General features: G+C 64.5%; 58 protein-coding genes and 1 tRNA gene (1 of these 59 cut by a window edge). 22 read left to right on the top strand and 37 right to left on the bottom strand.

Going from position 1 to position 56611, the window contains the following annotated elements; genetic code table 11:
* The first annotated feature begins 600 nt into the window (after nt 1–600).
* From HAV18_RS23640 to HAV18_RS23655, 4 genes are all read left to right on the top strand, one after another.
* Nucleotides 601–1818 carry a DUF2863 family protein gene (locus HAV18_RS23640; RefSeq protein WP_166960588.1) on the top strand — a complete coding sequence of 406 codons (1218 nt, stop codon included), beginning with the start codon at nt 601–603 and terminating at the stop codon, nt 1816–1818.
* 210 nt (nt 1819–2028) lie between these two features.
* Nucleotides 2029–2865, top strand: a complete 837-nt coding sequence (locus tag HAV18_RS23645) for a response regulator transcription factor (protein WP_166961347.1) — start codon at nt 2029–2031, stop codon at nt 2863–2865.
* A 75-nt stretch (nt 2866–2940) separates the two neighbouring features.
* On the top strand, nt 2941–3615 hold the full coding sequence (locus HAV18_RS23650; protein ID WP_166960591.1) for an energy-coupling factor ABC transporter permease: 675 nt from the start codon (nt 2941–2943) through the stop codon (nt 3613–3615).
* Nucleotides 3616–3754: 139 nt separating this feature from the next.
* Nucleotides 3755–4408 carry a BspC domain-containing protein gene (locus HAV18_RS23655; RefSeq protein WP_166960594.1) on the top strand — a complete coding sequence of 218 codons (654 nt, stop codon included), beginning with the start codon at nt 3755–3757 and terminating at the stop codon, nt 4406–4408.
* A gap of 83 nt (nt 4409–4491) precedes the next feature.
* Here HAV18_RS23655 and HAV18_RS23660 read toward each other — a convergent pair whose 3' ends face one another.
* Nucleotides 4492–5646 (bottom strand): M14-type cytosolic carboxypeptidase, encoded by a 1155-nt coding sequence (locus HAV18_RS23660; protein WP_166960597.1) that lies wholly within the window; start codon nt 5644–5646, stop codon nt 4492–4494.
* Between the two features lie 88 nt (nt 5647–5734).
* Nucleotides 5735–6517 (bottom strand): peroxide stress protein YaaA, encoded by a 783-nt coding sequence (gene yaaA / locus HAV18_RS23665; RefSeq protein WP_166960600.1) that lies wholly within the window; start codon nt 6515–6517, stop codon nt 5735–5737.
* Nucleotides 6518–6574: 57 nt separating this feature from the next.
* Here yaaA and HAV18_RS23670 point away from each other — a divergent pair, with 57 nt between their 5' ends.
* Both HAV18_RS23670 and HAV18_RS23675 read left to right on the top strand, forming a co-directional pair.
* Entirely contained in the window at nt 6575–7054 is a 480-nt protein-coding gene (locus tag HAV18_RS23670) for a putative toxin-antitoxin system toxin component, PIN family (protein WP_166960603.1), read from the top strand.
* A gap of 33 nt (nt 7055–7087) precedes the next feature.
* Nucleotides 7088–8260: a pyridoxal phosphate-dependent aminotransferase gene (locus HAV18_RS23675; RefSeq protein ID WP_166960606.1), complete on the top strand. Its 1173-nt coding sequence runs from the start codon at nt 7088–7090 to the stop codon at nt 8258–8260.
* Between the two features lie 42 nt (nt 8261–8302).
* On the opposite strand, the gene HAV18_RS23680 is transcribed toward HAV18_RS23675, so the two are convergent.
* On the bottom strand, nt 8303–8959 hold the full coding sequence (locus HAV18_RS23680) for a glutathione S-transferase (RefSeq protein ID WP_166960609.1): 657 nt from the start codon (nt 8957–8959) through the stop codon (nt 8303–8305).
* 200 nt (nt 8960–9159) lie between these two features.
* Between HAV18_RS23680 and HAV18_RS23685 the strand changes: the two genes are divergently transcribed.
* Both HAV18_RS23685 and HAV18_RS23690 read left to right on the top strand, forming a co-directional pair.
* A complete protein-coding gene (locus HAV18_RS23685; RefSeq protein WP_166960612.1) occupies nt 9160–9951 on the top strand; it encodes an oxepin-CoA hydrolase, alternative type in 792 nt (263 codons plus the stop codon).
* A gap of 204 nt (nt 9952–10155) precedes the next feature.
* On the top strand, nt 10156–10848 hold the full coding sequence (locus HAV18_RS23690) for a glutathione binding-like protein (protein ID WP_166960615.1): 693 nt from the start codon (nt 10156–10158) through the stop codon (nt 10846–10848).
* A gap of 47 nt (nt 10849–10895) precedes the next feature.
* Here HAV18_RS23690 and HAV18_RS23695 read toward each other — a convergent pair whose 3' ends face one another.
* The 28 genes from HAV18_RS23695 to HAV18_RS23835 form a co-directional block, all read right to left on the bottom strand.
* Nucleotides 10896–11372: a MaoC family dehydratase gene (locus HAV18_RS23695; protein WP_166960618.1), complete on the bottom strand. Its 477-nt coding sequence runs from the start codon at nt 11370–11372 to the stop codon at nt 10896–10898.
* On the bottom strand, nt 11369–11830 hold the full coding sequence (locus HAV18_RS23700) for a MaoC family dehydratase (RefSeq protein ID WP_166960621.1): 462 nt from the start codon (nt 11828–11830) through the stop codon (nt 11369–11371). The genes HAV18_RS23695 and HAV18_RS23700 overlap by 4 nt, the downstream gene beginning before the upstream one ends.
* A 37-nt stretch (nt 11831–11867) precedes the next feature.
* Nucleotides 11868–13001: an acyl-CoA dehydrogenase family protein gene (locus tag HAV18_RS23705; protein ID WP_166960624.1), complete on the bottom strand. Its 1134-nt coding sequence runs from the start codon at nt 12999–13001 to the stop codon at nt 11868–11870.
* A gap of 19 nt (nt 13002–13020) precedes the next feature.
* Nucleotides 13021–14217 carry an acyl-CoA dehydrogenase family protein gene (locus HAV18_RS23710; protein ID WP_166960627.1) on the bottom strand — a complete coding sequence of 399 codons (1197 nt, stop codon included), beginning with the start codon at nt 14215–14217 and terminating at the stop codon, nt 13021–13023.
* Nucleotides 14218–14418: 201 nt separating this feature from the next.
* On the bottom strand, nt 14419–14841 hold the full coding sequence (locus HAV18_RS23715) for a DUF1178 family protein (protein ID WP_166960630.1): 423 nt from the start codon (nt 14839–14841) through the stop codon (nt 14419–14421).
* Between the two features lie 136 nt (nt 14842–14977).
* Entirely contained in the window at nt 14978–15568 is a 591-nt protein-coding gene (locus HAV18_RS23720; RefSeq protein ID WP_166960633.1) for an NUDIX domain-containing protein, read from the bottom strand.
* A 36-nt stretch (nt 15569–15604) separates the two neighbouring features.
* Nucleotides 15605–15901 carry a DUF2818 family protein gene (locus HAV18_RS23725; RefSeq protein ID WP_011352690.1) on the bottom strand — a complete coding sequence of 99 codons (297 nt, stop codon included), beginning with the start codon at nt 15899–15901 and terminating at the stop codon, nt 15605–15607.
* Entirely contained in the window at nt 15901–17355 is a 1455-nt protein-coding gene (gene nuoN, locus HAV18_RS23730) for an NADH-quinone oxidoreductase subunit NuoN (protein WP_208102115.1), read from the bottom strand. Before nuoN ends, HAV18_RS23725 begins: the two co-directional genes overlap by 1 nt.
* Before the next feature lie 36 nt (nt 17356–17391).
* Nucleotides 17392–18882, bottom strand: a complete 1491-nt coding sequence (locus tag HAV18_RS23735) for an NADH-quinone oxidoreductase subunit M (RefSeq protein WP_166960639.1) — start codon at nt 18880–18882, stop codon at nt 17392–17394.
* 16 nt (nt 18883–18898) lie between these two features.
* The gene (nuoL, locus tag HAV18_RS23740) at nt 18899–20953 is read right to left on the bottom strand and encodes an NADH-quinone oxidoreductase subunit L (protein WP_166960642.1); all 2055 of its coding nucleotides are present in this window, start codon (nt 20951–20953) and stop codon (nt 18899–18901) included.
* A 17-nt stretch (nt 20954–20970) separates the two neighbouring features.
* Nucleotides 20971–21276: an NADH-quinone oxidoreductase subunit NuoK gene (gene nuoK, locus HAV18_RS23745; RefSeq protein ID WP_006478272.1), complete on the bottom strand. Its 306-nt coding sequence runs from the start codon at nt 21274–21276 to the stop codon at nt 20971–20973.
* 18 nt (nt 21277–21294) lie between these two features.
* On the bottom strand, nt 21295–21945 hold the full coding sequence (locus HAV18_RS23750; protein WP_166960645.1) for an NADH-quinone oxidoreductase subunit J: 651 nt from the start codon (nt 21943–21945) through the stop codon (nt 21295–21297).
* 112 nt (nt 21946–22057) lie between these two features.
* On the bottom strand, nt 22058–22546 hold the full coding sequence (gene nuoI, locus HAV18_RS23755) for an NADH-quinone oxidoreductase subunit NuoI (protein WP_014896508.1): 489 nt from the start codon (nt 22544–22546) through the stop codon (nt 22058–22060).
* A gap of 10 nt (nt 22547–22556) precedes the next feature.
* The gene (nuoH, locus tag HAV18_RS23760; RefSeq protein ID WP_166960648.1) at nt 22557–23624 is read right to left on the bottom strand and encodes an NADH-quinone oxidoreductase subunit NuoH; all 1068 of its coding nucleotides are present in this window, start codon (nt 23622–23624) and stop codon (nt 22557–22559) included.
* On the bottom strand, nt 23625–25955 hold the full coding sequence (gene nuoG / locus HAV18_RS23765) for an NADH-quinone oxidoreductase subunit NuoG (RefSeq protein WP_166960651.1): 2331 nt from the start codon (nt 25953–25955) through the stop codon (nt 23625–23627).
* Nucleotides 25956–26037: 82 nt separating this feature from the next.
* Nucleotides 26038–27348, bottom strand: coding sequence for an NADH-quinone oxidoreductase subunit NuoF (gene nuoF, locus HAV18_RS23770; RefSeq protein WP_166960654.1), 1311 nt, complete (start codon nt 27346–27348; stop codon nt 26038–26040).
* The gene (gene nuoE / locus HAV18_RS23775) at nt 27345–27830 is read right to left on the bottom strand and encodes an NADH-quinone oxidoreductase subunit NuoE (protein ID WP_006756903.1); all 486 of its coding nucleotides are present in this window, start codon (nt 27828–27830) and stop codon (nt 27345–27347) included. The genes nuoF and nuoE overlap by 4 nt, the downstream gene beginning before the upstream one ends.
* Nucleotides 27831–28002: 172 nt before the next feature.
* Nucleotides 28003–29256: an NADH-quinone oxidoreductase subunit D gene (locus tag HAV18_RS23780; RefSeq protein ID WP_043188847.1), complete on the bottom strand. Its 1254-nt coding sequence runs from the start codon at nt 29254–29256 to the stop codon at nt 28003–28005.
* A 9-nt stretch (nt 29257–29265) separates the two neighbouring features.
* Nucleotides 29266–29868 carry an NADH-quinone oxidoreductase subunit C gene (locus tag HAV18_RS23785; RefSeq protein WP_043188849.1) on the bottom strand — a complete coding sequence of 201 codons (603 nt, stop codon included), beginning with the start codon at nt 29866–29868 and terminating at the stop codon, nt 29266–29268.
* A gap of 21 nt (nt 29869–29889) precedes the next feature.
* Complete coding sequence (locus HAV18_RS23790; protein ID WP_006398799.1) at nt 29890–30369, bottom strand: NADH-quinone oxidoreductase subunit B family protein; 480 nt, start codon at nt 30367–30369, stop codon at nt 29890–29892.
* Nucleotides 30370–30431: 62 nt separating this feature from the next.
* Nucleotides 30432–30791: an NADH-quinone oxidoreductase subunit A gene (locus HAV18_RS23795; RefSeq protein ID WP_006398798.1), complete on the bottom strand. Its 360-nt coding sequence runs from the start codon at nt 30789–30791 to the stop codon at nt 30432–30434.
* A 154-nt stretch (nt 30792–30945) separates the two neighbouring features.
* Nucleotides 30946–31030: transfer RNA gene (locus tag HAV18_RS23800), tRNA-Leu, on the bottom strand.
* 112 nt (nt 31031–31142) lie between these two features.
* Nucleotides 31143–31520 carry a preprotein translocase subunit SecG gene (gene secG / locus HAV18_RS23805; RefSeq protein WP_166960657.1) on the bottom strand — a complete coding sequence of 126 codons (378 nt, stop codon included), beginning with the start codon at nt 31518–31520 and terminating at the stop codon, nt 31143–31145.
* 72 nt (nt 31521–31592) lie between these two features.
* A complete protein-coding gene (gene tpiA / locus HAV18_RS23810; RefSeq protein WP_166960660.1) occupies nt 31593–32348 on the bottom strand; it encodes a triose-phosphate isomerase in 756 nt (251 codons plus the stop codon).
* Between the two features lie 141 nt (nt 32349–32489).
* Nucleotides 32490–33509 (bottom strand): NAD(P)H-quinone oxidoreductase, encoded by a 1020-nt coding sequence (locus HAV18_RS23815; protein WP_166960663.1) that lies wholly within the window; start codon nt 33507–33509, stop codon nt 32490–32492.
* A gap of 152 nt (nt 33510–33661) precedes the next feature.
* Nucleotides 33662–35809, bottom strand: a complete 2148-nt coding sequence (gene pnp / locus HAV18_RS23820; protein WP_166960666.1) for a polyribonucleotide nucleotidyltransferase — start codon at nt 35807–35809, stop codon at nt 33662–33664.
* A 290-nt stretch (nt 35810–36099) separates the two neighbouring features.
* Entirely contained in the window at nt 36100–36369 is a 270-nt protein-coding gene (gene rpsO / locus HAV18_RS23830; protein ID WP_043188860.1) for a 30S ribosomal protein S15, read from the bottom strand.
* Between the two features lie 107 nt (nt 36370–36476).
* A complete protein-coding gene (locus HAV18_RS23835; protein ID WP_166960672.1) occupies nt 36477–37736 on the bottom strand; it encodes a branched-chain amino acid ABC transporter substrate-binding protein in 1260 nt (419 codons plus the stop codon).
* Between the two features lie 169 nt (nt 37737–37905).
* On the opposite strand from HAV18_RS23835, the gene HAV18_RS23840 reads away from it, so the two are divergent.
* The 3 genes from HAV18_RS23840 to HAV18_RS23850 all read left to right on the top strand — a co-directional run bounded on the left by HAV18_RS23840 (nt 37906) and on the right by HAV18_RS23850 (nt 41030).
* Nucleotides 37906–38418, top strand: a complete 513-nt coding sequence (locus tag HAV18_RS23840) for a hypothetical protein (protein ID WP_122945904.1) — start codon at nt 37906–37908, stop codon at nt 38416–38418.
* A 381-nt stretch (nt 38419–38799) separates the two neighbouring features.
* Nucleotides 38800–39441, top strand: a complete 642-nt coding sequence (locus HAV18_RS40405; protein ID WP_166960675.1) for a carbonic anhydrase — start codon at nt 38800–38802, stop codon at nt 39439–39441.
* A 38-nt stretch (nt 39442–39479) separates the two neighbouring features.
* Nucleotides 39480–41030, top strand: a complete 1551-nt coding sequence (locus HAV18_RS23850) for a SulP family inorganic anion transporter (RefSeq protein WP_166960678.1) — start codon at nt 39480–39482, stop codon at nt 41028–41030.
* Nucleotides 41031–41099: 69 nt separating this feature from the next.
* Here HAV18_RS23850 and HAV18_RS23855 read toward each other — a convergent pair whose 3' ends face one another.
* The 6 genes from HAV18_RS23855 to HAV18_RS23880 form a co-directional block, all read right to left on the bottom strand.
* Entirely contained in the window at nt 41100–42644 is a 1545-nt protein-coding gene (locus HAV18_RS23855; RefSeq protein ID WP_166960681.1) for a 2-isopropylmalate synthase, read from the bottom strand.
* A gap of 315 nt (nt 42645–42959) precedes the next feature.
* On the bottom strand, nt 42960–43832 hold the full coding sequence (gene pssA, locus HAV18_RS23860) for a CDP-diacylglycerol--serine O-phosphatidyltransferase (protein WP_166960685.1): 873 nt from the start codon (nt 43830–43832) through the stop codon (nt 42960–42962).
* Nucleotides 43833–43847: 15 nt separating this feature from the next.
* On the bottom strand, nt 43848–44492 hold the full coding sequence (locus HAV18_RS23865) for a phosphatidylserine decarboxylase (RefSeq protein WP_011352710.1): 645 nt from the start codon (nt 44490–44492) through the stop codon (nt 43848–43850).
* Between the two features lie 127 nt (nt 44493–44619).
* On the bottom strand, nt 44620–45636 hold the full coding sequence (gene ilvC, locus HAV18_RS23870) for a ketol-acid reductoisomerase (RefSeq protein ID WP_014896490.1): 1017 nt from the start codon (nt 45634–45636) through the stop codon (nt 44620–44622).
* A gap of 94 nt (nt 45637–45730) precedes the next feature.
* Nucleotides 45731–46222, bottom strand: coding sequence for an acetolactate synthase small subunit (gene ilvN / locus HAV18_RS23875; protein WP_011352712.1), 492 nt, complete (start codon nt 46220–46222; stop codon nt 45731–45733).
* 112 nt (nt 46223–46334) lie between these two features.
* Nucleotides 46335–48098 carry an acetolactate synthase 3 catalytic subunit gene (locus HAV18_RS23880; RefSeq protein WP_166960688.1) on the bottom strand — a complete coding sequence of 588 codons (1764 nt, stop codon included), beginning with the start codon at nt 48096–48098 and terminating at the stop codon, nt 46335–46337.
* A 355-nt stretch (nt 48099–48453) separates the two neighbouring features.
* Here HAV18_RS23880 and HAV18_RS23885 point away from each other — a divergent pair, with 355 nt between their 5' ends.
* The 11 genes from HAV18_RS23885 to HAV18_RS23935 all read left to right on the top strand — a co-directional run.
* A complete protein-coding gene (locus tag HAV18_RS23885) occupies nt 48454–49017 on the top strand; it encodes an RNA polymerase sigma factor (protein ID WP_166960692.1) in 564 nt (187 codons plus the stop codon).
* Nucleotides 49014–49439 carry a DUF3619 family protein gene (locus HAV18_RS23890; RefSeq protein ID WP_166960694.1) on the top strand — a complete coding sequence of 142 codons (426 nt, stop codon included), beginning with the start codon at nt 49014–49016 and terminating at the stop codon, nt 49437–49439. Before HAV18_RS23885 ends, HAV18_RS23890 begins: the two co-directional genes overlap by 4 nt.
* Nucleotides 49440–49465: 26 nt before the next feature.
* Nucleotides 49466–50224 (top strand): DUF3106 domain-containing protein, encoded by a 759-nt coding sequence (locus HAV18_RS23895; RefSeq protein ID WP_166960697.1) that lies wholly within the window; start codon nt 49466–49468, stop codon nt 50222–50224.
* Between the two features lie 6 nt (nt 50225–50230).
* The gene (locus tag HAV18_RS23900; RefSeq protein WP_166960700.1) at nt 50231–50737 is read left to right on the top strand and encodes an RDD family protein; all 507 of its coding nucleotides are present in this window, start codon (nt 50231–50233) and stop codon (nt 50735–50737) included.
* Between the two features lie 225 nt (nt 50738–50962).
* A complete protein-coding gene (locus HAV18_RS23905; RefSeq protein ID WP_060063557.1) occupies nt 50963–51901 on the top strand; it encodes a UDP-2,3-diacylglucosamine diphosphatase in 939 nt (312 codons plus the stop codon).
* 29 nt (nt 51902–51930) lie between these two features.
* On the top strand, nt 51931–52965 hold the full coding sequence (locus tag HAV18_RS23910; RefSeq protein WP_166960703.1) for a glycosyltransferase family 1 protein: 1035 nt from the start codon (nt 51931–51933) through the stop codon (nt 52963–52965).
* Nucleotides 52962–53498, top strand: coding sequence for a diacylglycerol kinase (locus HAV18_RS23915; RefSeq protein ID WP_011352720.1), 537 nt, complete (start codon nt 52962–52964; stop codon nt 53496–53498). Before HAV18_RS23910 ends, HAV18_RS23915 begins: the two co-directional genes overlap by 4 nt.
* 206 nt (nt 53499–53704) lie before the next feature.
* Complete coding sequence (locus HAV18_RS23920; protein WP_166960706.1) at nt 53705–54463, top strand: TetR/AcrR family transcriptional regulator; 759 nt, start codon at nt 53705–53707, stop codon at nt 54461–54463.
* Nucleotides 54460–55041 (top strand): TIGR00730 family Rossman fold protein, encoded by a 582-nt coding sequence (locus HAV18_RS23925; protein WP_166960709.1) that lies wholly within the window; start codon nt 54460–54462, stop codon nt 55039–55041. Before HAV18_RS23920 ends, HAV18_RS23925 begins: the two co-directional genes overlap by 4 nt.
* Before the next feature lie 22 nt (nt 55042–55063).
* Nucleotides 55064–55825 carry an SDR family oxidoreductase gene (locus HAV18_RS23930; protein ID WP_166960712.1) on the top strand — a complete coding sequence of 254 codons (762 nt, stop codon included), beginning with the start codon at nt 55064–55066 and terminating at the stop codon, nt 55823–55825.
* A 229-nt stretch (nt 55826–56054) separates the two neighbouring features.
* Nucleotides 56055–56611 carry the start of a glycosyltransferase family 39 protein gene (locus HAV18_RS23935; protein ID WP_166960716.1) on the top strand. 1336 nt of this gene lie beyond the right edge of the window, so the window shows 557 of its 1893 coding nt (coding positions 1–557); its start codon is at nt 56055–56057; its stop codon lies beyond the right edge, outside the window.

Below are 56611 nucleotides of genomic sequence, written 5' to 3' on the forward strand. Positions count from 1 at the left end.
GTTCAATCTGAGCCAGGATCAAACTCTTCAGTTTAAACCTGTTACTGTTTTCGGTTCAGTTAAGAACCGGTCGCTCACTCAAAGCTGACAGGAATATGAATCACTTCATAAACCTGACTTACTTTAGCGTGAGACTCTTGATACTTTCGCTATCTGATCCAAGGATCAGCTCGCTGCCATCAAGCGCCCACACTTATCGGCTGTTAATTTTTAAAGAGCATTCTGCGAGGAACTTCGCGTTTCTCAGCAGCGCTGCGTTTTCAGCAGCAGAGAAGCGAGATTATGAACCGTGTTTCGCAGATCGTCAACAACTTTTTTACACCATCGTTGCGACTGCGGGGCTCAACTTCCAGGCCAGTTGCGCGCTCCAGACTGCAGCACACCGCCAACCCTGCTTCCCTCTCCCGCACCGCGTTTCCGTTAGCGCGAAAGAGGCGTGATTGTAGGCACGCTCTTCGAACTGCGCAAGGGGTTTGAAGCAACTTTTTTACAAAAGCCGCAATTCGGCCGGTCTGCCATGCCTCGGCACGAGACCGCTTATGGTGCAAAGAACGGACTAGAATGTGAGGTTCTTCGCCTCTTTCTATATACGTCTTTAATATGCGCCAGCGAATCGCCAAACGCCTCCCCCCCGATGCCGACAAACTTGTCGGTCTGTCGCTTGCGCTCTTCGCCTCGGGCAGCCGCATCGAGGATCGCTTCTGGGAAGCGAAGCTCGACGCGCTGCTCGCCAAGATTGTCCGCAACGGCAACCAGACCACGCTCGACGCAGCGCTCGACCATCTTCAACAGAATCATCCTGACGCCTATGGTGCGCTCGCCGACATGGCCGAGACGCACAGCGAGTCGATGGTGATCGAGCACGACGGGCAACCGTTCGACGCGCTGCTGGTCGCCATCCCGGTTCTCGCATGGACGCGCTACATGATTCCGTCGGGCCCGCTCAAGGGTGACGTTGCCGACGCGCTGCGAACGCACCTGCAGGCTCACGTCCTTGCGAACGGCACCCTCGTCGGGCTTGCCCCGTTCCTCTACAGCATCGACCAGTTGCCGCGACATCACGTCGAGACCTACCGGCTGGCCCAGCAACTCGCGCATGCAGCGATCACCCAGCACACACCCAAGCTCAGCTTCGGCGACCTGCCTGAAACCTCGCCGATCCTGGCCGACCCGCGCTTCCTGCTCGCCGTCGTCGCCGCGCCCGCCGGCGCAGCGCTGTTCCGCTGGCAGGAGGAAGAAAACGGCAGCCGGATCGAACGTGGCCAGTGCCTCGAGCAATGGACGGCCCAGGGCGGCCCGAACCTGTCGATCGCCCTGCCCGGCTGCGAATTCGAATGCCTGCTTCCGGACGCGTACTATTCGGCCTGCCGGGATGCGGACGAACGCGTGCGTCCGCATACGGTGAGAACCGCCATTCGTTATCTTTTCGACACACTTGGTGCGGCACCGCAAGAACTGCGCGCGGTGGTCGCCGGCTTCGGCGAACGCCGTATCGACGAGTATCGTGTCGGCTTCACGCGGCGTGCCAGCAACGACGTAATCTACGGCGTCGTATGGCCGCTCTACGGCCGTGAAAACGGCGACGTGTCGATCGACAGCGCGACGCTCGAAGGCGAAGCACCGATCGACGGGCCGCTCGAGGAAATCGTGAGCCTGCTGAAGGAATGCGGCGTAACCGACGTCCGGCGGCACGCGGGCCGCTTCGAACCTGAATACTGTGATGACTGCGGCGTGCCGCTTTACGCAGATCCGCTCGGCGAAATCGTCCACGCGGAAATGCCGGAAGACGCGTCACCCGCCCAGCCGCACTTCCACTGACCCGCACAGCAGGCGTTGACGGCCTGCTCGTCCGAAGCCGCTCACGGTTCCCGCCGGAGCGGCTTTTTTCTTGTCCGCCATCCCGCCGTCCGAAATTTCATACTTTTCCTAAGCCTTTCAGCCAAGCAGACATCGTGTAAGGTCTTTGTCATCATCAGACCCAAGGCATGCCAGACGGCAGATCAATGGCTCACATTACGGAGGTTGAATATGCGGTTCCTGATGCTTAATTCAGACGCCGAGCGGCGTGACGGACTGAAGGCCCTGTTGCGACAGATCGACCGTCACGCCAGCATCAATGATGCGTCCGACAGTTTCCAGGCGCGCAGGCTGCTGCGCAACCAGCGTTTCGACCTCGTCGCGATCGACTGGCTCGACGTCGGCCGACTCAGCGAGCTTCAGGCGCTCTGCAGCGCGTGCTCGCCGACACCCGTCGCCGTCCTGGTCGACGAAACGTCGCCGGAGGCCATCCAGCGCTTCTTCAACTATGGTGTCGCCGGCGTGATCCCGCATTCCACGCGGCCGCACCTGATCGTGCGTGCGCTCGAGATCGTGCTGCTGGGCGGGCACTACATCCCGCCGATCGCGCTCCGACTGCTGCCGTCCGCTGCTGCGGCGCGTTACGATGCCCATTTCCAGACACTCGCCGGGTCGCTTCCCCGCCGGCCGCCGAGCGGCCTCTTGTCGCCGCGACAAGCGCAGATCATGCGCTTCGTTCACATGGGCAGCACCAACAAGATGATCGCCCGTACGCTCGGCATCAGCGAAGGCACCGTCAAGATCCACCTCGCCAGCATCTTCCAGCAGCTCGGTGCCGCCAACCGCGCCGCCGCGGTCGCGATCTACAACGGCTGGCTGTCGCCCCACCTCGAGGTGCTGCTGGCGAACCGCAACCGCACGCGCAAGCCGCCCATCGGCGAACACGGCCCGGTTCCGCTGCGTACGCAACGGAATGATCGCCCATACCCGTTGCCAGCCTCGACCGACAGCGCGCAGGAGCTGCCGATCGCCGCCGAGCCACCCGCGCGGTTCCGGCGCGAACGCTAGCCAAACAGTCTCGATATTGCGACGGTCGGCGTGTGCGAATTCCCACCTTTGATGCTCAACGAGTAATATGAACGCATGGGTTTTCTTTTCACACCGCTTCCGCTCTGGGTTGGCATCGGTGGCTGGATCGCCGCCGTGGCCTTGCTCGCGCTCGCGATCTGGAATCGTCCCTTCGTTCGCCTGCAAGACGCCACGCTCCAGCACGTGTGGCTCGCGCTCGTCACCGCCATTGCGGTCCTCTGGGCCTCGAATGCGTGGCTCGAAGATGGCATCGTCATGCATCTGCTTGGCGCGACGCTGCTCGTCACCCTGTTCGACTGGACACTCGCACTGATCGCGATGGGCGCCATCACGGCGGTTGCCGCGATCATCTTCGACGCGCCTTGGCAGGGCATTGGCCTGACCTATCTGATCTACGGCGCGCTGCCGGTCGCCGTGTCGGCATTGCTGCAGCGCGCCGCACTCGCATGGTTGCCGCACAATCTCGCGTCGTTCATCACCGGCCAGGGATTCCTGTCGCCGGCCGTCGCGATCATCGCGGTCGCCACTGCCGCGGCCGGGGTCCAGCTCGCGCTCGCGGACGGCGTGCCAGTCGTGATTCCGGCCGGCTATCTACTGAACACTGCGCTGCTCGCACTCGGCGAAGCGTGGTTCACCGGCATGGCGACGGCACTCATCGCCGTCTATCGCCCTGCCTGGGTCACGACCTTCGACGTCCGGCGCTATCGCCTCGGCGGCCCGCGCGCCTGAATTGTCCTCTGGCGGCGGCGCCGTCATCCCGTTCCGGCAGCATCTCGCGCGGTGCGGCAGAATGCGACATCTACTGCCGCACAACTTTTTTACGCTAAGATTGAACTCCGGTTCTTCATCGGGCATCTATACGTGCCCGATGTCTCATTCGCTCCTCACCAATAACCAGATGGACAGCTCTCCTGCGTCGCTCCGGATTTTCCGGGCGCTCGGCAAGCTGGCAGCCTGTATTGCGGGCCTGTCGCTTGCGCTTCCGACACCGGCATTCGCCGATCTGCTCGACCAGCGCTCCGAACTGATCAACAAATTCGTCAACGAAATGCACGCCGACCCGCTCGCCGCCGATTGTGCGGCGCATGGCAGCTTCATCGCCAGCACGTCGTCGGCATTCGACCGCGTCGACTTCGCGCCGAACGCATTCGACAGCGGCAACGCGACAATCACGCCATGGAACGACTCGTTCGACCAGGGCAAGCAGCGCGTGAAGGTCGACAACATCGTCACTGTCGACGGACTCGGCATCCACAGCGACGGCAGCGACCCGACGCCGCTGAAATTCCGATGCGGCTATGTCGGTCAGCAAATGCTCGCGTTCAGCTGGAACGATCCGGTTCCGCCGCTGAAGCCGCGCGTCGAGCGCTCCACGTCCTCGACGAAGAAATTCAAGGGCAAGTCGCACCGAGGCAAGGTGAAGGCAAAGGCATCGGGCCGCACCGGCAGCAAGAAAGCCGTCGCAACGAAAAAGTCGAGCGGCCAGAAGAAGGTCGTGAAGAAGACTGCGAAGAAGTCCTGATACGACGAAGCGACTTCGACAGAAGCAAAAAAGCCGGGGCATCCTGAGATGCCCCGGCTTTTTTTCATACGGCGACGCTACGCTTACGCGAACGTGTCGACGTGCACCAGGATCGCCGCCAGCATCGCCGCGCCAAGCGCCGCGCTTCTCTCACCGTTCCAGCCGACGCGTTCGTCGGGCAGGTTCGCGTTGTCCTTGAACGGCATCTCGAGCGTCAGCGACAGGCAGCCGAACTGGTGGCCGATGTACTTCGATGCGAGCTTGAGCGCGTCCTCCTTGTATTTGCTCGCCGCATAGCCGTGCTCGGTCTGGAAGTCGGGGCTCGCAACCTTGAAGGCCTCGATGAATGCGGTCTGCTCCTTGCCTTGCTGCTCGGTAAAGCTCGGCAGCATCTCCGACCCGGCAACGAACACGTACGGCAGATCCTCGTCCCCGTGAATGTCGAAGAACATGTCGCAGCCGATCGCATGGATCGCATCGCGCACGGCCAGCACCTCGGGGCTGCGCTCGGCATCGGGTGCCATCCACTCGCGGTTAAGGTTCGCGCCCGCCGCATTGGTGCGCAGGTTGCCATGCACGCTGCCGTCCGGGTTCATGTTCGGGACGATGTGGAACGTCACGCGATCGTAGAGCTTGCGCGCGACCGGATCACCGGCCCAGTCACCCCATCCGGCCAGCCGCTTGACGAGGCCTTCGATGAACCATTCGGCCATCGACTCGCCGGGATGCTGGCGCGCGATGATCCACACCTTCTTCTTCGGCGCGCCGTCGGCTTCCGGCGTACCGAGCGTCAGCAGCGACATCGGACGACCTTCGACCGTGCGACCGAGTTCGACAACGCTCGCCTGCGGCAACTGCTGGACCGCGCCGAGAAATGCCGCGTGACGCTCTTCCGAGTACGGTTCGAAATACGCGTAGTAGATGTTGTCGAATTCCGGCGTATGGTCGATGGTCATCGACTTGCCGTCGAACGTCGTCGGCACGCGGAACCAGTCGACCCGGTCATAGCTCGCCACCGCGCTGTAATTGCGCCAGCCCGACGGATACGCGCATTCGGCGGCATTCTCGAACGTCATCACGCAGCGCTCGCCGCGCGCGCCCGTCAAGCGGTAGTAGAACCATTGCGCGAATTCCGAGCGGTTGTCGCCGCGCACGCGCAGCCGAATCGCATCGGGACTGTCGCACGACACGACGTCGATTGCGCCTGCGTCGAAATTGCTGGTGATCGAAACGGCCATCTGTCTCTCCTTGGTCGACCGGAACAGGCGGTGTAGCGCTTGCCCGGCCTCATGCATGCGCCAGCCGTCTCGTGAACGGCCGGCTGGGTCACTCGCCGACTCGCCGGCGATATACGTAAGTCGAGTCGTTCGACGCAGCCGCATCGAACGCATAGCCTTCCGTCGCGAAATCCTTCAGCGCCTTCGGGTCGGTAATACGGTTCTCGACGATAAAACGCGCCATCAGGCCGCGCGCACGCTTCGCGTGGAAGCTGATGATCTTGTAGCGGCCGCCCTTCCAGTCCTCGAACACCGGCGTGATGACGGGCGCGGCCAGCAGTTTCGGCTTGACCGACTTGAAGTATTCGGTCGACGCGCAGTTGACCAGCACGCGCGCCGAGCCGCTGCGGGTTTCGAGCTGTTCGTTCAGCGCACGCGTGATGCGATCGCCCCAGAACGCGTACAGATCCTTGCCGCGCGCGTTCGCGAAGCGCGTACCCATCTCGAGACGGTACGGCTGCAGCAGATCGAGCGGACGCAACAGCCCGTACAGCCCCGACAGCACGCGCACGTGCTGCTGCGCGTAGTCGAGATCGGCGGACGACAGCGATTTGGCGTCGAATCCTTCATATACGTCGCCGTTGAACGCGAGCACGGCCTGCTTCGCGTTGGCCGGCGTAAAGGTCGGCGACCAGTCCGCGTAGCGCTGGAAATTCAGGCGCGCGAGCGGATCGGAGATATCCATCAGCGTCGCGATGTCCTGCGGCGAAAGCTTGCGCAGGCCGTCGATCAGTTCGGACGCGTCGTCGACGAATGCAGGCTCCGTGTAAGACTGGACGTGCGCGGGCGTATCGTAGTCGAGGGATTTGGCTGGAGAGAGAACGATTATCATAGAGGCTCGCTGGCACGCCGTGCCTTGCGGTCAGACGAAAACCACCGATTGTAACGAATGACCCGCTCTCTCGCCCCGCATGCCGCGCATCGCGTCGTGCTCGACTCGAACGTCTGGATCGACATCCTCGTATTCGACGACCCTGCTACGCGCCCGATCCGGGCCGCGCTCGAACGCGGCACGCTTGCCGCCGTGATCGACGGCCGCTGCCTGACCGAACTCGAGTATGTGCTCGATTATCCGCAGTTCCAGGCGCGCGCTGTCGACAAGGCGGCTGCGCTCGCGACCGTCGCCCGCCTGGCGAGCCTCGTCGAGCCGCCGGCCGTCGACGCCGACGCGCCGCCGCTGCCGAAGTGCAAGGACCGCGACGACCAGAAGTTTCTTGAACTCGCCCGCGCCGCCCAGGCCGAGTGGCTCGTGTCGAAAGACCGCGCGCTGCTGAAGCTTGCGAAGCGCACCGCACGCGACTTCGGCTTCCGGATCGCGCAACCTGCCCCCTTTGCCGAAGCCTGCGCGCTCGACGCCACGCCGGCTTGACGCACGCAACACCACCCGATTTCGACCGTATCGATGAACGCTCCTTCAGACATGCCCACGACTCCCGTTTTCCCTTCGCGCCTGCCGAACGTCGGCACGACGATCTTCACGGTCATGAGCGCGCTTGCCGCAGAAAAAGGCGCCGTGAACCTCGGCCAGGGCTTTCCGGATTTCGACTGCGATCCGCGCATCGTCGATGCGGTTGCCGCCGCGATGCGCAACGGGCACAACCAGTATCCGCCGATGGCCGGTGTCGCGCCGCTGCGCGATGCGATCGCAGACAAGATCGCGCAGGTCTACGGCCGGCGTTACGATCCGGCGACCGAAATCACCGTAACGGCCGGCGCGACGCAGGCGCTGCTGACGGCGATCCTGTGCACGGTGCATCCGGGTGATGAAGTGATCGTCGTCGAACCGACCTACGACAGCTACCTGCCGTCGATCGAACTCGCAGGCGGCAAGCCCGTGTTCGTCACGCTGGAAGCGCCCGACTACGCGATTCCGTTCGACCGCTTGGCGGCCGCAATCACGCCGAAAACGCGCATGATCCTGATCAACACGCCGCACAACCCGACGGGTACGGTGTGGCGCGAGGCGGACATGCGCAAGCTCGAAGAAATCGTGCGTGGCACCAACGTGCTGATCCTGTCCGACGAGGTCTACGAGCACATGGTCTATGACGGTGCGCGCCACGAGAGCGTCGCGCGCTATCCGGAACTCGCCGCGCGCAGCTTCATCGTGTCGAGCTTCGGCAAGACCTATCACGTGACGGGCTGGAAGGTCGGCTATGTCGCAGCCCCTGCCGCGCTGACCGCGGAATTCCGCAAGGTCCACCAGTTCAACGTGTTCACGGTGAACACGCCGATGCAGATCGGGCTCGCCGACTACCTGCGCGACCCGGCGCCGTACCTGACGCTTGCCGACTTCTACCAGAAGAAGCGCGACTTCTTCCGGGCCGGCCTCGAGCACACACGCTTCAAGCTGCTGCCCTGCACGGGCACCTACTTCCAGTGCGTCGATTATTCGGCGATCAGCGACCTGCCTGAAGCGGAATTCTCGAAGTGGCTCACGTCGGAGATCGGCGTGGCCGCCATTCCGGTGTCGGCGTTCTATCACGAGCCGCACGAATCGGGCGTCGTCCGATTCTGCTTCGCCAAGCAGGAAAGCACGCTCGCGGCCGCGCTCGAACGGCTCGCACGCCTGTAAGTCCCGCACGGGCGGCCGTACGCCGCCCTGCAGGAACCGCGCTTACGAACGAGCGACGCTCGTCGCTTCGATATACGCCTTGCGCTCGGTTGCCACGCGCTGCGCGGCCGGACGCTCGCCGACCGTCTTCGCGTGCGCCTTCCAGTCGATACCGGCGTCGAGCAGGAAATCGCGTCCGAATATGGCCTTCGTCGCCATCCCGATGACCGGCAGATGGACCCATGCGGCGATGTCGGCGAGGCCGAACGACTCGCCGAGCACATACGGCGAAAACTGCGTCAACTGCTTGAACGCATCGATCGCGCGCGGCAGGCGCTTCTCGACGTGCGCCTTCATTCCGTCGCTGACCTTGCCGCCGAAAAACGCTTCCGTATAGACCTCGCGCGCCACCCATTCGAGATACAGCTCGAGCGTCTCGACCAGTTCGCGCACTTTCGCGGCCGCAAACGGGCTCGCCGGGAAAATGCCTTTCTCGGGATAGCGCGCCGCCAGGTATTCGATGATCACCTGCGACTCGAACAATGCGCCTTCTTCGGTCTTCAGGAACGGAATCTTGCCGAGCGGCGAATCGGCGAGCTGGGCCGGATCGCTGATCGGCAATCCGCACACCGACTCTTCGAACGGAATGTCGTGCTCGAGCAGGACGAACTTCACCTTGTTGTAATAGTTGGACAACGGAATACCGCACAGCTGTAGCATCGGAGTCTCCTTCGTTGCTGGAACGCGGCCGCAACGGTGCCGGCCGCCTCGGGATTCGTCGCGCTGAAAAGCACGTTCGTGCTAGTCTAAAGCAAGTATTGCGTTCGTCATGACAACATTACATCCGCTACGGCATCGGCCGCATCAGCGTGCTACGCGCGCGGCGCCGCAGCCCCGCCATCCGATGGAGACACGCTCGCATGAGTGCTGAACTGCTGGCCTCGCGTCCGCCCGAGAGCGACTCGACGCTCGTCCTCACGCTATCCAATCCCGGCGCACGCAATGCGCTGCATCCCGACATGTACGCGGCCGGCATCGAGGCGCTCGCCACCGCCGAACGCGATCCCGGGATTCGCGCCGTCGTGCTCACCGGCGCCGATCGCTTTTTCTGCGCGGGCGGCAACCTGAACCGGCTGCTCGACAACCGCTCGAAGGATCCGTCCTATCAGGCCGACAGCATCGACCAGCTCGCCGCATGGGTCACGGCGATCCACGCTTCGACGAAGCCGGTGATCGCGGCGGTCGAAGGCGCCGCGGCCGGTGCGGGCTTCTCGCTCGCGCTCGCGTGCGACCTGATCGTCGCCGCGCACGATGCGAAGTTCGTGATGTCGTACGCGCGTGTCGGCCTGACTCCCGACGGAGGCGGTTCGTGGTTCCTCGCCCGCGCATTGCCGCGCGCGATCGCGGCCGAGATCCTGTTCGAAGGCAAACCCGTCGCAGCCGAACGTCTGCACACGCTCGGTGTCGTCAACCGGCTCGCCGTGCCGGGCGCGGCGCTGACCGACGCGCTGGCATGGGCCGATGCGCTCGCCGGCATCTCGCCGAACGCGCTCACGCGCATCAAGTCGCTGCTCGACGACGCAACGATGCAACCGCTCGACACGCATCTCGGCACCGAACGCGATCATTTCGTCGCGTCGCTGCATCATGCCGACGGGCTCGAAGGCATCACCGCATTTCTCGAGAAACGCCAGCCCCGCTACAAGCGCTGATCCGCAGCACCGGCTTTCGAACTGCCAGAACGCGTCTGCCCGGAAGCGCTGCGTGCGACCTCATCGACGATCACTTGCACGCCTGCGCGCACGCATCGGCATGCACATTTCCGTCGCCAGCAGCCCGTATCGATCCATGCTCTAATGACCGCCTGTCGCGGCGCTGCCGGCGCCGTTTTCGCGCATGCAACAAAGGAGTTCACGATGATCGACGTCTATAGCTGGGCGACCCCGAACGGCCACAAGGTGCACATCATGCTCGAGGAAACGGGCCTCGCCTATCGTGCCCATCCGGTCGATATCGGCGCAGGCGACCAGTTCAAGCCGGAATTCCTGAAGATCAGCCCGAACAACAAGATCCCCGCGATCGTCGATCCGGAAGGCCCCGGCGGCAAGCCGATCTCGCTGTTCGAATCGGGCGCGATCCTGATCTACCTCGCGGAGAAGACCGGCAAGTTCCTGCCGACCGATCCGGCCGCACGCTATGCGACGCTCGAATGGCTGATGTTCCAGATGGGCGGTGTCGGCCCGATGCTCGGGCAAGCGCACCACTTCCGCCTGTATGCGCCGGAGAAGATCGAGTATGCAGTCAACCGCTACACGAACGAGGCAAAGCGCCTGTACAACGTGATGGACAAGCGTCTCGGCGAATCCGAATATCTCGCGGGCGATGCGTACACGATCGCGGACATTGCGACGTTCCCGTGGACGCGCTCGTGGCAGAACCAGGGCATCGTGCTCGACGAATTGCCGAACGTGAAGCGCTGGTACGAGACGATCGCTGCACGACCGGCCGTGCAGCGCGGAGTCGAAGTGCTCGCGTCGATGCGCAAGGCGCTGCAGGACGACAAGGCACGCGAGGTGCTGTTCGGCGCGACGCAATACGCGAAGCACTGACGCTCAAGTGACGGACGGAGCGGCATCCATGCATGCCGCTCCCCGCTTCAGAAGTAATGAAGCGTGATGAATTCCGCCGCGCAAACCGGCAGCGGCGCATCGGGACGCTCGACCTGCATCGTCACCGACCACGTCACCTGCACACCGTCCCGCGCGGCCTCGGCGGTTTCCTTTACCGCAAACAGCGCACGCACACGCGCGCCGACCGGCACCGGCTTCAGGAATCGCACACGGTTCAGTCCGTAGTTCACGCCCATCTTCTGCTCGAAACGCATCGCGTCGGTCATCAACGCAGGAATCAACGACAGCGTCAGGAACCCGTGTGCGATCGGCCCGCCGAACGGCGACTCGCGGCGCGCGCGCTCGGGATCGACGTGAATCCATTGATGATCACCGGTCGCGTCGGCAAAACCGTCGACGCGATGCTGGTCGATCGCGATCCAGCCGCTCGCGAGCGGCTCCGCGCCGACACGCGCCTGCAACGCTTGTGCCGATGCGATCAGCGGCAAGGTCACGTCGGTCATGCGTGCGTGCCTCCCGGATGACGCAGCCCGAAGATCACCTTGGTATGCACGGTGATCACCGTCTCGCCGGCGACGTTCACGCCGACCCACTCCGTCGATACGATGCCGCGATCGGGCTTGCTCTCCGACACGCGCTTGTCGTGGACCTTCTGGTACATCGTGATCGTGTCGCCTGCCCTCACCGGCTTGAGCCAGCGGATCGAGTCGATACCCGGCGAGCCCATGCTGGTCGAGTCCTGGCCGAGCTTCTTGATGAGCAGGCTCATGAACACCGAACACGTGTGCCAGCCGCTCGCGACGAGCCCGCCGAAATGCGATGCCTTCCCGGCCTCTTCGTCGAGATGGAACGGCTGCGGGTCGTAGCGTTGCGCGAACGCCTTGATGTCGTCGGGTTCGAACGTGTAACGGCCCACTTCGGTGGTGCTGCCGACCACCAGGTCTTCGTAACTGATGCCCACTAGGTGTCTCCTTGTCTGGCGCGCTCGCGCGTCGCCGTCATGCCGCGTCGGCCTGCGCGAAATCGGGCAGCGCCGCGATGCGCGCAAGATGATGATCGGTATCGCCGAGCGTCGTCTCGATGATCGACAGCCGCTTGAACAGGTGCGCAGCGGCGACCTCGTTGGTCACGCCCATGCCGCCATGCAGTTGAACGGCCTGCTGGCCGACGAAGCGCGCGGCGGCGCCGACACGCGCTTTCGCGGCCGACACGGCCTTGCGCCGCGCGTCGGCATCGCCGCTCGCGTAACGTACGGCAGCCAGGTAGGTCAGCGAACGTGCCTGTTCGGCATGGATCAGCATGTCGACCATCCGGTGCTGCAGCGCCTGGAAACGCGCGATCGGCACGCCGAACTGTTCGCGCGTCTTCGTGTATTCGACCGTGGCGCGATTCAGTTCGTCGAGTGCGCCGACCGCTTCCGCGCACAACAGGAACGTCGCGTAATCGGCAACTTGCTCGAGGGCTGCGGCATCGCGCGCACCGCCCGTCAGCAGTCGCGCCGGCGTTTCATTGAAGCCGAGCGTCGCAGCACGCTGGCCGTCGATCGTCCGGTAGTCGACCACCTTCGCATTCGCTGCATCCCGTTCGACGACGAAGAGGCCGATGCCGCCGCTGTCGACGCGCGCAGGCACGATCCAGGCATGCGCCTGTGCGCCGTGCTGAACAACCGACTTCGTGCCGGTCAGCCGGTACGCGCCGCCCTGCTCGCGCGCATGCGTGTCGAGTTCGAACAGGTCGTAGCGCGCATGCGGCTCGTGGAACGCGACCGCCACACGTTTCTGCCCCTGTGCGACCGCCTCCAGCAGCGCGGCATCGTCACCGGCGCCGGAGCCGGCGATGCGCAGCGCCTCGACGCCCACCGCCGTTGCCCAGTACGGCTCGATCACGAGCGCACGGCCGAGCTCCTGCATCACGACCAGCATGTCGACCGGGCCGCCGCCGAAGCCGCCCTGTGCGTCCGGCACGGGCAGCGCGGTCAACCCCAGTTCGGCGAACGCGCTCCATTGCTTGTCCGACACGCCCGCGTCGCTGCGCACGATTGCCTGGCGGGCTTCGAAGCCGTATTGCTCGCCGAGATAACGGCGCAACGCGTCGGCGAACTGCTGCTGCTCATCAGTAAAGCTGAAATCCATGGTTGTCTCCGTTCCCTGATCACAGCCCCAGAATCATCTGCGCGATGATGTTCTTCTGGATCTCGTTCGAACCACCGTAGATCGACGTCTTCCGGTAGTTGAAGTAGTACGCGGCCAGCGGCGCCGCATCGTCGTCGCCCGCGATGCTGTGCTCGCGCTGGCCTTCGAGGAACGGAATGTCGAACGGTGCGGCGAGCGGGCCGATCGCGTCGACCATCAGCTCGGTGAGCGCCTGCTGCACTTCCGTGCCCTTGATCTTCAGCATGGACGCCTCGGGGCCCGGCCCCTTCCCGCTCGTCTCGCGGCTGACGACGCGCAGCACCGTCACTTCGAGCGCCATCAGCTCGACCTCGAGCGCCGCGACCTTTGCGGCGAACACGGGATCGGCGAGCAACGGCTTGCCGTTCTTGCGCTGGTTCGACGCCACGCGCTTCAGGAACGCAAGCTCGCGCTTCGACGCGCCAACGCGCGCAATGCCGGTGCGCTCATGGCCAAGCAGGTATTTCGCGTAGGTCCAGCCGCGATTCTCGTCGCCGACGAGATTCTCGACCGGCACCTTCACGTCCTCGAAGAACACCTCGTTGACCTCGTGGTCCTCGTCGAGCATGACGATCGGGCGCACCGTGATGCCGGGCGTCTTCATGTCGATCAACAGGAACGAGATGCCCTCCTGTTTCTTCGCGGCCGGATCGGTGCGCACGAGGCAGAACATCATGTCGGCGTACTGGCCGAGCGTCGTCCAGGTCTTCTGGCCATTGACGACGTAGTGATCGCCGCGGCGCTCGGCGCGCGTGCGCAACGATGCGAGGTCGGATCCCGAACCCGGCTCCGAGTAGCCCTGGCACCACCAGTCCGAGCCGTCGAGAATGCGCGGCAGGTAATGCCGTTTCTGCGCTTCGCTGCCGTATTTCATCAACACCGGCGCAACCATCGACACGCCGAACGGCAGCACGGTCGGCGCACCGATCCGCGCACACTCCTCATCCCAGATGTGCCGTTGCGTCGCGTTCCAGCCAGGGCCGCCATATTCGACGGGCCAGGCGGGCGCGGACCAGCCGCGCTGGCCGAGAAGCCGGTGCCAGCTCGCGAAATCCTCGCGGTCGAGTCGTTTGTGATCGAGAACTTTGGCGCGCAGTGCGTGAGGCAGGTTGGCCTCGAGCCAGGCGCGGACGTCGACGCGGAACGCGTCGTCGGCGGGGGAATAATCCAGATCCATGCGCAGTGTCTCCTGTCGACCAGAGTTGGCGCTTTAGCGCTTACTCTGGTCCCATGCTTCGCGGTCGACCAGAGTTGGTGCTTTAACGCTTACTCCGGTCCCATGCTTCGCGGTCGACCGGAGTTGGTGCGTCAGCACTGACTCTGGTCCCATGCAAGGCTTGCCGCAGCCGTCCGGCGCGGCAAGGACTCACTGCACACCTTATTGCAGCGGTTCTTTCAGCGCGGCAGGAATCGGCAGCGGCATCACTTCGATGCCTTCTTCGGCCAGGGATTGCGCATCTTCGGGCGTCGTGACGCCACGAATGCTGCGTGCCGGCGCCTCGTTGTAATGGATGCGCCGCGCTTCCTCGGCGAAGCGCTCGCCCACATTCTCGGTTTTCTCCAGCACCTCGCGCAGCGCACGCATCACCTGCGCCTGCATTGCGCGCGGATCAGCCGGCTGTGCCTGCGTCGCACCTGACAGATTCAGGCGCGGCGCCGACGGCAGACGGTTGACCTCGGTCGTTCCGCACACCGGACATTCGACCAGCTTGCGGGACAACTGCGCTTCGAATTCATCGGCGGAAGCGAACCAGCCTTCGAACCGATGACCGTGCGGGCACTGTAAATCGAGGACCTTCATGCTGAATCAGGGCGTGTGGCGAGTGTAGCGCAAAAAACGGTTTTGTGAACGATCGTGCTAAATACCGATCGCGCGACGAGGAGGCGTCGCGTCACCGGATTGTAACGCGTCGCCCCACCCGCCGCTGACGCCGCACTCAGGGCGTCAGGACCGGCCCGAGCGGCCACGTGCCGGACAGCACCTTATCGAGCCACATCGTGCCGATGATTGTCTTCACGTCGGAAATCTGGCCCGTGCGCACCCATTCCTGCAGATCGGCCTGCGTCGCGGTGAAGGTCTCGAGGAATTCGCCTTCATCGAGCTTGCGCTCGCCGGCCGTCAACCCACGCGCGAGGTACAGGTCGATGAATTCGGTCGAATAGGAAATGATCGGGTGAATCCGGGCCAGGAACACGTACTCGCGTGCCGTGTAACCCGTTTCCTCGCGCAGTTCGCGCACGGCGCAGGCGAGCGCGCCTTCGTTCGGGTCGAGCTTGCCGGCCGGGAACTCGGCCATCACCTTGCCGATCGGGTAGCGAAACTGGCTTTCCATCAGCACGCGACCGTCGTCGAACAGCGGGATCACCATCACCGCGCCCGGGTGCTGGACGTATTCGCGCGTGGCTTTCTTGCCATCCGGCAGGCGGACGGTGTCGCGCTTGAGCTTGAGGAACGAGCCTTCGAAAATCGCCTCGCTCTCGAGGCAGGTTTCGGTCAGTGCGGCGTCGTGATTGGGTAGTTCGGCCATCGGCGGCTCCAAAATTGAGCGCGACGGCCGGAGCCGTCAGCGTCGTTTGACGAGATACTGGAACGTGAAGCCGGGGAACGCGAACACGATGAAGAGACTGAACGTGATCGCGTAGAACTGCCAGCCCTGTTCGAAGCGGTTGCCGGCGCGCGACTCGAGCCAGAAGCCGAGCGCGCCAACGATGAAGTACAGCACGATCAGCTCGCCGATCCGCACCCACCCGCTCTTCTTCGCCGTGCCGAACGGCACGACGGCGAAGAGGCGTTGGTTCAGGAACGGCAGGTTGGCGCAGACGAGCGCCAACAGCACGATAAACCAGCCGGCTGCCGACATTACAGCGGCAGCGTGTGACGAATTGCCTGCAGGCAAGCCGTCAGCAGCGGGCTCGGGATCAGGCCGAGCACGACGACCGCGAGGCCGTTCAGCACGAGGATCGTGCGCTTGCAGAAATCGCCCGAGATCGGCGTCGTATCCTGCGGTGCATCGAAGTACATCAGCTTCACGATGCGCAGGTAGTAGAACGCGCCGAACAGCGACGTGATCACGGCCAGCACGGCGAGCCACGTGAGGCCCGCGTTGACGGTCGCCTCGAGCACGGCGAGCTTCGCGTAGAAGCCGACGGTCGGCGGGATGCCGGCCAGCGAGAACATCATGACCATCATCACGAACGCGAACACCGGGCTGCGCTTGTTGAGGCCCTTGAAGTCGTCGATCGTGTCGGCTTCGAAATCGCGGCGTGCGAGCAGCATCACCACGCCGAACGAGCCGAGCGTCGTGATCAGGTAGACGATCGCGTAGAACATCGCCGAGCTGTAGGCATTCGCCGGTGCCGCCGCGTCGCCCTTCACGATGCCCGCGAGCAGGCCGAGCAGCACGAAGCCCATGTTCGAGATCGCCGAGTACGCGAGCATCCGCTTGATGTTGCGCTGGACGATACCGGTGATGTTGCCGACGATCAGCGACAGCGCGGCGAGGATCACGAGCGCGGTCTGCCAGTTCTGTGCGAGCGGCAGCAGGCCCATCACCAGGAAGCGCAGGCCCCACGCGAACGCGGCAACCTTCGGGCCGCCGCCGACGAACAGCGTCATCGCGGTCGGTGCGCCCTGGTAGACGTCCGGCACCCACATGTGGAACGGCACGGCGCCGAGCTTGAACGCGATACCGGCGACGATGAAGACCACGCCGAACATCAGCACGGCTGCGTCAGTGTTGCCGCTAACCGCCTTGTACACCTCGCCCAGCTCGAGCGAGCCGGTCGCGCCGTAGAGCATCGAGATGCCGTACAGCACGAAGCCCGACGCGAGCGCGCCCAGCACGTAGTACTTCATCGCGGCTTCGCTCGACTGCGCGGCATCGCGGCGCAGCGCGATGACGGCGTACAACGACAGCGACATCAGTTCGAGACCGAGGTACAGCGTCAGGAAGTTGTTGCCCGACACCATGACCAGCTGACCGAGCAGCGAGAACATGCCGAGCAGGAACACGTCACCGCGGAACATGTCGCGATCTTCGAGGTACTTGCGCGAATAGACGAGCGAGACCGCGAAACCGAACGACACGACAGCCTTCATCGTGCTCGCGAACGAGTCGACGACGACCATCTTCGAGAAGAAGTAGTACTGCTGCGGGTCGAGTGCCTGCACCGCGAACCACACTCCGGCTACGACCGACGAAACAACCGCGATCAGATAGGTCAGGCGGCGGCCGGAAGCACCGGTAAAGGTGTCGTTCAGCCATGCGACGACGATGGCAGCCATCACCAGCGCGTCAGGCAACAGGACATTCATAGGAGCGTTCATGATCTTGAGTTCCTCCGCTCGCGATTACTGCGCCAGCGGCAGTTTGGACTGCGCGACATGGGAGAGGAGGTTTTCCACGGAAACGTGCATCACGTCGGTGAAAGGCTTCGGATACAGGCCCATCAGCAGCGTGAACGCGGCGAGCACACCCAGCATCAGGAATTCGCGACGGCCGATGTCCTTCAGCTTGGCAACGTGATCGTTCGCGACCGCACCGAAGTACACGCGCTTGTACATCCACAGCGTGTAAGCCGCGCCGAGGATCAGCGTGAACGCCGCACCGAATGCGATCCAGAAGTTGTACTGGACGGCCGCGAGAATCACCATGAACTCGCCGACGAAACCCGACGTACCCGGCAGGCCGCAGTTGGCCATCGAGAACAGCATCGCGAAGGCCGCGAACTTCGGCATCACGTTGACGACGCCACCGTAATCGGCGATCTGGCGCGAGTGCACGCGGTCGTACAGCACGCCGATGCAGAGGAACATCGCGCCCGACACGAAGCCGTGCGAAATCATCTGGATGATCGCGCCTTCGACGCCGAGCTGGTTGAAGATGAAGAAGCCGAGCGTGACGAAGCCCATGTGCGCGATCGACGAATACGCGACCAGCTTCTTCATGTCGGCCTGCACCATCGCGACGAGGCCGATGTAGATCACCGCGATCAGCGACAGCGTGATCACGACCGGTGCCAGGAAGTGGCTCGCGTCAGGCGTGATCGGCAGCGAGAAGCGCAGGAAACCGTAGGCGCCGAGCTTCAGCATGATCGCAGCCAGCACGACCGAGCCGCCCGTCGGCGCTTCCACGTGCGCGTCCGGCAGCCACGTGTGCACCGGCCACATCGGCACCTTCACCGCAAACGCGAGGAAGAACGCGATGAACAGCAGGATCTGTGGCGTCATCGCGATCTTGGCGTTCTGCCACGTCGCGAGGTCGAACGAATGCGTTTCCGTGTACAGGTAAATCAGCGCGACCAGCATCAGCAGCGAACCGGCCAGCGTGTACAGGAAGAACTTGAATGCCGCATACACGCGGTTCGGGCCGCCCCACACGCCGATGATGATGTACATCGGGATCAGGGTCGCTTCGAAGAACACGTAGAACAGCAGGCCGTCGGCCGACGAGAACACACCGATCATGATCCCGGACAGGATCAGGAACGCCGCGAGGTACTGCGCGACGTTCTCGGTGATCACTTCCCATGCGGCGATCACGACGATCACCGTGATCAGCGCGGTCAGCACGACGAACCACATCGAGATGCCGTCGACGCCGAGGTGATACGCGATGTCGAAGCGCTCGATCCAGGTCGACTTCTCGACGAACTGCAGCGCAGCCGTGCTCGAATCGAAGCCCGTGATCAGCGGGATCGTGACCGCAAGGCCGAGCAGCGAACCGATCAGCGCGATCCAGCGGGCCGTCCCCGGATTTTTGTCATTACCCACCGCAAGCACGAGGAGGCCGAAAACGATCGGCAGCCAGATCGCGGTACTGAGAATCGGAAAAGCGTGCATTAAGTTGTCCCCCGCCTTATTTGCCGCCGAGCGTTACAAACAGGGTCAGGAGCCCCAGCATGCCGATGATCATGGCGAACGCGTAGTGATAGATGTAACCGGATTGGAGGAAGCGGATCACGCCGGCGAACCAGCCGATGAACCGGGCGCTGCCGTTGACGAGGCCGTCGATCACGACGACGTCACCTTCCTTCCACAGGCCGCGGCCGATCGCCACCGAACCACGGGCGAACACCACTTCGTTGATCTTGTCCATGTAGTACTTGTTGTCCAGCAGCGTGTAGATCGGGCCGAACGCGCGGCGGATCGACGCCGGCAGATCCGGACGCTTCAGGTACAGGAACCAGGCGACAACGACACCGGCGAGCGCGAGCCAGACCGGCAGGCCCGACACCGAGTGCAGGCCCATGCTCCACCAGTTGCCGAACTCATGGCCCATTTCCTCGAGCGCCGGATGGTTTTCACCGATGAAGATCACCTTGTCGAATGCCACGCCGTGCTGGAAGAAGTCGCCGAACAGCATCGGGCCGACCGCGATCGCACCGATGATCACCGACGGGATCGCCAGCAGGACGAGCGGCACCCACACGACCCACGGGGTCTCGTGCGGCTCGTGCGCGTGGTCGTCATGACCATGGCCATGACCGTGGTCGTCGTGGCCGTGCGCGGCCGCCATGCCCATCGGCGATTCCGGATGCTTCGGCTTGCGGAAGCGCTCTTCGCCGTGGAACACCAGGAAGTACATGCGGAATGAGTACAGCGCCGTGACGAACACGCTCGCGACAACCGCGAAGTAGGCGAAGCCCGAACCCGGCAGGTGCGACAGCTTCACCGCGTCGATGATCGAGTCCTTCGAGTAGAAGCCCGAGAAGAACGGCGTACCGATCAGCGCGAGCGAACCGACGAGCGACGTGATCCACGTGATCGGCATGTACTTGCGCAGGCCGCCCATGTTGCGGATGTCTTGGTCGTGGTGCATGCCCATGATGACCGAGCCGGCGCCGAGGAACAGCAGCGCCTTGAAGAACGCGTGCGTCATCAGGTGGAACAATGCGACCGGGTACGCGGACACGCCGAGCGCGACCGTCATGTAGCCGAGCTGCGACAGCGTCGAATACGCGACCACCCGCTTGATGTCGTTCTGGATGATGCCGAGGAAGCCCATGAACAGCGCCGTGATCGCGCCGATTACCGTGACGAACGACAGCGCGGTGTCCGACAGCTCGAACAGCGGCGACATGCGCGACACCATGAAGATGCCAGCCGTCACCATCGTCGCCGCGTGAATCAGCGCCGAGATCGGGGTCGGGCCTTCCATCGAGTCCGGCAGCCACACGTGCAGCGGGAACTGTGCCGACTTACCCATCGCGCCGATGAACAGGCAGATACAGGCCACGGTCAGCAGGCCCCAGTCGGTGCCCGGGAAATGCAGGCTCGCGAGTTCCGCGCGCTTCGCGAACACTTCGCCGTAGTTCATCGAGCCGGCGAATGCGAGCAGCAGGCCGATGCCGAGCAGGAAGCCGAAGTCGCCCACGCGGTTCACGAGGAACGCCTTCATGTTCGCGTAGATCGCGCTCTCACGCGTGAAGTAGAAGCCGATCAGCAGGTACGACACCAGACCCACCGCTTCCCAGCCGAAGAACAGCTGCAGGAAGTTGTTGCTCATCACGAGCATCAGCATCGAGAACGTGAACAGCGAGATGTACGAGAAGAAGCGCTGGTAGCCGTCTTCTTCCGCCATGTAGCCGATCGTGTAGATGTGCACCATCAGCGAGACGAAGGTCACGACGACCATCATCATCGCGGTCAGCGAATCGACGAGGAAGCCGACTTCGAGCTTCAGCGAGCCGACGTTCATCCATTCATAGACGGTCGCGTTGAAGCTCGCGCCGCCCATCACGTCGAAGAAGACTTTCGCCGACAGGAGGAACGCGATCATTACGCCGAGGATCGTGATCCGGTGTGCGCCCTTGCGCCCGACTGCGTTCCCGAACAGCCCCGCAATCAGCGAGCCGGCCAGCGGAGCGAGCGGAATCGCCAGCAGCAGGTTTTCATTGAGTGTCGTTGACATAACAGCGTAGCCTGAAATTAACCTTTGAGCTGATCGAGATCCTCGACATTGATCGTGTCGAGCTTACGGAACAGGGTCACCAGAATCGCGAGACCGATCGCGGCTTCCGCTGCGGCGACCGTCAGCACGAAGAACACGAAGATCTGGCCGTGCACATCGCCGAGGTAGTGCGAGAACGCGACGAAGTTGGTATTCACCGCCAGCAGCATCAGTTCAATCGACATCAGGATGATGATGACGTTGCGGCGGTTCAGGAAGATCCCGACGATCGCGATCGCAAAGAGGATCGCGCCGAGCACGAGGTAGTGAGCAAGAGTCAGCATGGTTTTCTTTTCCTCCGCTTAGCCGTTGGTGCCCGAACCGGCTTCGCTCTGCGCCGCTTCCGGCTGCGGCTTTTCCGCTTCCATCTTCACGAGGCGCACGCGGTCGTTGCGTTGCACCTTGACCTGATCCGACACGCGCTGGCGCTTGCTGTCCTTGCCCTTGCGCTCGGTCAGCCCGATCGCGGCAATGATCGCGACCAGCAGCACGAGGCCGGCGATTTCAAACGCGAAGATGTAGTCGGTGTAGATCACCTTGCCGATCAGTCGCGTGTTCGACCAGTTGGCCATCTCGCCCGTCGCCATCGCGTGGACGGTCTGCGTGTCGCCGTAGCCGCGCCACAGGATCAGCGCGGTTTCGATCACGATGATCGCGCCGACCACGGTCGCCATCGGAACGAAGCGCTTGAAGTCGCGGCGCAGGTAGTCGATGTTGATGTCCAGCATCATCACGACGAACAGGAACAGCACCATCACGGCGCCCACGTAGACCAGCACCAGCAGGATCGCGAGGAACTCCGCTTCCAGCAGCATCCAGATCGCGGCGGCGTTGAAGAACGCCAGCACAAGGAAAAGCGCAGACGCCACCGGGTTGCGCGAAGTGATCACCTTCAGCCCTGATACCACCAGGAGCAGCGCGAAGATGTAGAACAGTACGGTCGTGAATTCCATGATTACCGGTTCATCGTTAGGCCATAGTCAGGCGCGGCTTGCGGGACGCTCTCGCGTGCCGCACCCGTCGCGGCGGCTCGGCCCTGGCTTCGGGCCGGCACTGCAAACACAATCAACGATACGGCGCGTCGGCAGCCTTCGCCGCGGCGATGTCCTTCTCGTAGCGATCGCCCACCGCGAGCAGCATTTCCTTCGTGAAATACAGGTCGCCGCGCTTTTCGCCGTGGTACTCGAGAATCTGAGTCTCGACGATCGAATCGACCGGGCAGCTTTCTTCGCAGAAACCGCAGAAGATGCACTTCGTCAGGTCGATGTCGTAGCGCGTCGTGCGGCGCGTGTTGTCCGCGCGCGTTTCCGATTCGATCGTGATCGCCATCGCGGGGCACACGGCCTCGCACAGCTTGCACGCGATGCAGCGCTCTTCGCCGTTTTCATAGCGGCGCAGTGCATGCAGCCCGCGGAAACGCGGCGAGATCGGGGTCTTCTCTTCCGGGAACTGCACGGTGACCTTGCGCTTGAACGTGTAACGACCGGTCAGCGCGAGCCCCTTCAGCAGCTCGGTCAGGAAGAAAGTCTTAAAGAAGTGTTGGATAGCCGTCATGATTTCGTCCTTACTTCACCCAGATGTTCAGCGGCGACATCATCCAGCAGCCGACCACGACCACCCAGATCACCGTGACCGGCAGGAACACCTTCCAGCCGAGACGCATGATCTGGTCGTAACGGTAGCGCGGGAACGTCGCGCGGACCCAGATGAATACCGACAGCAGTGCGAAGACCTTCAGCACCAGCCAGAAGATGCCCGGGATGAACGACAGGAATTCGAACGGTGCATCCCAGCCGCCGAGGAACAGCGTCGCAGCCAGCGCCGAGATCACGATCATGTTGATGTACTCGGCGAGGAAGAACAGCGCGAACGCCATGCCCGAGTAGTCGATCATGTGACCGGCAACGATTTCCGACTCCCCTTCCACCACGTCGAACGGGTGACGGTTCGTTTCGGCGATGCCCGAGATGAAGTAGACGACGAACGCGGGCAGGAGCGGCAGCCAGTTCCACGACAGGAAGTTCACGCCGTGGCCCGCGAAGAAGCCATGCTGCTGCGAGTTGACGATTTCCGACATGTTCAGGCTGCCGGCCGTCATCAACACGAGAACCAGCGCGAAGCCCATCGAGATTTCGTACGAGACCATCTGCGCCGCGGCGCGCATCGCGCCGAGGAACGCGTACTTCGAGTTCGACGCCCAGCCCGCGAGGATCACCGCGTACACGCCGATCGACGAGATCGCCATCGCGTACAGCAGGCCCGCGTTGATGTTCGCGAGCACGGCCTGAGCCTGGAACGGGATCACGGCCCACACGGCGAACGCCGGCACGACGGTCATCACCGGCGCGATCAGGTACAGCCAGCGGCTGGCGGCGCTCGGCTGAATGACTTCCTTCAGCAGCAGCTTCAGCACGTCGGCGATCGGCTGCAGCAGGCCGCCGGGGCCGACGCGGTTCGGGCCGAGACGCACGTGCATCCAGCCGATCAGCTTGCGTTCCCACAGAATCAGGTACGCGACGCACAGCAGGATGACGACGGAGACGACGAGGATGCGCACGATTGCCCACACCGTCGGCCAAGCGAAGCCGAGAAGCTGGGACCCGCCCGCGTTGATCGTATCGAACAAGCTCATTTACGCCTTCTCCACCACCAGTTCACCGGACAGGCTACCGAGCGCTGCGCCGGCAGGCGTCGCCGCCGACACGCGAACGACGGTCTCCGCAAGATTCGCGTCGCGCACGGCCGGCAACTGCACCGCACGCTCGCCCTGGCGCACGCGCACCGCGTCGCCTTCCTTCAAGCCCAGCTTGTCGAACAGCGCGGCCGGCAGGGCTGCAGCATTCGCCGCCTTCGCAGCAGCCGTCAGGTGCAGCGCACCTGCACGGCGCACGAGCGCGTCGGCGTGATAGATCGGCACATCGGCCAGACGCTCGAAACCGCCGTTCGCGGCGTTCGCCGCGGCGCGCACCGGTGCGACCGACGTCTGGTTCGACAGGCGGCCCGCGACGCCGGCGTCGCCGAGCGCCGCGAGACGCACTTCTTCCGACGTCTCGTATTCGAAGTTCGGCAGGCCGAGCAGGCTGCCGAGCACGCGCAGCACCTTCCAGCCCGGACGCGTGTCGCCGAGCGGGCGCACGACGCCGTTGAAGCTCTGCACGGTGCCTTCTGCGTTCACGTACGTACCGGCTGTTTCCGTGAACGGCGCGATCGGCAGCAGCACGTCGGCGTAGTCGAGGCCGTGCTTGAACGGCGACATCACGACGACCATTTCCGCCTGGTTCAGCGCGGCCAGTGCCTGTGCCGGATCAGCGGTGTCGAATTCCGGCTCGACGTTCAGCAGCACGTAGCCCTTGCGCGGCTGCGCGAACGCTTCGCGTGCGTTCAGGCCGCCTGCGCCCGGCAGCGCGCCGACGACGTGCGCGCCGACCGTGTTCGCCGCTTCCGTCAGGAAACCGAACGTGGCGCCGGTGTTGTCGGCGATCCACTGCGCAACGGCGTGCAGCTTCGCGAATTCCGGATGGCGGACTGCGACGTTGCCGAGCAGCACCGCGCGACGTTCGCCGTTCGCGAGCGACTGGGCGACAGCCTGCGCGGCCGGCGATGCGGCAACGCCTGCCAACGTGTCGGGCAGCGCGACGCCGCGCAGTTGCGCGACGGCCGCGGCGATGCCGGCCAGTTGGTCGAGCCATGCCGACGGCGCGGCAACGATGCGCTGCGCGGTCGGGATCAGTGCATCGTCACCGGTCGCGTGCAGGAAGTGCAGCTTCGCACCGTTCTTCGCGGCCTGACGCAGGCGGGCGGCAAACAGCGGGTGGTCGCGGCGCAGGAACGAACCGACGACGAACGCGGCGTCCACGTTCGACAGGTCGGCGATCGGCATGCCGAGCCACGGTGCGCCCTGGGCCGGCGCCGAGAAATCCTGCTGACGCAGACGGAAATCGACGTTCGGCGTCTTCAGTTCGTTGGCGAGCTGCTTCACGAGGAACAGCTCTTCAGCGGTGCTGTGCGCGCTCGCGAGCATCGCCAGCGCGTTCGCGCCGTGATCCTCGGCGATGCCCTTCAGGCCCTTCGCGACGTATTCGAGCGCAGTCTGCCAGTCGGTTTCGATCCACTGGCCGCCCTGCTTCAGCATCGGCTTCGTCAGGCGCTCTTCGCTGTTGAGGCCTTCGTACGAGAAGCGGTCCTTGTCGGAGATCCAGCATTCGTTGATGGCTTCGTTCTCGAACGGCAGCACGCGCATCACGCGGTTGTTCTTCACCTGCACGACGAGGTTCGCGCCGACGGAATCGTGCGGGCTCACCGACTTGCGGCGCGACAGTTCCCACGTACGGGCGCTGTAGCGGAACGGCTTGCTGGTCAGCGCGCCGACCGGGCACAGGTCGATCATGTTGCCCGACATTTCGGAATCGACCGTCTTGCCGACGAACGTCGTGATTTCCGAGTGCTCGCCGCGGCCCAGCATGCCGAACTCCATCACGCCGGCGATTTCCTGGCCGAAGCGGACGCAGCGCGTGCAGTGGATGCAGCGCGACATTTCTTCCATCGAGATCAGCGGGCCCACGTTCTTGTGGAACACCACGCGCTTCTCTTCCGAGTAGCGCGACGACGACTTGCCGTAGCCGACCGCCAGATCCTGCAGCTGGCATTCGCCGCCCTGATCGCAGATCGGGCAGTCGAGCGGGTGGTTGATGAGGAGGAATTCCATCACCGACTGCTGCGCCTTCACGGCCTTGTCGGATTGCGTATGGACGATCATGCCGGCCGACACGGGGGTCGCGCAGGCAGGCACGGCCTTCGGCATCTTCTCGACTTCGACGAGACACATCCGGCAGTTGGCCGCAACCGACAGTTTCTTGTGATAGCAGAAGTGAGGAATGTACGTATCCGCCTTGTGCGCAGCCTGGATCACCATGCTGCCTTCGGGCACCTCGACCTTCTTGCCGTCTATTTCAAGTTCAACCATGATGGTGAATGGTCCTTAACCTATTTCCGCCCGTTCGCGCCTTCGCCCGACCGTGCGCTCAAATTCCGCAACCGGGTTCGCTTCAGGCCGCAGCCGCGTGCGCGTGGCCGCCGACCATGCAGTGCTTGTGCTCGACGTGGTACGCGAATTCGTCCCAGTAGTGCTTGAGCATCCCGCGTACCGGCATCGCCGCCGCATCGCCGAGTGCACAGATCGTGCGGCCCATGATGTTCTCGGTCACCGAGTTCAGCAGGTCCAGATCTTCCTGGCGCCCTTCGCCGTGCTCGATACGGTTCACGACGCGATACAGCCAGCCGGTGCCTTCACGGCACGGCGTGCACTGGCCGCACGATTCCTCGTAATAGAAGTACGACAGGCGCAGCAGCGAGCGCACCATGCAACGCGTCTCGTCCATCACGATCACCGCGCCGGAACCGAGCATCGAGCCGGCCTTCGCGATCGAATCGTAGTCGAGATCCGTCTGCATCATGATGTCGCCCGGGATCACCGGCGCCGACGAACCGCCCGGAATCACGGCCTTGATCTTCTTGCCGCCGCGCATCCCGCCGGCGAGCTCCATCAGCGTCGCGAACGGCGTGCCGAGCGGCACTTCGTAGTTGCCCGGACGCTCGACGTCGCCCGATACCGAGAAGATCTTCGTGCCGCCGTTGTTCGGCTTGCCGATCTCGAGGTAATTCTGCGGCCCGATGGACAGCAGGAACGGCACCGCGGCGAACGTCTCGGTGTTGTTGATCGTGGTCGGCTTGCCGTACACGCCGAAGCTCGCCGGGAACGGCGGCTTGAAGCGCGGCTGGCCCTTCTTGCCTTCGAGCGACTCGAGCAGCGCCGTTTCCTCACCGCAGATGTACGCGCCGTAACCATGGTGCGCGTGCAGCTCGAACGAGAATTCCGAGCCCATGATGTGGTCGCCGAGGAACCCGGCCGCGCGCGCTTCATCGAGCGCGGCTTCGAAGCGTCGATACACTTCGAAGATTTCGCCGTGGATGTAGTTGTAGCCGACGGTGATGCCCATCGCGTACGCGCCGATGGCCATGCCTTCGATCAGCGCGTGCGGGTTCCAGCGCAGGATGTCGCGATCCTTGAACGTGCCCGGCTCGCCTTCGTCCGAGTTGCAGACGAGGTACTTCTGCCCCGGGAACTGGCGCGGCATGAAGCTCCACTTCAGGCCGGTCGGGAAGCCCGCACCGCCGCGGCCGCGCAGGCCCGACGCCTTCACGTCGGCGATCACCTGCTCGGGCGGAATCTTTTCTTCGAGAATGCGGCGCAGCTGCTTGTAGCCGCCGCGCGCAACGTAATCTTCGAGATGCCAGTTCTCGCCGTTCAGACCAGCGAGGATCAGCGGTTTGATGTGACGGTCGTGGAGGGACGTCATTTCGAGAGCTCCTCAAGCAGCTGGTCGATCTTCTCGCGGCTCATGAAGCTGCACATTCTGTGATTGTTCACCAGCAGCACCGGCGCATCGCCGCACGAGCCCATGCATTCGCCTTCCTTCAGCGTGAACTTGCCGTCGGGCGTGGTCTCGCCGAAGCCGATGCCGAGCTTCTGTTTCAGGTAGTCGGCAGTCGCTTCCGCGCCACCGTGCGGGCCGAGCTGGCACGGCAGGTTCGTACAGAGCGTGATCTTGTGCTTGCCGACCGGGTTGAGCTCGTACATCGTGTAGAACGTCGCGACTTCCTGCACGGCAACGGCCGGCATGCCGAGATAGTCCGCGACGAACTGCATCAGTTCGGGCGACAGCCAGCCGTGCTCTTCCTGAGCAACGGCCAACGCCGACATCACGGCGGACTGTTTCTGATCGGCGGGATACTTCGTCAACGCTCGATCGATTTCCTTCAGGCCTTCAGCTGAGATCATTTTCAGACACGACTCTTTCAATTCCTACCGAACGAACAACCTGCCGCACACTGGGGTGCATGGACGGCAGACCTGGCGCTCACTCTGTTGACAGCTTGCGAAGCCGCGCCGGTTCAGCGCGCAACGCGTGTGACTGACTGCTCACCGCCCGCTCGCGCGGGCGGCGCAACCATTAGCGATCGATTTCGCCGAACACGATGTCCTGCGTACCGATGATCGTGACGGCGTCGGCGATCATGTGACCGCGCGCCATTTCGTCGAGCGACGCCAGGTGAGCGAAACCCGGTGCGCGAATCTTGAGGCGATACGGCTTGTTGGCACCGTCCGACACGAGGTAGATGCCGAATTCACCCTTCGGATGCTCGACCGCCGCGTACGCTTCGCCTTCCGGCACATGGAAACCTTCGGTGAAGAGCTTGAAGTGGTGAATCAAGTCTTCCATGTTGGTCTTCATGCCGACGCGCGACGGCGGTGCAACCTTGTGATTGTCCGTCATCACCGGGCCCTGATTCTTGCGGAGCCACTCAATACACTGTTTCGCGATGCGGATCGACTGGCGCATTTCTTCGACGCGCACCAGATAGCGGTCGTAGCAATCGCCGTTCACGCCGACCGGCACGTCGAAGTCCATGCGATCGTACACTTCGTACGGCTGCTTCTTGCGCAGATCCCACGCGATACCCGAGCCGCGCAGCATCGGGCCCGTCAGGCCCATCTGCAGCGCACGTTCCGGGCTGACCACGCCGATCCCGACCAGACGCTGCTTCCAGATCCGGTTGTCGGTGAGCAGCGTTTCGTACTCGTCGACGCACTTCGGGAAGCGCGTGAAGAAGTCGTCGATGAAGTCGAGCACCGAGCCGCTGCGCGCTTCGTTCATCTTCGCGAGCGCCTTCTCGTTGCGAATCTTCGACGCCTTGTATTGCGGCATTGCGTCAGGCAGGTCGCGGTAGACGCCGCCCGGACGGTAGTACGCCGCGTGCATCCGGGCGCCGGACACCGCTTCGTACACGTCCATCAGGTCTTCGCGTTCGCGGAAGGCGTACAGGAACACGGCCATCGCGCCAACGTCGAGTGCGTGCGCGCCGATCCACATCAGGTGGTTCAGCACGCGCGTGATCTCGTCGAACAACACGCGGATGTACTGCGCGCGCTCCGGCACTTCGATGCCGAGCAGCTTTTCGATCGCGAGCACGTAGCCGTGCTCGTTGACCATCATCGACACGTAGTCGAGACGATCCATGTACGGCACGGACTGGATGAAAGTTTTGGATTCCGCGAGCTTTTCCGTCGCGCGGTGCAGCAGGCCGATGTGCGGATCGGCACGCTGGATGACTTCGCCGTCGAGCTCGAGCACGAGGCGCAGCACGCCGTGCGCTGCCGGGTGCTGCGGGCCGAAGTTGAGCGTGTAGTTCTTGATTTCTGCCATGACGCCCCCTTAATGTTTCAGACCGCCATAGCGATCCTCGCGGATCACGCGCGGCGTGATTTCGCGCGGCTCGATCGTCACCGGCTGGTACACGACCCGCTTCTCTTCCGGGTCGTAACGCATTTCGACATAGCCCGACACCGGGAAGTCCTTGCGGAACGGGTGACCGATGAAGCCGTAGTCGGTGAGGATGCGGCGCAGGTCGGGGTGGCCTTCGAACACGATGCCGTACAGGTCGAACGCTTCACGCTCGTACCAGTTCGCGGAGGTCCAGATGTCGACCAGCGATGCCACGATCGGCAGGTCGTCGTCCGGTGCGAATGCGCGCAGGCGCAGACGCCAGTTGTTCGTGACCGACAGCAGGTGCGACACGGCCGCGAAACGCGGGCCGTCGTAGGCGCCGTCGCCGAAGGTCTGGTAGTCGACGCCGCAGAGGTCGATCAGTTGCTCGAAACGGAGCTTCGGATCGTCGCGCAGCATCTTTGCGACTTCGAGGTAATCGCTCGCCTTCACGACGAGCGTCAGTTCACCGATCGCTTCGGTGAGGCTCACCACGCGCGCGCCGAGCGCGGCTTCGAGGTTTGCCTTGAGGGTCTCGATTTTGCTTGCCATATTGAGGGGACGCTCGGGGCTTTATTGACGGGCGATGGTATTGGTGCGGCGGATCTTCGCCTGAAGCTGGATCACGCCGTAGACCAGCGCCTCGGCCGTGGGCGGACAGCCCGGCACGTAGACGTCGACGGGCACGATCCGGTCGCAGCCGCGGACCACCGAGTACGAGTAGTGATAGTAGCCACCACCGTTCGCGCACGACCCCATCGAGATCACCCAGCGCGGCTCGGCCATCTGGTCGTACACGCGGCGCAGCGCGGGCGCCATCTTGTTGCAGAGCGTGCCGGCGACGATCATCACGTCCGACTGGCGCGGGCTCGGGCGGAACACGACGCCGAACCGGTCCAGGTCGTAACGGGCCGCACCCGCATGCATCATTTCGACGGCGCAACACGCGAGCCCGAACGTCATCGGCCACAGCGAGCCGGTACGCGTCCAGTTGATCAGCTTGTCAGCCGTCGTGGTGACAAACCCTTCCTTCAAGACCCCTTCGATACTCATTTGCTTTCCACTCCAGACGAGCGACCGAGCGTGGCCGCTCATGCAAACCGGCGATTAACCCATCACTCCCAATCGAGGCCGCCTTTCTTCCAGATATAGGCAAAGCCCAGCAGGAATTCGAGCAGAAAAATCATCATTGCGATGAAACCCGGCCAGCCGATATCCCGGAGCGCGACGCCCCACGGGAACAGGAATGCGGTTTCGAGATCGAAGATGATGAACAGGATGGCGACGAGGTAATACCGGACGTCGAATTTCATCCGGGCGTCTTCAAAGGCTTCGAAGCCGCACTCGTACGGTGCGTTCTTCTCGACGTCCGGCTTGTTGGGACCAAGGAGCTTGCCGATGCTGACCAGCGCTATACCTAAACCAGTGCCCACGAGGAGGAACAACAAGACGGGGTAATAGGCTGCGAGGTTCAAGGCAATCCTCTATCGGTTGGTTCTGAGCGTCCGGAGAATACCACTATCCGGCGGAAGGAATCATTTCGGAGTGCAGGCGATCGCAAGACAACCGCAAGCACACCCCAGAAATGAAAAATGCCAGCCACTAGAAGCGGCTGGCATTGAGTAACTTTGGTGCCGACGGCGAGACTCGAACTCGCACAGCTTTCGCCACTACCCCCTCAAGATAGCGTGTCTACCAATTTCACCACGTCGGCACTGCATGCAACCGGGGTTGTAACTACTTGTTTCCCGCGAATCGCTTCAAGAATTAAATTCTAACCCGACTTCCAGAATTGTTCAACGCACAAACGCAAAAAATTTAACTTTTTATTTCGGGACGTCCTGGCCCGGCGCGCTCGCGGCCGAGCCTGCGGCAGCGGATGCCGCGACGGCCGGTACCGACGCTGCAGGCGCCGATGCCGGTGCGGTCGCAACCCCACCCAGCACGCCTGCCGACGGCGTCGACTTGTACGAACCGAGGTACGTCAGCGCGAGCGTCGCGATGAAGAAGATCGTCGCGAGAATGCCCGTCGTACGCGACAGGAAGTTCGCCGAGCCCGTTGCACCGAACAGGCTGCCCGATGCGCCGCTGCCGAATGCAGCGCCCATGTCGGCACCCTTGCCGTGCTGCAGCAGCACGAGACCAATCACACCGAGTGCAGACAGCACCTGCACCACAATAATCAGCGTCTTGAATAACAGCATCACACCCACCCGAATGGATCGGGCGACCGGAACGACCGGCCGCCGTCATGGTTCAATTCGATCGCAGACCGCTCAGCGCGCGGCCCGGCAGATCGCCAGGAAATCCTCTGCCTTCAGCGACGCGCCGCCGATCAGGCCACCGTCGATATCCGGCTGCGCAAACAGCTCTTCCGCGTTGTCCGGCTTCACGCTGCCGCCGTACAGCACGGACACGTCCGCCGCGCCCTTTGCCGCGAGACGCGCACGCAGGAACGCGTGCACGTCCTGTGCCTGCGCCGACGTCGCGCTCTTGCCCGTACCGATCGCCCAGACCGGTTCGTACGCGACGACGATGCGCACAGCCTCGTCGGCCGTCAGCACGGCCAGCACTGCGTCGAGCTGCGCACCGACCACCTGCTCGGTCGCACCCGACTCGCGCTCGCCGAGCGTCTCACCGACGCACACGACCGGCGTGAGCCCCGCCGCGAGCGCGCGCTGCGTCTTCGCCGCGACCGTCTCGTTGCTTTCGCCGTGATACGCGCGGCGCTCCGAGTGACCGACGATCGCATAGCGTGCACCGAACTCCGCGACCATCGCCGCCGCCACTTCGCCGGTGAACGCGCCCTGCTCGTGCGCCGATACGTCTTGCGCACCGCAGGCGACACGGCCGCCGTCGAGCTGCGCCTGAACCTGCGCGAGATACGGGAACGGCACGCACACACCGACCGACGTTTCGGCAGCTACCGCGCCCACGCCCTGCACCACTTCGTTCAGCAACACCTGGTTGCCGGCCAGCCGGCCGTGCATCTTCCAGTTGCCGATCACACGCTTAGTTCTCTGTTTCGACATCGTGTCTGTCTCGTCACCGCTTGGTCATTAACGCGCCGGAAACCGGCCGTCAGGTTTGATCTGGCGAAGCAAACCGGCGATTTTACTGCGCGCGACTTGAACCGGTCAAACCGCGCATGTCAAGCCCGGCCGCACGGGCCGTCAGGCGTTCGTACCCCAATCGAGCACGATCTTGCCGGTGTGCTCGCTGCTTTCCATCAGCGCGTGCGCCTGCGCGGCTTCCGCAGCCGGCAATACGCGATAGATCACCGGCTTGATGCGACCATCGGCAATCAGCGGCCACACGCGCGCCTTCAGTTGCGCGGCGATCTGCGCCTTGAACTCGACCGGACGCGGGCGCAGCGTCGAACCCGTGATCGTCAGCCGGCGACGCAGGATCTCGCCCAGGTTGACGTCGGCCTTCGCGCCGCCGAGCAGCGCAATCAGCACGAGACGGCCGCCATCCGCGAGCGCGGACAGTTCGCGCGGCACGTACGAGCCCGCCACCATGTCGAGGATCACGTCGACGCCGCGATCGTGCGTCAGCGACTTCACGACCTCGACGAAGTCTTCCGTCTTGTAGTTGATCGCGCGCTCGGCGCCGAGCGCCTCGCACGCGCGGCACTTGTCGGCGGTGCCGGCCGTCGCGAACACGCGAAAGCCGAGCGCATGCGCGATCTGGATCGCCGTCACGCCGATGCCGCTCGAGCCGCCCTGCACGAGCAGCGTCTCGTGCTCGCCGCCCTCGCCCGCGCCGAGCTGCGCACGGTCGAACACGTTGCTCCACACGGTGAAAAACGTTTCGGGCAGCGACGCGGCCTCGATATCGGTGAGCCCGTCAGGCACCGGCAGGCACTGCGGCAGCGGCGCCACCGCGTACTCGGCATAACCACCGCCCGCGAGCAGCGCGCACACTCGATCGCCCAGTTTCAGGCCGAACGGGTTCAGCGCGACGTCGGACAGGTCGCCGCCGACGATCTCACCCGCGACCTCGAGGCCCGGCAGATCCGACGCACCCGGCGGCGGCGCATAAGCCCCCTTGCGCTGGAACACGTCGGGCCGGTTCACGCCGGAAGCCGCCACCTTGATCAGCACTTCGCCGCGCTTCGGTTCGGGGCGCGGACGCTCCGCGAGCTTCAGCACGTCGGGGGCGCCGAATTCGGTGATTTCGATGGCTTTCATGGTGAGGGTCGCTCCGGGATCAGGATCGGAATCGGATGGTGCGCCCGCACGTGGCACGGGCGCCTTGCCGGCGCTGCTGCGCCGCACAACGATGCTACAGAAAAAACGGCCGGCACGCTTTCGCACTGCCGGCCGTTGGTCCGCCTGCCCGCTTACTGCTGCGGCGGCGTATCCGACTGCGACGCCGCCGCTGCTTCATTCAGCAGCGCCTTCGCCGACAGACGCACGCGACCCTTTTCGTCCGTCTGGATGACCTTGACCTTCACTTGTTGGCCTTCCTTCAGGTAGTCGTTGATGTCCTTCACACGCTCGTTGACGATTTCCGAGATGTGCAGCAGGCCATCCTTGCCCGGCAGCAGGTTCACGATCGCGCCGAAATCCAGCAGCTTCAGAACCGTGCCTTCGTACACCTGGCCGACTTCGATCTCTGCCGTGATGTTCTCGATGCGCTTCTTCGCTTCGGCCATGCCGTCGCTGTTCGTGCTCGCGATCGTCACGACGCCGTCGTCCGAGATGTCGATGGTCGTGCCGGTTTCTTCCGTCAGCGCACGGATCACCGAACCGCCCTTGCCGATCACGTCGCGGATCTTTTCCGGGTTGATCTTGATCGTGATCATGCGCGGCGCGAATTCCGACAGTTGCGTGTTCGCACCCGAGACCGCCGACGTCATCTTGCCGAGGATGTGCATGCGGCCTTCCTTCGCCTGCGCGAGCGCGACCTGCATGATTTCCTTCGTGATGCCCTGGATCTTGATGTCCATCTGCAGCGCCGTCACGCCTTGCTCCGTGCCGGCCACCTTGAAGTCCATGTCGCCGAGGTGATCTTCGTCGCCGAGGATGTCGGTCAGCACCGCGAACTTGTTGCCTTCGAGGATCAGGCCCATCGCGATGCCCGCGACGTGCGCCTTCATCGGCACGCCGGCATCCATCAGTGCGAGGCAGCCGCCGCACACCGATGCCATCGACGACGAACCGTTCGATTCGGTGATTTCCGACACGACGCGGATCGAGTAGCCGAATTCGTCAGCGCTCGGCAGGCACTTGACCAGCGCGCGCTTCGCGAGGCGGCCGTGGCCGATTTCGCGGCGCTTCGGCGAGCCGACGCGGCCCGTTTCGCCGGTCGCGAACGGGGGCATGTTGTAGTGGAGCATGAAGCGCTCGCGGTACTCGCCTTCGAGCGCGTCGATGATCTGCTCATCACCCTTCGTGCCGAGCGTCGCGACGACCAGCGCCTGCGTTTCGCCGCGCGTGAACAGCGCCGAGCCGTGGGTACGCGGCAGCACGCCGGTGCGGATCTCGATCGGGCGCACGGTGCGCGTGTCGCGGCCGTCGATGCGCGGCTCGCCGTTCAGGATCTGCGAACGGACGATCTTCGCCTCGATGTCGAACAGCACGTTGCCGACGGTGGCCTTGTCGGCCGCTGCCGTACCGGCTGCCTGCGCGTCTTCCTCGAGCTTCGCCGAGGTCGCCGAGTAGACTTCCTTCAGCTTCGTCGAGCGAGCCTGCTTGTCACGGAGCTGGTAAGCGGCGAGCAGGTCGTTCTGTGCCAGTTCGGTCACGCGTGCGATCAGCGCCTCGTTCTTCGGCGCCGGCTGCCAGTCCCACTCGGGCTTGCCGCCTTCGCGCACCAGTTCGTGGATCGCGTCGATCGCGACTTGCATCTGCTCGTGACCGAACACCACCGCGCCCAGCATCACTTCTTCCGACAGCTGGTCGGCTTCCGATTCGACCATCAGCACCGCGCGTTCCGTACCCGCCACGACGAGATCGAGGCTCGATGCCTTGATCTGGTCACGCGTCGGGTTCAGCACGTAGGCGTTGTCGATGTACGCGACGCGCGCGGCACCGACCGGGCCGTTGAACGGCAGGCCCGACACGGCGAGCGCAGCCGATGCGCCGATCAGCGCGGGGATGTCCGCCGGGATTTCCGGGTTCACGGACAGCACGTGGATCACGACCTGGACTTCGTTGTAGAAGCCTTCCGGGAACAGCGGGCGCAGCGGACGGTCGATCAGGCGCGACGTCAGCGTCTCATGCTCCGACGGACGGCCTTCGCGGCGGAAGAAGCCGCCCGGGATCTTGCCGGCCGAGTAGGTCTTTTCGAGGTAATCGACGGTCAGCGGGAAGAAGTCCTGGCCCGGCTTCGCCGTCTTCGCGCCGACGACGGTTGCCAGCACGACGGTGTCTTCGACGTCGACGATCACCGCACCGCTCGCCTGGCGAGCGACTTCACCGGTTTCGAGGCGCACCTTGTGCTGGCCCCACTGGAATTCCTTCACGACCTTGTTGAACATGGACATGGTTGCTCCTTTGAATTCATGCATTTCATTCGCCGCGCCGGCCATCCGGCACGGCGGCGTCCCGACCGAATCACCCGGAGCAAGGTGTGTTTTTTATGCCATTCCAGCGCGGCGCTCGTACAGCGACGCGCTGGAATGACACAAATCCTGCCCCGGTATCAGTCGTTGCGGCAGCCCCGCACTAACGTGCCGGACAGCCTGCGATGCGCGTGACGCTACGCATCGCGCAAAAACAAAATGCCTGTATCAGCGGACTGACACAGGCATCTTGCTGGCGACAATCGCCTCGATTACTTACGCAGACCCAGCTTCTCGATCAGCGCGCGGTAACGGTCGGCATCCTTGCCCTTGAGGTAGTCGAGCAGCTTGCGGCGGCGGCTCACCATGCGCAGCAGACCGCGGCGGCTGTGGTGATCCTTCGCGTGGGTCTTGAAGTGACCCGTCAGTTCGACGATACGTGCGGTCAGCAGTGCGACCTGAACTTCGGGCGACCCCGTGTCGTTGGTAGCACGGGCGAACTGAGCAACGACTTCCGACTTCTTGATATCTGCAACAGACATGTGATTTCCTTTCTAACTGAACAGGCGGACACGGAAGAATGGCCGTGCCGTGACTTACAACCGGCGGGCATTGTAGCACAACTCCACGCCTTTCTTACCGCCCCCTGTCACGGGCGCGTCATCGAGCATGTCAACGGCATCTCCGTGCGCTGCGCCGGCACCGCCAGCACCGTCCGGAAGCCGTATCCCGACCCCTCGTTGTCGAAGCGCACGCCCGGCGTGCCGGCCTTGTCCATCTCCATCACGTAAAGGGGCTGGATCAACTGATGATCCTGCGCGCGCATTCGCGACGCATGGAAGCCGTCGTCGAACGACAGGCCTTCGAGCGCCCGTGCGACCGCGACGGGGTCGGCCGAACCCGCGCGGTTCATCGCGGCGGCCAGCATCTCGATCATCAGGCTCATCCGCCGCACCGGATAGTCGTCCTGGGCAGCTGGAAAACGGTTCCGGAACGCGCGGTAGAACGCATCGGATTTCACGCCGCCCGCGTTCGGGTGCCAGTCCGCCACGGCCACGACCCGCCCCACGCCGGCGTCGCCGAGTGCGGCCGGCGCGCCGAGGCTGTTGCCATAGAACGTATAGAACTTCGCATTCAGCCCCTGCTCGCGCGCCGCCTTCACGAGCAGCGTGAGGTCGTTGCCCCAGTTGCCGGTCACGACGGCGTCGGCGCCGCTCGCGCGAATCTTCGCGATGTACGGCGAGAAATCCTTGATCCGGCCGATCGGGTGGAATTCATCACCGGCGATCGTCACGTCCGGGCGCCGCGCGGCCAGCGCCTGCCGTGCGAGCGTACTGACGTCGTGGCCGAAGCTGTAGTCCTGGTTCAGGAGGTAGACCTTGCGCAGCGCGCGGTCGCGCGCCATCACGTCCGCGAGCGCGGCCATCCGCATACCCGCATGCGCATCGAAGCGGAAATGCCAGAAACTGCAGCGCGCGCCGGTCAGCGCCGGATCGTCGGCCGAATAGTTGAGGAACAGCATCCGGTTGTCCGGATCGCGCGCATTCAGCTTGTCGAGCGCCGCGACGAGCGCGGCCGCCACGGCCGAGCTGTTGCCCTGCGCGACGAAGCCGATATGCCGGTCGGCGGCCGCGCGCAACTGCACGAGCGCCTCCTCCGGGCTGCCCTTGCTGTCGAGCACGACGAGTTCGAGCGGATGCGCGCCGTCGCGCAGCTTCACGCCGCCCGCGGCGTTGACCTGCTCGACGCCGAAGCGCAGGTTGCGCTCGACCGCCGCGCCCGCATTCGCGAACGGGCCAGACATCCCTTCGATCAGCGCGACCCGCACCGGCTCGCCGCCGGCAAATGCCGACGACGCCAGCATCCACCCCGCGCTCAACACGAGCGCGCATCGCTTCCACCCCTGCATCGGCCACCTGCCCTTCAATCTGCCCGAGAAGCGCGGATCATAGGCCGGCGCCCCTGCCGCCCGCAAGCGCAACCGCACCGGCGATCCGCACCGATTTATTTCAAGCGATGCGCGGCCGCCCTCCGTCCGTGATAAAACGGGAATTGTTTCCGTGTTCTGGAGAATCCCCATGCGCATTCGCATTTCCGCGCGCCTGCCGGTGCTGCTTGCCGGCGCCGCCGCGCTGCTGGCCGGTTGCGCGCAACCGTGGCAGCAATACCAGGCCGGCCAGGACGAGTCGGCGATCGTCGCACGCATGGGACCGCCGCGCGAGATCTACGACCTGCCCGGCGGCGGCAAGCGCCTGATGTGGCCGACCCAGCCGATGGGCGAGATCACCGTCGCGGCCGACGTCGACGCGGCCCACAAGATCGTCAACGTGCGTCAGGTCCTGCAACCGAGCGAGTTCTATCGCGCGGAGATCGGCAAATGGACGAAGACCGACGTCCTCGTCAACTTCGGACGCCCCGTCGAGACGTCCTACTTCCCGCTGATGAAGCGCGAGGTGTGGACCTACCGGTATCTCGAGGACAACGTCTGGTACATGATGTACAGCTTCTACTTCGATCCGCAGGGCATTCTGCGCATCACGCAGAAAACGCCCGACCCGCTGCACGATCCCGATCGCCGCAACCTGTTCTGACCGATTACGCATTTACGCGCAATTTTCACAATGGCCATTCACGAATCACCGCGTGAATGGCCATTTCATTTTTCCGTCTTCCTATTAATTCGGCAAATGCGACGGAAATCTTTTCCGATCGATGACATTCCGGTGGCAATCCGCTGACATCCCCGTCATACGGGCCTTCGCGTGGAAACAGGCACGCGCGGTGCATGTCATGCAGTGGATTGGTGCATGCAATGCACTACGCCAAACCAATTTGAAACAAATTGTTTCAACACCCCCGAAGCGCTAGGGCATACCCCTAATATCAGTCGAAATTCAACCTTTCAATTTAGAAAGAATACGATTGCGTCATTACCGCCGATATCCATTTGCCTTTATCACAAAGGAGTCCTCATGAATCGCCCCAAGAGCATGCTGGTTGCCAACATCGCCTGGGCCCGCGAAACGCGTGAACACACGCCCGGCTTCTTCGACGCGCTCGCACGCGGCCAGAATCCGCGTGTGCTGTGGATCGGCTGCGCCGACAGCCGCGTGCCGGCCGAAACCATCACGCACTGCGCACCCGGCGAGTTGTTCGTCCATCGCAACATCGCGAACCTGTTCCATCCCGACGACGACAACTCCGCCAGCGTGCTCGAGTACGCGGTGCGTGTGCTGCAGGTCGACCACGTGATCGTGTGCGGGCATTACGGGTGCGGCGGCGTACGCGCGTCGCTGCTGCCGCCGCCGACCGACCTGCCGCACGTCGCACGCCGCATCGCGCCGCTGTGCGCGCTCGCGCGGCGCCATCGCGACGCGCTGGACGGGCTCGACGACACGGCCGCCGCCGACCGCCTCGCCGAACTCAACGTGCTCGAACAGGTACGACTGCTGCGCGCGTCCCCGATCGTGCGGGGCCGCGAACGGCCGCCGCTCGTGCACGGCTGGATCTTTTCGCTCGCCGACGGCCGCCTGCAGGAACTCGATTCCGGCTACACCACGCCGCCCGTCGACGTCGAACCGGCGCAGGCCGCGACGGCCGACGCGCTCGGCTGACCCACCCCGCCCCCAAAGCCAATGAAATCGCCCCAACCATGAAACTGAACGAGCGCCTGTCCACCCTGCCGCGCGACATCGTCGCCGGCGTCGTCGTTTTCCTCGTCGCGCTGCCGCTGTGTCTCGGTATCGCCAATGCATCCGGCGTCGAACCGTTTGCCGGGCTCGTGTCCGGCATCGTCGGCGGCATCGTCGTCGCGCTGCTGAGCGGGTCGTCGCTGTCCGTCAGCGGGCCGGCCGCCGGCCTCGTCGTGATCGTCGTCGAAGGAATCGCACAACTCGGCAGCTTCTCCGCGTTCCTGCTCGCGGTGCTGCTGTCCGGCGTGCTGCAGTTCGGGTTCGGCATGCTGCGCGCCGGCCGCTTCGCCGCCTACGTACCGTCGCCCGTCATCAAGGGCATGCTCGCCGCGATCGGCCTGCTGCTGGTCGTGAAGCAGATTCCGTTCGCGTTCGGTATCGGCGGCTCGGCCGCGCAATCGTTTGCGAACTGGCCGGGCCTGCCGGTTGCATGGGCCGCCACGGCCATCGCGCTTGCGTCGCTCGCGCTGCTGATCGCGTGGGACACGCCTGCACTGCGCCGCTTCGCGCTGGTGCGCTCGGTACCGGCGCCGCTCGCGGTCGTCGTGCTCGGGATCGGCGCGACGCTCGTGCTGGGCTTCGTCGCGCCGGCCGTTGCGCCGGGCGCCTCCCATCGGGTGACGCTGCCCGAGCTCGGATCGTTCGCGGCGTTTGCGGCATCGCTCAAGCATGCGGAACTCGGCCCGAACTTCGCGCAGCTCGTCAATCCGGACGTGTGGCGCGTCGCGATCACGCTCGCAGTCGTCGCGAGCCTCGAGACCCTGCTGAGCCTCGAAGCCGTCGAGCAGATCGATCCGAAGCGCCGGCCGACCCAGCCCGACCGCGAGCTCAAGGCCCAAGGCGTCGGCAATCTCGTCGCGGGTGCGTTCGGCGGGCTGCCGATCACGTCGGTGATCGTGCGCAGCTCGGTGAACGTCAACGCGGGCGCGCAAAGCCGGATGTCGGCGATCGTGCACGGGATGCTGCTGCTCGCGAGCGTGTTCGCGCTCACCGGCCTGATCAACCTGATCCCGCTCGCGAGCCTGGCCGCGATCCTGATCCACACCGGCTTCAAGCTTGCGAAACCGGCGCTGTTCCGCTCGGTGATGAAACAGGGGCCGGCCGCGTTCGTGCCGTTCGCCGCGACGATCGCCGGCGTGCTCGCGGTCGACCTGCTGTTCGGCATCGCGCTCGGCCTCGCGTGCAGTGTGCTGGCAGTCGCCGTCGCGAACCTGAAAAGCCCTGTCACGCTCGCGCAGCACGACGACCACTACCTGCTGTCGTTCCGCAAGGACGTATCGTTTCTCGGCAAGGTGCAGGTCAAGCATCACCTGCGGCACATTCCGGACCGGGCCGCAGTGATCATCGACGCGACACGCGCCGACTACATCGATCACGACGTGCTCGAACTGCTCGACGCGTTCGTCACCGATGCGCCGCGGCGCGGAATCACGGTCGAGTTCCGCCGACGCAGCCCGGCGCCCCGCCCGGCCGGCCGACGCTGGATGTTCCGCGCGCCGGCCGCCGAGTGAGCGGCGCATGAAAAAACGCCCCGGCGGCAGGGCCGCACGGGGCGTTTCGGTGATGCCAGCGCGCGGCGCTTATGAGCGCTGCGGGTTGAGCTTGTCGTCCTTCGAATGCAGCTTGTTCAGCGCGGAGATGTACGCCTTCGCGGACGCGGCGACGATGTCCGGATCGGTACCGACACCGTTGACGATCCGCCCGCTCTTCGACAGCCGGACCGTCACTTCACCCTGCGCCTGCGTACCGGTCGTGATCGCGTTCACCGAGTACAGCAGCAGCTCGGAACCGCTGCCGACTTCGCTCTCGATCGCATTGAACGTCGCATCGACCGGACCGTTGCCGCGCGACTCCCCGGTCACTTCCTTGCCCTCGACCCCGAACACGACCTTCGCGTGCGGCTGCTCGCCCGTTTCCGAGTGCTGCGACAGCGACACGAACTTGTAATGCTCCTGCTCATGTGCGAGCGCCGATTCCTCGGACACGATCGCGATGATGTCCTCGTCGAAGATCTCGGACTTGCGGTCGGCCAGATCCTTGAAACGCATGAACGCCGCGTTCAGTTCGCCTTCGCTGTCGAGCGACACGCCGAGTTCCTGCAGGCGCTGCTTGAACGCGTTGCGGCCCGACAGCTTGCCGAGCACGATCTTGTTCGCGGTCCAGCCCACGTCTTCCGCGCGCATGATCTCGTAGGTGTCGCGCGCCTTCAGCACGCCGTCCTGGTGGATGCCCGACGCATGCGCGAACGCGTTCGCGCCGACCACCGCCTTGTTCGGCTGCACGACGAAACCGGTGATCTGCGACACGAGCTTCGACGTCGGCACGATCTGCGTCGTGTCGATGCCGACGTCGAGGCCGAAATAGTCCTTGCGCGTCTTCACGGCCATCACGATTTCCTCGAGCGACGTGTTGCCCGCGCGCTCGCCGAGACCGTTGATCGTGCATTCGATCTGACGCGCGCCGCCGATCTTCACGCCGGCGAGCGAGTTCGCGACGGCCATCCCGAGGTCGTTATGGCAGTGCACCGAGAAAATCGCCTTGTCCGAGTTCGGAATGCGTTCGCGCAGCGTCTTCACGAGGTTGCCGTAGAGCTCCGGCACGCCGTAGCCGACCGTGTCGGCGATGTTGATCGTCGTCGCGCCTTCCGCGATCACGGCTTCCAGCACGCGGCAGAGGAAATCCAGATCGGAGCGGCTGCCGTCTTCCGGCGAGAATTCGACGTTGTCGGTGAACTTGCGGGCGAAGCGCACCGCGAGGCGCGCCTGCTCGAACACCTGGTCGGGCGTCATCCGCAGCTTCTTTTCCATGTGCAGCGGCGACGTCGCGATGAACGTGTGGATCCGGAAGCTCTCGGCCGGCTTCAGCGCGTCGGCCGCGCGCTGGATGTCCTTGTCGTTGGCACGGGCCAGCGAGCAGATCGTGCTGTCCTTCACGAGACCGGCGATCGTGTGGATCGCGTCGAAATCGCCGTTCGAGCTGGCCGCGAAGCCGGCTTCGATCACGTCGACCTTCATCCGCTCGAGATGCTTCGCGATGCGGATTTTCTCTTCCTTCGTCATCGACGCGCCGGGCGATTGTTCGCCGTCACGCAACGTCGTATCGAAAATGATCAGCTTGTCTGTCATGGGGGGCTCCAGGGCTCTTTATACGGAAGTCAAACGTAATGAGATCGCGCCACCGCTGGCGACGCTCAACAACAGACGAAGCTTGACGGGGGGGCGAGAACGGTCAGCGCGGCAGGCGCGCCAACGCTAGCGCGCGTAGCGGCGCACCGGCTAGAAGGAGGGAGAGGCGGGGAAATGCAGTCATGCCGAAGACTATAGCGGCATTCCGTTAGGTGCGCAATCGGACGGCACCCGGGGTTTCCGGCGGCCCGGGTCGAACCAGGGACAAATGAAAACGGCGGCCCGAGGCCGCCGTTTCCAGGCATAAAACGCGCGTCAGTGGTCGCGCTGCGACGAGCGCGCCGGGTTCGCGCGCCCGCGGATGGCCATGTAGGCCCAGAACACGTAGCCGGACAGCCCGTACAGCACGAACAGGCAGAACAGCATCAGCGGTGGGTCGGACGACACGAGCACGAACGCGACGACGACCAGCAGGATCGCCGCGAACGGCACGCGGTGCCGCACGTCGAGCGCCTTGCCGCTGTAGAACGGCGCGTTCGACACCATCGTCACGCCCGCGTAGATCGTCAGCACGAACGCGACCCACGGCAGCCAGCCGAGCTTCATCGGCACGCGGTTGTCGGTGGCGAGCCACACGAAGCCCGCGATCAGCGCGGCGGCGGCCGGGCTAGGCAGCCCCTGGAAGAAGCGCTTGTCGACGACGCCGATGTTCGTGTTGAAGCGCGCGAGGCGCAGCGCGGCGCCCGAGCAATAGACGAACGCGGCGAGCCAGCCCCAGCGGCCGAGATCCTTCAGCACCCACTCGTACATCACGAGCGCGGGCGCGACGCCGAACGACACCATGTCCGACAGGCTGTCGAACTGCTCGCCGAAGGCGCTCTGCGTATGCGTCATGCGCGCGACGCGCCCGTCCATCCCGTCGAGCACCATCGCGACGAAAATCGCGATCGCGGCGATCTCGAAGCGCACGTTCATCGCCTGCACGACCGCGAAGAAGCCGCAGAACAGCGCGGCGGTCGTGAACGCGTTAGGCAGCAGGTAGATGCCGCGCGTCTTCAGGAACCGCTGGCGCGCGGCGCGGCGGCTCTCGATGGGCACCGCATCCGGTGCCATCACCTTGTTGCGGCGGAACGGGCGTGGCGTCTGGCCGGCGCCGTTGCGCGGCCGACGCGATTTGAATGCGGCCATCGTGCGCCTCGCCGCTTACTGTTCGAGTTCGGCGAGGATCGTCGACGACGCGTAGACTTTCTCGCCGATCGACACCTTCGCGCGGCTGCCGAGCGGCAGGTACACGTCGACGCGCGAGCCGAAGCGGATGAAACCGTAGCGCTGGCCGCGCGACAGCGGTTCGCCGGCGCGCACGTAGCAGAGAATCCGACGGGCGACGAGGCCGGCGATCTGCACGGCGGTAACGGTCTTGCCGCTCGCCGTCTGGATCACGACCGCATTACGCTCGTTCTCGGTCGACGCCTTGTCGATCGCCGCGTTCAGGAACGCGCCCGGGAAATACTCGACCTTCGAGATCGCGCCATCGACCGGCGAACGCTGCGAATGGACGTTGAAGACATTCATGAACACGCTGATCTTCAGCGCCTCGCGGTTCGCGTACGGGTCCTGCGCGGTCTCGACCGCGACGATGCGGCCGTCGGCCGGGCACAGCACCGCGTTCGGCTGCGCCGGGATCGGACGCTGCGGATCACGGAAGAACTGGACGACGAAGACGAGCAGCAGCCAGAACGGCCACGCGAAGCCGAAGCCCCCGACGGCATGGATCAACAACGCGATGACGGCTGCAATCGCGATAAACGGCCAGCCTTCGCGCGCGATGATCGGATGAGGATAGTTCATGGATTCGTTCTGTGTTCGGTGAATTGCAAAGCCCGTAGCATAACAAAAGCCGCCCGGGGCACTGCTGCCTTCGGGCGGCTTTTTGGTACCGGCCCTCTATTCGAGGGGCCGGAACAGCACGCGGTGCTTAGTTCTTCGTCTGGTCGACGAGCTTGTTCTTCGCGATCCACGGCATCATCGCACGCAGCTTCGCACCGACCTGTTCGATCTGGTGCTCGGCCGTCAGGCGACGGCGCGACTGCAGCGTCGGTGCGCCTGCCTTGTTCTCGAGAATGAAGCTCTTCGCGTACTCGCCCGTCTGGATGTCGGTCAGGCACTGCTTCATCGCCTTCTTCGTCTCTTCCGTGACGACGCGCGGGCCCGTCACGTACTCGCCGTACTCGGCGTTGTTCGAGATCGAGTAGTTCATGTTCGCGATGCCGCCTTCATAGATCAGGTCGACGATCAGCTTCAGTTCGTGCAGGCACTCGAAGTACGCCATTTCCGGCGCGTAACCTGCCTCGACCAGCGTCTCGAAGCCAGCCTTGATCAGCTCGACCGTGCCGCCGCACAGGACGGCCTGCTCGCCGAACAGGTCGGTTTCGGTTTCTTCACGGAAGTTCGTCTCGATGATGCCTGCACGGCCGCCGCCGTTCGCCGCAGCGTACGACAGCGCGATGTCGCGTGCCGCGCCCGACTTGTTCTGCGCAACCGCGATCAGGTGCGGCACGCCGCCACCTTGCGAGTACGTGCCGCGCACGGTGTGGCCCGGTGCCTTCGGCGCGATCATGATCACGTCGAGGTCGGCGCGCGGGATCACCGCGCCGTAGTGGACGTTGAAGCCGTGTGCGAATGCCAGCGCCGCGCCCTGCTTGATGTTCTCGTGCACTTCCTTCGCGTACACGTCGGCGATCTGCTCGTCCGGCAGCAGCATCATCACGACGTCGGCGCCCTTCACCGCTTCCGCGACTTCCTTGACCGACAGGCCGGCGTTTTCGGCCTTGCTCCACGACGCGCCGCCCTTGCGCAGGCCGACCGTCACGTTCACGCCGCTGTCCTTCAGGTTCAGTGCGTGTGCATGGCCTTGCGAGCCGTAGCCGATGATCGTGACTTGCTTGCCCTTGATGAGGGAGAGGTCAGCGTCTTTGTCGTAGAAAACGTTCATGATGGTTCCTTCGCTAATTCAAAAATTCAACAATTCGTTCGGATGGAGTACTACGGGCCGGGACATGACGGCGCACCCGGCGTGCCTGCCGGCATCACACCTTCAGGATGCGCTCGCCGCGTCCGATGCCGGAGCTGCCGGTGCGCACGGTCTCCAGGATCGCGCCCGCGTCCAGCCCCTGGATGAATGCGTCGAGCTTGTCGCTCGCGCCCGTCAATTCGATCGTGTAGGTCTTTTCGGTCACGTCGATGATGCGGCCGCGGAAAATGTCCGCCATCCGCTTCATTTCTTCGCGCTCCTTGCCCACTGCACGTACCTTGATCAGCATCAGCTCGCGTTCGATGTGTGCACCGTCGGTCAGGTCCACCACTTTCACCACCTCGATCAGGCGGTTCAGATGCTTCGTGATCTGTTCGATCACGTCGTCGGAGCCAATGGAAACGATGGTGAGCCGCGACAGCGATTGGTCTTCGGTCGGCGCCACCGTCAAGGTTTCGATGTTGTAGCCGCGTGCGGAAAACAGACCGACCACGCGCGACAGCGCGCCCGGTTCGTTCTCCAGCAGGACGGAAATGATGTGTCTCATGTTCGCTTCTTCCAGAATGTGTCCGTGTCGATTCACTCGCGCCGCGCGCCGCCGCGTGCCGCACCGCCCTTCGTGAAGGCGGCCGCATCGGGCTCAGGCGCGCGTCGCGCCGTTACAGATCTTCCGATCCGAGCAGCATCTCGGTGATGCCCTTGCCGGCCTGGACCATCGGCCAGACGTTTTCGGTCGGATCGGTCTGGAAGTCGAGAAACACGGTGCGGTCCTTCAGGCGCAGCGCTTCCTTCAGCGCCGGCTCCACATCCGAAGTCTTTTCGATCCGCATGCCGACATGGCCGTACGCTTCGGCGAGCTTCACGAAATCGGGCAGCGCATCCATGTACGAATGCGAATAGCGCTTGCTGTATTCGATCTGCTGCCACTGGCGAACCATGCCGAGATAGCGGTTGTTCAGCGAAATGATCTTCACGGGCGTGTCGTACTGCAGGCAGGTCGACAGTTCCTGGATGCACATCTGGATCGAGCCTTCGCCCGTAATGCACAGCACGTCGTCGTCCGGGTGCGCCATCTTGACGCCCATCGCTGCCGGCAGGCCGAAGCCCATCGTGCCGAGGCCGCCGGAATTGATCCAGCGACGCGGCTTGTTGAAACGGTAGAACTGCGCCGCCCACATCTGGTGCTGGCCGACGTCCGAGCACACGAACGCATTGCCGTCCGTCAGCTCCCACGCCTTCTCGACCACGTACTGCGGCTTGATGATCTCGCTTTCGCGGTCGTATTTCAGGCAGTCCTTCGAGCGCCAGCCCTCGATGTCCTTCCACCATTGCGCGAGCGCCTCGGTGTCGGGGCCATGCTCGGCCGTCTGCAGCTGCTCGATCAGCTCCTTCAGCACTTCCTTCACGTCGCCGACGATCGGGATGTCGACCTTCACACGCTTCGAGATCGACGACGGGTCGATGTCGATGTGGATGATCTTGCGCGGACGCGACGCGAAGTGCGCCGGATCGCCGATCACGCGGTCGTCGAAGCGGGCACCGATCGCGATCAGCACGTCGCAGTGCTGCATCGCCATGTTCGCTTCGTAGGTGCCGTGCATGCCGAGCATGCCGAGGAATTTCTTGTCCGATGCGCGATAGCCGCCAAGGCCCATCAGCGTGTTCGTGACCGGATAGCCGAGCAGATCCGCGAACTGGTTCAGTTCGCGCGACGCGTCGGCGAGGATGATGCCGCCGCCCGTGTAGATGTACGGGCGCTTTGCCGTCAACAGCAGCGACACGGCCTTGCGGATCTGGCCCGAATGGCCCTTCGTGACAGGGTTGTACGAACGCAGCGACACGCTCTTGACCGGCTCGTACTGGCACGGCGTCTTCGAAATGTCCTTCGGGATGTCGATCAGCACGGGGCCCGGACGGCCGGTGCGGGCGATGTAGAACGCCTTCTTGACGGTTTCCGCGAGGTCGCGCACGTCCTTCACGAGGAAGTTGTGCTTCACGCACGGACGCGTGATGCCGACGGTGTCGCACTCCTGGAAAGCGTCCTGGCCGATCGCGGCAGTCGGCACCTGGCCGCTGATCACGACCATCGGGATCGAATCCATGTACGCCGTTGCGATGCCGGTCACCGCGTTGGTGACGCCGGGGCCCGACGTCACGAGGCAAACGCCGACATTGCCGGTGGAACGCGCATACGCATCGGCTGCGTGCACGGCCGCCTGTTCATGGCGCACCAGCACGTGCTGAATCTTGTCCTGCTTGTAAAGCTCGTCGTAGATGTAGAGTACCGAGCCGCCGGGGTAGCCCCAGATGAATTCGACGTTTTCATCGGCCAGTGCCTTCATGAGCACGGTGCCGCCGATGGAGTCGCTATCGGGAGGGGAATGGGGTTCCGACGTGGAGAATTCCGCGCTGGGCATGTTCATTTTGACCTTTCGAATTTTCGGCAAAAAATTGATCGGGTGCTCTCTGCCGGGCTTGTGGCTCGGGTTCAAGCGGCGCGTCCAGTTTGAAGGGCAGGCTTCTTGGGCCAGCCTCAAATGAGACCATCACTTCATGTTGCGAATCATTGACGATAGCGGGTCGCGAATGGGTCGTCAAGCAAAATATCCCGCAGCGCATCATGGGCGCCGCCCGGCACCCCGCCGCCGCGGCTCGCGCGCAACGCGCGGCGCCCAACCCGGTGCCAAGCGGCACGAAAATTTGATAGCATCCGCGGGTTTTACGAAATTTTTCGACCTTTTACACCACGCAGCGGTCCGCAGCGCATACCTTCACGGAATGGCATCAGACAAGGAACTCGCCGACTTTCTGGCGGGCGTCGAAAGGCGCGCGTTCAAGCAGGCTGCGTACGCCGTGCGTGACGACGATGCGTCGCTCGACATCGTGCAGGACGCGATGATCAAGCTTGCAGAGAAGTACGGCGACCGGCCGGCGGCCGAATTGCCGCTGCTTTTTCAGCGAATCCTGCAGAACGCGATCCACGACTGGTTTCGCCGGCAGAAAGTCCGCAACACGTGGGTCACGCTCTTCTCGTCGCTGAACAACACCGACGACGACGACTTCGACCCGCTCGAAACACTCGAATCCGCGAACGACAACGCGGGCGTCGAGAGCAGCGAGCACCGCCTCGAACGAGAGCAGGTTCTGGCCCTGATCGACGAAGAAATCCAGAAACTTCCGGCGCGTCAACGGGAAGCGTTCCTGATGCGTTATTGGGAAGATATGGATGTCGCCGAGACTGCCGCCGCAATGGGGTGCTCCGAGGGCAGCGTCAAGACGCACTGCTCACGAGCCACCCACACCCTGGCGCAAGCGCTCAAGGCCAAAGGAATCACGCTATGAGCTCCGCTCCCGTAAATCGAGAACACGAATTCGCGCTGAAGGTGCGCCGCGCGCTGGACGAGCGCGCGGCCGACCTGCCTGCCGCGACCACCGACCGCCTGGCCGTCGCCCGCCGGGCTGCGCTCGCGCGCAAGAAGCCCGAAGCCGCGACCGTGCCGGTGTTCGTGCCGGCCTTCGCCGGCGCGGCCGGTGCGTACGGCATGGTGCCCGCGAGCCGCCCGCAGGCGTCGTTCGCGCGCCGCCTGCTGCGCGCGTGGCCGCTGGCACTGCTGCTCGCGGGGCTCGTCGGCATCGCCTACTGGGAAGACATGCAGCGCACCGCCGAGCTCGCCGACATCGACGCGGCGATGCTCAGCGACGACCTGCCGCTCAACGCGTATCTCGATCACGGGTTCAACGCGTATCTGTCGCGCGCTCACTAACAGACAATAACGAGGGGATCGCACGGGTGAGTCAGAAGCGCGGCCTGGCCGTATTTTTCGGATGCGTAATCGCGATCGCCGTTTCCTACGTCGCCACGTACCCACGATTCCACCCGGCCCCCGCGACGACCACCGCCGCGGCCAGCAGCCCTGCCACGGCCGCATCGGCCGCGACCGGGTTGAGCACCGACCTGCCCCCACTGCCCCTGCCGCTGCCGGCCGCTACCGGCCCGCTGTCGTGGGCGCGTCTCACGCCGGCGCAACACGCGGCACTCGCGCCGTTCGCCGACCAGTGGGATGGCTTCAGCGACGCGCGCAAGCGAAAATGGCTGAAGATCGCATCGCGTTTCGCGAAATTGACGCCCGATGATCAAAAGCGCCTGCAGGACCGGATGACCGAATGGGCGCGGATGACACCCGAGCAGCGTCGCGTCGCGCGCGAGAATTACCAGAGCGCGAAGGAGCTTTCCGCGCAGGCGCGCGAGCGCGCCTGGAAGGCGTACCAGCAACTCCCCGAAGAGCAGAAGGAACGTCTCGCGGCCGCCGAGCGCCGCCGCCGGCCGAGTGTCGTCAGCGCGCCGCCGACCGTCGCCGACCGTGACGTCCGCCGCCTCGTCAATTCGCACGAGCACCCCGCAAGCGGCGCGGCCACCGCGCCGGCACCCGTCCCGGCCGCCGTCACGCCGCCCGTGCCCGCGTCGTCGACGGCCGGCACCGCATCCGCGCCGGCCGCCGTGGCGCCGGTGTCGCCCGCCGACGCACCCTCGCTGTTCAAGGGCTCCTGAGCGGCCGTGGCGAACGCCCGCGCCCCCGAAACCCCGGCCGCCGCGCCGTCCGTGCGGCGGCGTCTCGCCGCGCTGCTCTACGAAGGCGTGCTCCTGTTCGGCGTGGTGTTCTTCGCCGGGCTCGCGTTCAGCCTCGCGATGCAGCAACGCAACGGCCTCGTCCATCACAACCTGCTCGCCGCGTGGATCACGCTCGTGGTCGGCGCGTACTTCGTCTGGTTCTGGACCCATGGCGGCCAGACGCTGCCGATGAAGACATGGCGGCTGCGGCTCGAATCGTCGAGCGGCCGGCCGCTGAGCGCGGGCCACGCGCTCGTCCGCTATGCGCTCGGCTGGCTGTGGTTCCTGCCGCCGCTCGCGCTGCATCCGCTCCTCGGCCTGTCGGTACCCGTCACGCTCGCGCTCACCGCCGCGTGGATCGTCGCGTGGGCCGGCGCCGCCCGGCTGCATGCCGACCGCCAGTTTCCGCACGACCGGATCGCACGCACGCGCGTCGTCGCGATGCCACGCTGATGCGCCGCATTCACCAGACGAAAGCACCTCGCCGAGGCGGCTCCCGCCCGGCCCGACAGCCTTGCCGGACAAGCGCCGGACGTTCCGTACGGCAAGTTACACAACGTCCCGTCATTCACTGCTAAACACCCTGCAGCGGTCGTAATAAGAACGTCTCGTGACTGTCATGGCACAGTCACGCCCGCATGGCGGAATGCCGGTAATGTCAACCGGCGCGAGTCATGCATGGGCCAGAAAACGTCCGCGACCTCCCTGTTCCGTCACCCCCTCGGCGCCCGCGCCGCCACCGCCTTCCTGTCCGGTTCCGCCGCAACCGACGGGCTGGTGTCACAAGAGCCGCCTGCCGGGCACGCCACGCAGCATGACGACCCCGACTCGTCAGCCCATCGCTACCGCACCATCTGGCTGTCCGACATCCACCTCGGCTCGAGCGGTTGCCAGGCGCCATACCTGCTCGACTTCCTGCGCCACAACGATTCGGAGTACCTGTACCTCGTCGGCGACATCATCGACGGCTGGCAGCTGAAGAAGGGCTGGTACTGGCCGCAGGCGCACAACGACGTCGTGCAGAAGATCCTGCGCAAGGCCCGCAAGGGGACGCAGGTCGTCTACATCCCCGGCAACCACGACGAAGGCGCGCGGCAGTTCTGCGATCTCGCGTTCGGCGACATCCAGGTGCGCGGCGAGGCGTTCCACACGACGCTCGCGGGCAAACGTTTGTGGATCGTGCACGGCGACCTGTTCGACGGCGTGATCCAGCACGCGAAATGGCTCGCGTACCTCGGCGACACGCTCTACACGCTGATCCTCGTGCTGAACCGCTGGTTCAACCGGATCCGCAGCCGGCTCGGTTTCCAGTACTGGTCGCTGTCGCAGTACCTGAAGCACCAGGTCAAGAACGCGGTCAACTTCATCTCGCAGTTCGAGACCGTGATGACCGACGAGGCGCGCCGCCGCGGCTGCGACGGCGTCGTATGCGGTCACATCCACAAGGCGGAGATCCGCGACATCGACGGCGTGCTGTACTGCAACGACGGCGACTGGGTCGAAAGCCTGTCCGCGCTCGTCGAAACGATGGAAGGCGAACTGAAGATCGTCTACTGGACGGTGATGCGCACCGCACCGTCGGAGACCACGTCGCGCAAGGCCAAGGCCACTGCCTGACATAACCGTACTTACAGGACAATGCCGCGATGAAGATCATGATCGTCACCGACGCGTGGGAACCGCAGGTCAACGGCGTCGTGCGCACGCTGAAGAGCACGTCGCGCGAACTCACCGCGCTCGGCCACCGCGTCGAACTGCTGACGCCGCTGGAATTTCGCACAATACCCTGCCCGACCTACCCCGAGATTCGCCTGTCGATCCTGCCGTACCGCAAGCTGCGCGCGCGGATCGATGCGTTCGCACCCGACGCGCTGCACATCGCGACCGAAGGCCCGCTCGGCCTCGCCGCGCGGCGCTACGCGCGTTCGCGCAAGCTGCCGTACACGACCGCGTATCACACGCGCTTTCCGGAATACGTGCAGGCGCGCTTCGGCATCCCGCTGTCGGCCACCTACCGCTTCCTGCACTGGTTCCACGGCCCGTCGCTCGCGGTGATGGCACCGACGCCGGTCGTCAAGCAGGACCTCGAGAAATTCGGCTTCACGAACGTCGTGCTGTGGACCCGCGGCGTCGATCTCGACGTGTTCCGGCCGATGGAATCGAAGGTGCTCAATACCGCGCGGCCGATCTTCCTTTATGTAGGCCGCGTCGCGATCGAGAAGAACGTCGAGGCGTTCCTGCGCCTCGACCTGCCCGGCTCGAAGTGGGTCGCGGGCGAAGGCCCCGCGCTCGCGGAGCTGAAGTCGCGCTATCCGGAGGCAAACTATCTCGGTGTGCTGTCACAGGCCGAGCTCGCGAAGGTGTATGCTGCGGCCGACGTGTTCGTGTTCCCGAGTCGCACCGACACGTTCGGCCTCGTGCTGCTCGAGGCGCTCGCCTGCGGCACGCCGGTTGCCGCGTATCCCGTGACGGGCCCGATCGACGTGCTCGGCGAAGGCGACGCCGGCGTGATGCACGAGGACCTGCAGGAAGCCTGCCTCGAGGCGCTGAAGATCGAACGCACGACGGCGCGCGCATGGGCCGAACGCTTCTCGTGGCGCGCCGCATCCGAGCAGTTCGCGTCGCATCTGAAGCCGCTGCCGAAGACCTCGTACTCGCCAGCAGAAGGTGCCGCCGTTTGAAACGAGACCTGAACGACAAGACCCCGCCCCCCGACGCAACGCCGCAACGGCACCGGCCGTTCGACGAGGAAGAGCCGCACGCCGACGCGGATGTGCACGCGCACGAGCCGCTCGGCCCCGACGATCGGCTGGCGCCGCTGCCGCCGAACCCGTACAAGCGCCACCGCGGCATCACGCGCGCCTGGTACGCCCTCAAGCATTCGCTGAACGGCTTTCGCGTCGCGATCCGCGAGGAGAGCGCGTTTCGCCAGGAACTCACGCTCGCCGCGCTGATGCTCCCGATCGGCGCGTTCGCACCGGTGCCGGCCGCGTCGCGCGCACTGCTGATCGCGTCGGTGCTGCTCGTGCTGATCGTCGAGCTGCTGAATTCGAGCGTCGAGGCCGCGATCGACCGCATCTCGCTCGAACGCCACGAACTCTCCAAGCGCGCGAAGGACCTCGGCAGCGCAGCCGTGACGGTCGCGCTGTTCGCATGCGTGACGACATGGGGCTTCGTGCTCGGACCGGTCGTCGCACGCTGGCTCGGCTTCTAGAAGGCTGCCCGGCGCACACCCGCAGCACCGCCCGCGTGCGGCGCTGCACCATGCGCCGCGCGGGGCCGCGTACACGAAATGCGCCCGATGTGGCGAAACCCCGGTTTATAATCGTCCGCTAGACATAGAACAGCAACCCGCGCCGGACGAATCACGCAGCATCGATTGCAGCGCCCGCCAGTCCGGCACACACAGGGCCGGACGACATGGAAGCGAAACCTCCCCGCCGCACCCGCGAACGGATTCTCGAGTTGTCGTTGAAACTCTTCAACGAGATCGGCGAGCCGAACGTCACGACCACGACGATCGCCGAGGAAATGGAAATCAGTCCAGGCAACCTGTACTACCATTTCCGCAACAAGGACGACATCATCAACAGCATCTTCGCGCAGTTCGAACAACAGATCGAACGGCGGCTGCGCTTCCCCGAAGATCATCGTCCGACGATCGACGAAACCTGGTCGTACCTGCAGTACATGGCCGATTTCATGTGGACCTACCGGTTCCTGTATCGCGACCTCAACGACCTGCTCGCGCGCAATCGCACGCTCGAGACGCACTTCAAGCAGATCATCAGCCACAAGGTGCGCTTCGCGCGCGACATGTGCGAGCTGCTCGTGTCCGACGCGGAAATGGTCGCGACGCCCGCCGAGATCGAAGTCATCGCGACCAACATGGCCGTGATCTCGACGTACTGGCTGTCGTATCAGTACGTGATGCATCCGCGCAAATACAACGACCAGGACGCGATCCGCGAGGAACTGCACCAGGTCAGCATGCACGTGATCTCCGTGATGGCACCGTACCTGCGTGGCCGTTCGCGCCAGCTGTTCGACGATCTGGTCTCGGGCAAGCTGCCGAAGCGCCAGTTCACCGACTACCTGCCGCCGCGCGACGGCTCGCCGCGCCCGGCCGACAGCCCCGTCATCACCGGGCAGGCCCCCGCCAAGGATTCCAAGCAATGAAGGCTGTCTGTGTTTACTGCGGCTCGTCGTCCGGCGTGCGGCCCGTCTATGCCGACGCCGCACGCGCATTCGGCCGCGCGCTCGTCGATGCGGGCCTCACGCTCGTCTACGGCGGCGGCCGTGTCGGGTTGATGGGCGTGATCGCCGACGAAGTGATGGCCGTCGGCGGCCGCGCGGTCGGCGTGATCCCCGAACTGCTCGTCGACAAGGAAGTCGGCCATACGGGGCTGTCGGAACTGCACGTCGTGCCCGACATGCACCACCGCAAGAAGATGATGGCCGACCTCTCGGACGCGTTCGTCGCGATGCCCGGCGGCGCCGGCACGCTCGAGGAACTCTTCGAGGTCTACACGTGGGCGCAGCTCGGCTATCACCGCAAGCCGGTCGCGCTCTACAACATCGATTCGTTCTACGATCCGCTGATCGCGCTGCTGCGCCATACCGTCGACGAGGGCTTCATGCGTCCGGCCTATTTCGACGCACTGTGCGTCGAATCGGAACCCGTCGAACTGATCGAGCGACTGCGTCGCTACCAGCCGCCCGTCCATGACAAGTGGGCGCCCGACGCAGCCAAGTAACCGTCACCGGAATCCGCACGCAATGACCGCACCGTCCGACCGCAAGGCCGTCCTCATCACCGGCGCGAGCCGTGGCATCGGCCGCGCAACCGCCGTGCTCGCGGCCAAGCGCGGCTGGGACGTCGGCATCAACTACGCGCGCGACGCGGCGGCGGCCGAACTCACCGCGCAGGCCGTCCGCGACGCGGGCGGCCGTGCGTGCGTCGTCGCGGGCGACGTCGCGAACGAAGCCGACGTCGTCGCGATGTTCGACACCGTCACGGCCGCATTCGGCCGCGTCGATGCGCTCGTCAACAACGCGGGCATCGTCGCGCCGTCGATGCCGCTCGCCGACATGCCGACCGACCGGCTGCGGCGGATGTTCGACACCAACGTGCTCGGCGCGTACCTGTGCGCGCGCGAAGCCGCGCGCCGGCTGTCCACCGACCGTGGCGGCCGCGGCGGCGCGATCGTCAACGTATCGTCGATCGCCTCCCGGCTCGGCGCGCCGAACGAATACGTCGACTACGCGGGCTCGAAAGGCGCGGTCGACTCGCTGACGATCGGTCTTGCGAAGGAACTCGGCCCGCACGGCGTGCGCGTCAACGCGGTACGCCCCGGCCTGATCGAGACCGAAATTCACGCGAGCGGCGGCCAGCCGGGCCGTGCGGCCCGCCTCGGCGCAACGACGCCGCTTGGCCGTGCGGGCGAAGCGCAGGAGATCGCCGAAGCGATCGTCTGGCTGCTTGGCGACGCGGCTTCTTACACGACGGGCGCCCTGCTCGACGTCGGCGGCGGCCGGTAATTCCGCACAGCGGCGCATCAAAAGCCGCCGCCCGAAACAATCCGTCGTTACGGCACCACAAATCTCCACAATTCCGTGACACGATCGGTAAACCTCCGTAACAATTCCGTGGTCTACTAGCGGACATTCAGACAGGTCTCATAAACGCCCGTCCGCTACCCCTTGATGTGACCCCAATCGGTCCTGCCCATGCCGCCGGACCGGCTCGACTCGACCCGAGATTCCTTTCATGCCTGGAACCGCAGCGCCCAGCCGGCGACGCACGTCTGTGCCCGCTCCGGCCCAGCACACCCGCTCGACCGCCGACGCCGACCTCACGGCAACGCTCGACGCCGCCGGCACGCCCGTCGCCGCCTCGAGCGCCGCAACCAGCACCACGCACGAGCGCTCGCTCCTGCTCGGCTGGCGCGCATGGCTGTTCGTCGCTGCGCTGATCTGCGCGTATGCGCTGCCGGGCGTGCTCGGTCACGATCCGTGGAAGCAGGACGAAACTTACACGTTCGGCATCATCCAGCACATGCTCGAGACGGGCGACTTCGTCGTACCGACCAATGCCGGCCTGCCGTTCATGGAAAAGCCGCCGCTTTACGCGTGGGTCGCGACCAGCCTCGCATGGCTGCTGCAGCGCGTGATGCCGCTGCACGACGCGGCGCGACTCGCGAGCGCGCTTTTTGCCACGCTCGCGTTCGGCTTCATCGCGCGCGCGGCGCGCGTCGCCAGCCGCGCGGACTCCTGGTTCGACCTGCGCGTGATCGGCCCCGTCGTGTTGAGCGCGGGCACGCTCGT

Source organism: Burkholderia sp. D-99, assembly GCF_011605345.1.
Taxonomy (GTDB): domain Bacteria; phylum Pseudomonadota; class Gammaproteobacteria; order Burkholderiales; family Burkholderiaceae; genus Burkholderia.

Bases quoted from the DNA above. Each gene is read 5' to 3' on its own strand.
- HAV18_RS23640 (WP_166960588.1), top strand. From the start codon at position 601: ATGCGCCAGCGAATCGCCAAACGCCTCCCCCCCGATGCCGACAAACTT.
- HAV18_RS23645 (WP_166961347.1), top strand. From the start codon at position 2,029: ATGCGGTTCCTGATGCTTAATTCAGACGCCGAGCGGCGTGACGGACTG.
- HAV18_RS23650 (WP_166960591.1), top strand. From the start codon at position 2,941: ATGGGTTTTCTTTTCACACCGCTTCCGCTCTGGGTTGGCATCGGTGGC.
- HAV18_RS23655 (WP_166960594.1), top strand. From the start codon at position 3,755: ATGTCTCATTCGCTCCTCACCAATAACCAGATGGACAGCTCTCCTGCG.
- HAV18_RS23660 (WP_166960597.1), bottom strand. From the start codon at position 5,646: ATGGCCGTTTCGATCACCAGCAATTTCGACGCAGGCGCAATCGACGTC.
- yaaA (WP_166960600.1), bottom strand. From the start codon at position 6,517: ATGATAATCGTTCTCTCTCCAGCCAAATCCCTCGACTACGATACGCCC.
- HAV18_RS23670 (WP_166960603.1), top strand. From the start codon at position 6,575: ATGACCCGCTCTCTCGCCCCGCATGCCGCGCATCGCGTCGTGCTCGAC.
- HAV18_RS23675 (WP_166960606.1), top strand. From the start codon at position 7,088: ATGAACGCTCCTTCAGACATGCCCACGACTCCCGTTTTCCCTTCGCGC.
- HAV18_RS23680 (WP_166960609.1), bottom strand. From the start codon at position 8,959: ATGCTACAGCTGTGCGGTATTCCGTTGTCCAACTATTACAACAAGGTG.
- HAV18_RS23685 (WP_166960612.1), top strand. From the start codon at position 9,160: ATGAGTGCTGAACTGCTGGCCTCGCGTCCGCCCGAGAGCGACTCGACG.
- HAV18_RS23690 (WP_166960615.1), top strand. From the start codon at position 10,156: ATGATCGACGTCTATAGCTGGGCGACCCCGAACGGCCACAAGGTGCAC.
- HAV18_RS23695 (WP_166960618.1), bottom strand. From the start codon at position 11,372: ATGACCGACGTGACCTTGCCGCTGATCGCATCGGCACAAGCGTTGCAG.
- HAV18_RS23705 (WP_166960624.1), bottom strand. From the start codon at position 13,001: ATGGATTTCAGCTTTACTGATGAGCAGCAGCAGTTCGCCGACGCGTTG.
- HAV18_RS23710 (WP_166960627.1), bottom strand. From the start codon at position 14,217: ATGGATCTGGATTATTCCCCCGCCGACGACGCGTTCCGCGTCGACGTC.
- HAV18_RS23715 (WP_166960630.1), bottom strand. From the start codon at position 14,841: ATGAAGGTCCTCGATTTACAGTGCCCGCACGGTCATCGGTTCGAAGGC.
- HAV18_RS23720 (WP_166960633.1), bottom strand. From the start codon at position 15,568: ATGGCCGAACTACCCAATCACGACGCCGCACTGACCGAAACCTGCCTC.
- HAV18_RS23725 (WP_011352690.1), bottom strand. From the start codon at position 15,901: ATGTCGGCAGCCGGCTGGTTTATCGTGCTGTTGGCGCTCGTCTGCGCC.
- nuoN (WP_208102115.1), bottom strand. From the start codon at position 17,355: ATGAATGTCCTGTTGCCTGACGCGCTGGTGATGGCTGCCATCGTCGTC.
- HAV18_RS23735 (WP_166960639.1), bottom strand. From the start codon at position 18,882: ATGCACGCTTTTCCGATTCTCAGTACCGCGATCTGGCTGCCGATCGTT.
- nuoL (WP_166960642.1), bottom strand. From the start codon at position 20,953: ATGTCAACGACACTCAATGAAAACCTGCTGCTGGCGATTCCGCTCGCT.
- nuoK (WP_006478272.1), bottom strand. From the start codon at position 21,276: ATGCTGACTCTTGCTCACTACCTCGTGCTCGGCGCGATCCTCTTTGCG.
- HAV18_RS23750 (WP_166960645.1), bottom strand. From the start codon at position 21,945: ATGGAATTCACGACCGTACTGTTCTACATCTTCGCGCTGCTCCTGGTG.
- nuoI (WP_014896508.1), bottom strand. From the start codon at position 22,546: ATGACGGCTATCCAACACTTCTTTAAGACTTTCTTCCTGACCGAGCTG.
- nuoH (WP_166960648.1), bottom strand. From the start codon at position 23,624: ATGAGCTTGTTCGATACGATCAACGCGGGCGGGTCCCAGCTTCTCGGC.
- nuoG (WP_166960651.1), bottom strand. From the start codon at position 25,955: ATGGTTGAACTTGAAATAGACGGCAAGAAGGTCGAGGTGCCCGAAGGC.
- nuoF (WP_166960654.1), bottom strand. From the start codon at position 27,348: ATGACGTCCCTCCACGACCGTCACATCAAACCGCTGATCCTCGCTGGT.
- nuoE (WP_006756903.1), bottom strand. From the start codon at position 27,830: ATGATCTCAGCTGAAGGCCTGAAGGAAATCGATCGAGCGTTGACGAAG.
- HAV18_RS23780 (WP_043188847.1), bottom strand. From the start codon at position 29,256: ATGGCAGAAATCAAGAACTACACGCTCAACTTCGGCCCGCAGCACCCG.
- HAV18_RS23785 (WP_043188849.1), bottom strand. From the start codon at position 29,868: ATGGCAAGCAAAATCGAGACCCTCAAGGCAAACCTCGAAGCCGCGCTC.
- HAV18_RS23790 (WP_006398799.1), bottom strand. From the start codon at position 30,369: ATGAGTATCGAAGGGGTCTTGAAGGAAGGGTTTGTCACCACGACGGCT.
- secG (WP_166960657.1), bottom strand. From the start codon at position 31,520: ATGCTGTTATTCAAGACGCTGATTATTGTGGTGCAGGTGCTGTCTGCA.
- tpiA (WP_166960660.1), bottom strand. From the start codon at position 32,348: ATGTCGAAACAGAGAACTAAGCGTGTGATCGGCAACTGGAAGATGCAC.
- HAV18_RS23815 (WP_166960663.1), bottom strand. From the start codon at position 33,509: ATGAAAGCCATCGAAATCACCGAATTCGGCGCCCCCGACGTGCTGAAG.
- pnp (WP_166960666.1), bottom strand. From the start codon at position 35,809: ATGTCCATGTTCAACAAGGTCGTGAAGGAATTCCAGTGGGGCCAGCAC.
- rpsO (WP_043188860.1), bottom strand. From the start codon at position 36,369: ATGTCTGTTGCAGATATCAAGAAGTCGGAAGTCGTTGCTCAGTTCGCC.
- HAV18_RS23835 (WP_166960672.1), bottom strand. From the start codon at position 37,736: ATGCAGGGGTGGAAGCGATGCGCGCTCGTGTTGAGCGCGGGGTGGATG.
- HAV18_RS23840 (WP_122945904.1), top strand. From the start codon at position 37,906: ATGCGCATTCGCATTTCCGCGCGCCTGCCGGTGCTGCTTGCCGGCGCC.
- HAV18_RS40405 (WP_166960675.1), top strand. From the start codon at position 38,800: ATGAATCGCCCCAAGAGCATGCTGGTTGCCAACATCGCCTGGGCCCGC.
- HAV18_RS23850 (WP_166960678.1), top strand. From the start codon at position 39,480: ATGAAACTGAACGAGCGCCTGTCCACCCTGCCGCGCGACATCGTCGCC.
- HAV18_RS23855 (WP_166960681.1), bottom strand. From the start codon at position 42,644: ATGACAGACAAGCTGATCATTTTCGATACGACGTTGCGTGACGGCGAA.
- pssA (WP_166960685.1), bottom strand. From the start codon at position 43,832: ATGGCCGCATTCAAATCGCGTCGGCCGCGCAACGGCGCCGGCCAGACG.
- HAV18_RS23865 (WP_011352710.1), bottom strand. From the start codon at position 44,492: ATGAACTATCCTCATCCGATCATCGCGCGCGAAGGCTGGCCGTTTATC.
- ilvC (WP_014896490.1), bottom strand. From the start codon at position 45,636: ATGAACGTTTTCTACGACAAAGACGCTGACCTCTCCCTCATCAAGGGC.
- ilvN (WP_011352712.1), bottom strand. From the start codon at position 46,222: ATGAGACACATCATTTCCGTCCTGCTGGAGAACGAACCGGGCGCGCTG.
- HAV18_RS23880 (WP_166960688.1), bottom strand. From the start codon at position 48,098: ATGAACATGCCCAGCGCGGAATTCTCCACGTCGGAACCCCATTCCCCT.
- HAV18_RS23885 (WP_166960692.1), top strand. From the start codon at position 48,454: ATGGCATCAGACAAGGAACTCGCCGACTTTCTGGCGGGCGTCGAAAGG.
- HAV18_RS23890 (WP_166960694.1), top strand. From the start codon at position 49,014: ATGAGCTCCGCTCCCGTAAATCGAGAACACGAATTCGCGCTGAAGGTG.
- HAV18_RS23905 (WP_060063557.1), top strand. From the start codon at position 50,963: ATGGGCCAGAAAACGTCCGCGACCTCCCTGTTCCGTCACCCCCTCGGC.
- HAV18_RS23910 (WP_166960703.1), top strand. From the start codon at position 51,931: ATGAAGATCATGATCGTCACCGACGCGTGGGAACCGCAGGTCAACGGC.
- HAV18_RS23920 (WP_166960706.1), top strand. From the start codon at position 53,705: ATGGAAGCGAAACCTCCCCGCCGCACCCGCGAACGGATTCTCGAGTTG.
- HAV18_RS23925 (WP_166960709.1), top strand. From the start codon at position 54,460: ATGAAGGCTGTCTGTGTTTACTGCGGCTCGTCGTCCGGCGTGCGGCCC.
- HAV18_RS23930 (WP_166960712.1), top strand. From the start codon at position 55,064: ATGACCGCACCGTCCGACCGCAAGGCCGTCCTCATCACCGGCGCGAGC.